General features: G+C 44.3%; 50 protein-coding genes (2 of these 50 cut by a window edge). 36 read left to right on the top strand and 14 right to left on the bottom strand.

Annotated elements, in window-relative coordinates; genetic code table 11:
- The 6 genes from FHW89_RS24440 to FHW89_RS24415 form a co-directional block, all read left to right on the top strand.
- Positions 1–438: the 3' portion of a TerD family protein gene (locus FHW89_RS24440; RefSeq protein ID WP_172337679.1), read on the top strand. 177 nt of this gene lie to the left of the window's left edge; only the last 438 of its 615 coding nucleotides appear in the window; the start codon falls outside the window, past its left edge; the stop codon is at positions 436–438.
- Positions 439–561: 123 nt separating this feature from the next.
- Positions 562–1,710 (top strand): toxic anion resistance protein, encoded by a 1,149-nt coding sequence (locus FHW89_RS24435; protein WP_172337678.1) that lies wholly within the window; start codon positions 562–564, stop codon positions 1,708–1,710.
- Positions 1,711–1,919: 209 nt separating this feature from the next.
- Positions 1,920–2,882: a hypothetical protein gene (locus tag FHW89_RS24430; RefSeq protein ID WP_172337677.1), complete on the top strand. Its 963-nt coding sequence runs from the start codon at positions 1,920–1,922 to the stop codon at positions 2,880–2,882.
- A 37-nt stretch (positions 2,883–2,919) separates the two neighbouring features.
- The gene (locus FHW89_RS24425; RefSeq protein ID WP_172337676.1) at positions 2,920–3,741 is read left to right on the top strand and encodes a TerC family protein; all 822 of its coding nucleotides are present in this window, start codon (positions 2,920–2,922) and stop codon (positions 3,739–3,741) included.
- Positions 3,742–3,858: 117 nt separating this feature from the next.
- Positions 3,859–4,323 (top strand): phosphatidylglycerophosphatase A, encoded by a 465-nt coding sequence (locus FHW89_RS24420; protein ID WP_172337675.1) that lies wholly within the window; start codon positions 3,859–3,861, stop codon positions 4,321–4,323.
- Between the two features lie 355 nt (positions 4,324–4,678).
- Complete coding sequence (locus FHW89_RS24415) at positions 4,679–5,941, top strand: TCR/Tet family MFS transporter (RefSeq protein ID WP_172337674.1); 1,263 nt, start codon at positions 4,679–4,681, stop codon at positions 5,939–5,941.
- A gap of 62 nt (positions 5,942–6,003) precedes the next feature.
- Here the strand turns inward: FHW89_RS24415 and FHW89_RS24410 are convergent, their stop codons facing one another.
- From FHW89_RS24410 to FHW89_RS24400, 3 genes are all read right to left on the bottom strand, one after another.
- Positions 6,004–7,728: a GMC oxidoreductase gene (locus FHW89_RS24410; RefSeq protein ID WP_172337673.1), complete on the bottom strand. Its 1,725-nt coding sequence runs from the start codon at positions 7,726–7,728 to the stop codon at positions 6,004–6,006.
- A gap of 85 nt (positions 7,729–7,813) precedes the next feature.
- Positions 7,814–8,545, bottom strand: a complete 732-nt coding sequence (locus FHW89_RS24405; protein WP_172337672.1) for a 6-phosphogluconolactonase — start codon at positions 8,543–8,545, stop codon at positions 7,814–7,816.
- Between the two features lie 6 nt (positions 8,546–8,551).
- The gene (locus tag FHW89_RS24400) at positions 8,552–9,637 is read right to left on the bottom strand and encodes a Gfo/Idh/MocA family protein (protein WP_172337671.1); all 1,086 of its coding nucleotides are present in this window, start codon (positions 9,635–9,637) and stop codon (positions 8,552–8,554) included.
- A 355-nt stretch (positions 9,638–9,992) separates the two neighbouring features.
- Between FHW89_RS24400 and FHW89_RS24395 the strand changes: the two genes are divergently transcribed.
- Positions 9,993–12,332 carry a glycoside hydrolase family 3 protein gene (locus FHW89_RS24395; RefSeq protein ID WP_172337669.1) on the top strand — a complete coding sequence of 780 codons (2,340 nt, stop codon included), beginning with the start codon at positions 9,993–9,995 and terminating at the stop codon, positions 12,330–12,332.
- Positions 12,333–12,483: 151 nt separating this feature from the next.
- On the opposite strand, the gene FHW89_RS24390 is transcribed toward FHW89_RS24395, so the two are convergent.
- Positions 12,484–12,795, bottom strand: a complete 312-nt coding sequence (locus FHW89_RS24390) for a hypothetical protein (protein ID WP_172337667.1) — start codon at positions 12,793–12,795, stop codon at positions 12,484–12,486.
- A 190-nt stretch (positions 12,796–12,985) separates the two neighbouring features.
- On the opposite strand from FHW89_RS24390, the gene FHW89_RS24385 reads away from it, so the two are divergent.
- Positions 12,986–14,524, top strand: a complete 1,539-nt coding sequence (locus FHW89_RS24385) for a carboxylesterase/lipase family protein (RefSeq protein WP_172337666.1) — start codon at positions 12,986–12,988, stop codon at positions 14,522–14,524.
- Positions 14,525–14,527: 3 nt separating this feature from the next.
- On the opposite strand, the gene FHW89_RS24380 is transcribed toward FHW89_RS24385, so the two are convergent.
- Positions 14,528–14,830, bottom strand: a complete 303-nt coding sequence (locus tag FHW89_RS24380; RefSeq protein WP_172337665.1) for a transcriptional regulator — start codon at positions 14,828–14,830, stop codon at positions 14,528–14,530.
- Positions 14,827–15,447 carry a hypothetical protein gene (locus tag FHW89_RS24375; protein WP_253952314.1) on the bottom strand — a complete coding sequence of 207 codons (621 nt, stop codon included), beginning with the start codon at positions 15,445–15,447 and terminating at the stop codon, positions 14,827–14,829. Before FHW89_RS24375 ends, FHW89_RS24380 begins: the two co-directional genes overlap by 4 nt.
- A 953-nt stretch (positions 15,448–16,400) precedes the next feature.
- Here FHW89_RS24375 and FHW89_RS24370 point away from each other — a divergent pair.
- The 3 genes from FHW89_RS24370 to FHW89_RS24360 all read left to right on the top strand — a co-directional run bounded on the left by FHW89_RS24370 (position 16,401) and on the right by FHW89_RS24360 (position 18,859).
- Entirely contained in the window at positions 16,401–17,225 is an 825-nt protein-coding gene (locus FHW89_RS24370) for a DUF393 domain-containing protein (RefSeq protein ID WP_172337664.1), read from the top strand.
- The gene (locus FHW89_RS24365) at positions 17,225–18,154 is read left to right on the top strand and encodes a TIGR01777 family oxidoreductase (RefSeq protein ID WP_172337663.1); all 930 of its coding nucleotides are present in this window, start codon (positions 17,225–17,227) and stop codon (positions 18,152–18,154) included. Before FHW89_RS24370 ends, FHW89_RS24365 begins: the two co-directional genes overlap by 1 nt.
- Before the next feature lie 399 nt (positions 18,155–18,553).
- Positions 18,554–18,859 (top strand): GIY-YIG nuclease family protein, encoded by a 306-nt coding sequence (locus FHW89_RS24360; protein WP_371742484.1) that lies wholly within the window; start codon positions 18,554–18,556, stop codon positions 18,857–18,859.
- A gap of 69 nt (positions 18,860–18,928) precedes the next feature.
- On the opposite strand, the gene FHW89_RS24355 is transcribed toward FHW89_RS24360, so the two are convergent.
- Positions 18,929–20,152 (bottom strand): DUF3999 family protein, encoded by a 1,224-nt coding sequence (locus FHW89_RS24355; protein ID WP_172337662.1) that lies wholly within the window; start codon positions 20,150–20,152, stop codon positions 18,929–18,931.
- Complete coding sequence (locus tag FHW89_RS24350; RefSeq protein WP_172337661.1) at positions 20,145–22,556, bottom strand: DUF2339 domain-containing protein; 2,412 nt, start codon at positions 22,554–22,556, stop codon at positions 20,145–20,147. Before FHW89_RS24350 ends, FHW89_RS24355 begins: the two co-directional genes overlap by 8 nt.
- 162 nt (positions 22,557–22,718) lie before the next feature.
- Here FHW89_RS24350 and FHW89_RS24345 point away from each other — a divergent pair, with 162 nt between their 5' ends.
- The 22 genes from FHW89_RS24345 to FHW89_RS24250 all read left to right on the top strand — a co-directional run bounded on the left by FHW89_RS24345 (position 22,719) and on the right by FHW89_RS24250 (position 47,540).
- Positions 22,719–24,125: a serine hydrolase gene (locus FHW89_RS24345; RefSeq protein WP_172337660.1), complete on the top strand. Its 1,407-nt coding sequence runs from the start codon at positions 22,719–22,721 to the stop codon at positions 24,123–24,125.
- A 128-nt stretch (positions 24,126–24,253) separates the two neighbouring features.
- Positions 24,254–26,635, top strand: coding sequence for an alpha-L-rhamnosidase C-terminal domain-containing protein (locus FHW89_RS24340; protein WP_172337659.1), 2,382 nt, complete (start codon positions 24,254–24,256; stop codon positions 26,633–26,635).
- 206 nt (positions 26,636–26,841) lie between these two features.
- On the top strand, positions 26,842–27,333 hold the full coding sequence (locus FHW89_RS24335) for a cytochrome P460 family protein (protein ID WP_172337658.1): 492 nt from the start codon (positions 26,842–26,844) through the stop codon (positions 27,331–27,333).
- 198 nt (positions 27,334–27,531) lie between these two features.
- A complete protein-coding gene (locus FHW89_RS24330) occupies positions 27,532–28,536 on the top strand; it encodes an endo alpha-1,4 polygalactosaminidase (protein WP_172337657.1) in 1,005 nt (334 codons plus the stop codon).
- A gap of 167 nt (positions 28,537–28,703) precedes the next feature.
- Positions 28,704–28,856 carry a hypothetical protein gene (locus FHW89_RS28720; protein ID WP_216650685.1) on the top strand — a complete coding sequence of 51 codons (153 nt, stop codon included), beginning with the start codon at positions 28,704–28,706 and terminating at the stop codon, positions 28,854–28,856.
- 90 nt (positions 28,857–28,946) lie between these two features.
- Positions 28,947–29,231 (top strand): hypothetical protein, encoded by a 285-nt coding sequence (locus FHW89_RS28715; RefSeq protein ID WP_216650684.1) that lies wholly within the window; start codon positions 28,947–28,949, stop codon positions 29,229–29,231.
- A gap of 218 nt (positions 29,232–29,449) precedes the next feature.
- Positions 29,450–29,575, top strand: coding sequence for a hypothetical protein (locus FHW89_RS29025; RefSeq protein WP_256367819.1), 126 nt, complete (start codon positions 29,450–29,452; stop codon positions 29,573–29,575).
- A gap of 534 nt (positions 29,576–30,109) precedes the next feature.
- Positions 30,110–30,859 carry an ROK family protein gene (locus FHW89_RS24320; RefSeq protein ID WP_172337656.1) on the top strand — a complete coding sequence of 250 codons (750 nt, stop codon included), beginning with the start codon at positions 30,110–30,112 and terminating at the stop codon, positions 30,857–30,859.
- Positions 30,860–30,882: 23 nt separating this feature from the next.
- Positions 30,883–32,886, top strand: coding sequence for a transketolase (gene tkt / locus FHW89_RS24315; RefSeq protein WP_172337655.1), 2,004 nt, complete (start codon positions 30,883–30,885; stop codon positions 32,884–32,886).
- A 126-nt stretch (positions 32,887–33,012) separates the two neighbouring features.
- Positions 33,013–33,720, top strand: a complete 708-nt coding sequence (gene rpiA / locus FHW89_RS24310; protein ID WP_166092991.1) for a ribose 5-phosphate isomerase A — start codon at positions 33,013–33,015, stop codon at positions 33,718–33,720.
- 476 nt (positions 33,721–34,196) lie between these two features.
- The gene (gene tal / locus FHW89_RS24305; RefSeq protein WP_172337654.1) at positions 34,197–35,294 is read left to right on the top strand and encodes a transaldolase; all 1,098 of its coding nucleotides are present in this window, start codon (positions 34,197–34,199) and stop codon (positions 35,292–35,294) included.
- A gap of 7 nt (positions 35,295–35,301) precedes the next feature.
- Positions 35,302–35,928 carry an HAD family hydrolase gene (locus FHW89_RS24300; RefSeq protein ID WP_172337653.1) on the top strand — a complete coding sequence of 209 codons (627 nt, stop codon included), beginning with the start codon at positions 35,302–35,304 and terminating at the stop codon, positions 35,926–35,928.
- Positions 35,929–36,081: 153 nt separating this feature from the next.
- Positions 36,082–37,503, top strand: a complete 1,422-nt coding sequence (gndA, locus tag FHW89_RS24295) for an NADP-dependent phosphogluconate dehydrogenase (RefSeq protein ID WP_172337652.1) — start codon at positions 36,082–36,084, stop codon at positions 37,501–37,503.
- A gap of 138 nt (positions 37,504–37,641) precedes the next feature.
- On the top strand, positions 37,642–39,159 hold the full coding sequence (zwf, locus tag FHW89_RS24290; RefSeq protein WP_172337651.1) for a glucose-6-phosphate dehydrogenase: 1,518 nt from the start codon (positions 37,642–37,644) through the stop codon (positions 39,157–39,159).
- A gap of 230 nt (positions 39,160–39,389) precedes the next feature.
- Positions 39,390–40,121, top strand: a complete 732-nt coding sequence (gene pgl, locus FHW89_RS24285; protein WP_172337650.1) for a 6-phosphogluconolactonase — start codon at positions 39,390–39,392, stop codon at positions 40,119–40,121.
- 613 nt (positions 40,122–40,734) lie between these two features.
- Positions 40,735–41,634: an AraC family transcriptional regulator gene (locus FHW89_RS24280; RefSeq protein WP_172337649.1), complete on the top strand. Its 900-nt coding sequence runs from the start codon at positions 40,735–40,737 to the stop codon at positions 41,632–41,634.
- 402 nt (positions 41,635–42,036) lie between these two features.
- Complete coding sequence (locus FHW89_RS24275; RefSeq protein WP_172337648.1) at positions 42,037–42,873, top strand: SDR family NAD(P)-dependent oxidoreductase; 837 nt, start codon at positions 42,037–42,039, stop codon at positions 42,871–42,873.
- Between the two features lie 35 nt (positions 42,874–42,908).
- Complete coding sequence (locus FHW89_RS24270; RefSeq protein WP_172337647.1) at positions 42,909–43,640, top strand: SDR family oxidoreductase; 732 nt, start codon at positions 42,909–42,911, stop codon at positions 43,638–43,640.
- 40 nt (positions 43,641–43,680) lie between these two features.
- Positions 43,681–44,523 carry an SDR family oxidoreductase gene (locus FHW89_RS24265; protein WP_172337646.1) on the top strand — a complete coding sequence of 281 codons (843 nt, stop codon included), beginning with the start codon at positions 43,681–43,683 and terminating at the stop codon, positions 44,521–44,523.
- A 2-nt stretch (positions 44,524–44,525) separates the two neighbouring features.
- Positions 44,526–44,768 (top strand): Atu4866 domain-containing protein, encoded by a 243-nt coding sequence (locus FHW89_RS24260; protein WP_172337645.1) that lies wholly within the window; start codon positions 44,526–44,528, stop codon positions 44,766–44,768.
- Positions 44,769–44,866: 98 nt separating this feature from the next.
- Entirely contained in the window at positions 44,867–45,784 is a 918-nt protein-coding gene (locus FHW89_RS24255) for a metallophosphoesterase (RefSeq protein WP_172337644.1), read from the top strand.
- A 133-nt stretch (positions 45,785–45,917) separates the two neighbouring features.
- Entirely contained in the window at positions 45,918–47,540 is a 1,623-nt protein-coding gene (locus tag FHW89_RS24250) for an NADP-dependent glyceraldehyde-3-phosphate dehydrogenase (protein WP_172337643.1), read from the top strand.
- 115 nt (positions 47,541–47,655) lie between these two features.
- On the opposite strand, the gene FHW89_RS24245 is transcribed toward FHW89_RS24250, so the two are convergent.
- Positions 47,656–48,288 carry a DUF2306 domain-containing protein gene (locus FHW89_RS24245; protein WP_172337642.1) on the bottom strand — a complete coding sequence of 211 codons (633 nt, stop codon included), beginning with the start codon at positions 48,286–48,288 and terminating at the stop codon, positions 47,656–47,658.
- Complete coding sequence (locus tag FHW89_RS24240; RefSeq protein WP_172337641.1) at positions 48,285–50,204, bottom strand: WG repeat-containing protein; 1,920 nt, start codon at positions 50,202–50,204, stop codon at positions 48,285–48,287. The genes FHW89_RS24245 and FHW89_RS24240 overlap by 4 nt, the downstream gene beginning before the upstream one ends.
- A 189-nt stretch (positions 50,205–50,393) precedes the next feature.
- Between FHW89_RS24240 and FHW89_RS24235 the strand changes: the two genes are divergently transcribed.
- Together FHW89_RS24235 and FHW89_RS24230 are read left to right on the top strand one after the other, a co-directional pair.
- Positions 50,394–50,939 carry a peroxiredoxin gene (locus FHW89_RS24235; RefSeq protein WP_172337640.1) on the top strand — a complete coding sequence of 182 codons (546 nt, stop codon included), beginning with the start codon at positions 50,394–50,396 and terminating at the stop codon, positions 50,937–50,939.
- A gap of 141 nt (positions 50,940–51,080) precedes the next feature.
- Entirely contained in the window at positions 51,081–51,665 is a 585-nt protein-coding gene (locus FHW89_RS24230; RefSeq protein ID WP_172337639.1) for a carboxymuconolactone decarboxylase family protein, read from the top strand.
- Between the two features lie 264 nt (positions 51,666–51,929).
- Here FHW89_RS24230 and FHW89_RS24225 read toward each other — a convergent pair whose 3' ends face one another.
- The 4 genes from FHW89_RS24225 to FHW89_RS24210 all read right to left on the bottom strand — a co-directional run bounded on the left by FHW89_RS24225 (position 51,930) and on the right by FHW89_RS24210 (position 56,768).
- Positions 51,930–53,477, bottom strand: coding sequence for a DHA2 family efflux MFS transporter permease subunit (locus FHW89_RS24225; protein ID WP_172337638.1), 1,548 nt, complete (start codon positions 53,475–53,477; stop codon positions 51,930–51,932).
- A gap of 113 nt (positions 53,478–53,590) precedes the next feature.
- Positions 53,591–54,652, bottom strand: a complete 1,062-nt coding sequence (locus FHW89_RS24220) for an HlyD family secretion protein (protein WP_172337637.1) — start codon at positions 54,650–54,652, stop codon at positions 53,591–53,593.
- Between the two features lie 26 nt (positions 54,653–54,678).
- Positions 54,679–56,055, bottom strand: coding sequence for a TolC family protein (locus FHW89_RS24215; protein WP_253952313.1), 1,377 nt, complete (start codon positions 56,053–56,055; stop codon positions 54,679–54,681).
- Between the two features lie 68 nt (positions 56,056–56,123).
- Positions 56,124–56,768 (bottom strand): TetR/AcrR family transcriptional regulator, encoded by a 645-nt coding sequence (locus FHW89_RS24210; protein WP_172337636.1) that lies wholly within the window; start codon positions 56,766–56,768, stop codon positions 56,124–56,126.
- A 252-nt stretch (positions 56,769–57,020) separates the two neighbouring features.
- On the opposite strand from FHW89_RS24210, the gene FHW89_RS24205 reads away from it, so the two are divergent.
- Positions 57,021–57,671, top strand: the start of a protein-coding gene (locus FHW89_RS24205) for a PIG-L family deacetylase (protein ID WP_172337635.1). Its footprint extends 1,818 nt past the window's final position; 651 of the gene's 2,469 nt are visible here — the first part of the coding sequence; its start codon is at positions 57,021–57,023; its stop codon lies off the right edge, out of view.

Here is a 57,671-nt window from a genome sequence, read left to right as displayed (position 1 = left end):
AACAAACAACTGATAGATGTGGTTTACTTTGGTCACCTTAAATCAAAAGATGGCGCGGTAAAACACAGTGGTGACGATTTGACAGGCGATTTATCGGGAAATGATGGTCTGGACAACGAAGTGATCACCGTTGATCTTTCGGCCCTGAGCGCTTCGGTAAGCTATGTGGGTTTTATCCTCAACAGCTTCCGCGGGCAGGATTTTGGTACTATTCCTTTTGCGTCCATCCGCATTTATGAAGGTACACCAACCCGGGTAAACGAAGTATTTGCTACCTATGATATTGCGCATAGCAAAGATTTTGCCGGTCACGTATCTATGGCGATGGGCGTATTTTACAAAAAGAACGGCGAATGGAAATTTAACGCCATTGGCGAACCAACCCGCGACAGGAAACTGGAAGAGTCGGTGAAAACCATGGCACAGAATTATTTATAGTTCATGAATGATAGTTCATGGATCATGGTTCATAGATCATAGTAATTGGTAGTTTGTGCAAATTTTGCCATGAACCATGATCTATGAACCATGAACTAAAAAACATTAAAACTCAATAAAATCATGGAAGGCACACCAGGAAATAACGAACTAAATATAACCCCGGTTAATTTAGATATTAATCCAGCCCCGGCTACAAGTACCAATACACCGGCAAAATTGCTGGATAAGGAAGGTAATGTTGATTTAACTAACATTACTTCGGCCGAAGTTCAAAAATATGGCGAAGTAGCTAAAGCCCTTGACCCCAAGGATGTAAACTCCATTCTCAATTATGGTACAGAGGTGCAAAATTCGATGGAAAAGTATAGCAATACTTTCCTCACCTCTGTACGTACCTATAACTCTGGCGAAGTTGGCGGCCTCATCAACGAACTGCTTACCGAACTGAACTATATTGATGTGGATGAGCTGAACCAGAACGCGTTCACCTCTTTTATATCGCACATCCCTTTTATGAAAAAGCTAGTGGTTGATGCCAAAAAGCTTTTCCAGAAGTACGATACAGTAATTAATAATATTGACAAGATCACCAACAAGATCAAGGCTGGTCGCGTTAATTCATTAAAGGATAACAGCTCGCTGCAAACCATGTTTGACAGCAACGTGGGTTACATCCACCAGATGGAAGAGCTCATTATATCGGGCCAGTTAAAGTACAATGAACTGAGCGAGCAGCTGGCGCAAATGGATGCCAATCCATCGGCCTATAACGATTATGAAATTGCCGATATGCGCGACTTTGTGAACCGTTTAGACAAACGCCTGGCCGATTTGAAAGTGGTACGTTTCATCATGCTGCAATCGCTGGCGCAAATACGCGTGGTGCAAAGCAACAATACCACCATTGCCGAAAAAGCACAGTCCATCGTATCAACCACTATCCCGGTTTGGAAAAACCAGCTGACTATTGCTGTAGCCCTGAACCGCCAGAAGGAAAACGTGGAGATGCAGAAAAAGATCTCGGACACCACCAACACTATTTTGCAAAAGAACGCCGAGCTGCTGAAACAAAACAGTATTGACGTAGCTAAGGAAAATGAGAAAACGGTAGTATCGCTGGATACTTTGAAGAAAACAACCGCGTCGCTTATTGAAACCCTTACCGAGGTTAAACGCATTCACGAAGAAGGTACCGCCAACCGCAAAACCCTCAACACCGAACTGCAAAACCTGGAAGTGGAACTGAAAAAAACGGTGACCAACGCATAATCCCAAAATACAAAACACGCGTCATTGCGAGCGCAGCGTGGCAATCCCCAATAAGCAGATCCGCTCTGTAAGTAGGGGATTGCCACGCTGCGCTCGCAATGACGTATTTCTTATTACCAGATCGTCTGTGCCCTCACAGACGCTTTATAATGGAATCACTCATATTTTAGTAAATTTGCATTTAATCAAAATTTGAGGTCGCCAAATTGATGGATGAAAGCAGGTTAAATATTTTAAATCAATCAAACCGGATGCTCAGTAAGCTGCAATTGCTTTCTGTTTTTTTTGGTGATGATATCATTTATAAAATATACCTGCGCAGCCAGGTGATCCACAAGCTTTTTGAAACCAACCCTGAGCTGGATATCAACAAGCTTGATCTGTTTCACCTGCAGTTTACTCAAAGCCTCATCGATCTGCTCCGCAAGATCAAAAAGAATAACGAAGCCAACGTAAGCCTGCTTTTTGACGAGATCCAGATCAATAAGGAAATGATCGACAGGCTAAATGATCCCTACTATACGCAGGCAAACTTCAACCTCGAAAAACAACGCCAGGCATTAAAGGTCAATCTGTCACTGCGGAAACTGTTCCAGGTACTATCAGATAATTCGACCGATAATCCACTGTCAAAAAATATCAACGCGTTCAGCTCGCGGTTCGCGCCCGACTTTTTTTATCCCGTCGCTCCAGAACTTTTGCAGGAGATAACTGCCTATAACGATAAGGACGTTTACACCGATGAGTATGCTACCATTCAGCGTAAACTGATGGGCGTTTTGTGTAAATATGAATTTAAAACCGAGTTTTACTGTGGATTGAAGGCCGGCACACAGGTAGCAGAAGTTTATAAGTTTGTTGACGACGACCGTTATTTCATTTACTTGTTAACAGATAGTTTGTTCCTGTTTCTGGATATCGCTAAGATCGCTGGTATTGATATGACCAATAACCTATCAAAAAAGGAAAAACTGGTACATGAGTTGCGGGATAAGAACGACAAGCTGGAAGGCAATGCCGCCGCCATGAAAGCAGCCATGCCCACAGAGATTAAAAATCTGCTGGCTGATAATTATAAAAAGATATCAGACATGAGCTTTATGGAAAACATTAGTAATATTGATGTACAGGCCAATATTTTAAAAAGCATGTTGAATACCGATTTAATTTAGTTTATTTAACCCGAAATTTATTCCTTACCCTGTTTATATGGACTTTTTGCACACCATCCTGGGCCCCGATATTAAAGCCGGCTTGCTCATCATTTTAAACCTGATTGTTATCGAGAGTTTGCTCTCTGTTGATAATGCCGCGGTACTGGCTACCATGGTTTTGGATTTGCCGCCCAGTCAACGCAAAAAAGCGCTTCGTTATGGTATCATTGGTGCCTATGTATTGCGCGGGGTATGTTTGTTTTTAGCAGCCTGGCTGGTGAAAATATGGTGGTTAAAGCCTATTGGCGGCTTATACCTGCTGTACCTGAGCTTTAACTACTTTAAGGGAAAAATACAAGCGGCCAATAGTGATGGCGGAGAAGAAGAGGTGGATAAAAGCAAAAACTGGCTGTACCGCTCAACGGTGGGTGTATTTGGCGTGTTTTGGGCTACTGTTGCTCTCGTTGAGCTGATGGACCTTGCCTTTTCTATCGATAACGTGTTTGCTGCTGTGGCCTTTACAGATCACGTGGTGCTGATATACATTGGTGTATTCATCGGCATCCTGGCTATGCGTTTTGTAGCGCAGGCTTTTGTAAAGCTGATGGAGAAATTTACTTTTCTGGAGACTGTTGCTTTTATAGTGATCGGTGTGCTGGGGATTAAATTATCGGCATCATTGTATGTGCATTTTAACGAAACATCATCCTTCTCTAAATTTATGGAGAGCGAAAAGGCTGACATTTTCACTTCAGTATTTACCGTAGGCATATTTATTATCCCGGTATTAACGTCGCTGTTATTTAACTTTCCCAAAAGGCACACCATCGAGCCGGAAGTAGCCGAAGCAGCAGAGGATGTGCTGGATAAGCAATAATGATTGTTTATTGATTCATTAGCTCATTGGTTCATTTGTAGTAAATCGGCAACAATGCAGGTTTATGCTGTTAAAACCAATGAACTAATGAGCCAGTGAACCAATGAACTAATAAAGATGAATTTAAATAAAATAATAGCTTCCATATTTGGCATCGGATTTTTAAAAGGTGGTGGTACCTATGCGGCTATAGTAACCTGCGGATTTATCTGGCTGTTATGGCAAAGTCCGGTGTTGCAAAACCCCTGGTATTTGGTTGCCATTACCATTGTGATAACCCTGCTGGGCGTATACGTAAGCAACAAGGTTGAACCTGATTGGGGCGAAGACAGTTCGCGCGTGGTGATTGATGAGGTTGCCGGTATGCTGATAGCCGTGGTATTTGTACCCATGAATATTTATACCCTTATCGGCGGACTTATCCTGTTTCGCTTTTTTGATATTGTAAAACCCCTGGGCATCCGCAAAATGGAAGCCCTGCCCAGCGGTACCGGCGTTATGATGGACGATGTATTGGCCGGCGTTTACGCCAATATACTGGTATGGGCCGGCTATCTGGTCTGGGTTTTATTTGTGCGATAAAAATAGACCTAATCCCGGATTTATTTCGGGAACACATAAAGACTTACGAAGTTTTTAAAACTTCGTAAGTCTGCTTTTTAACATAAGTAATCAAGAGGCCGTATCTTAAAATGGATACGGTTTTTTTATAATCAGAATTTTATAAAGTATTGATAACGTGTTTTGTTTTTATATTTTTGTAGCGGTTTAACAATACTCCTATGAGGTAATTTCTTACTTCCGGCACCAGGCGCTAACCCGTCTGTTCAAATCAGCTCCCCGATCGTACCGGTCCGGGCAGATTTCTCTGTTTAATCATTTTTATTATTAATCGCGTGCATGCACCACGGGTGTTGTGCTATGCTCAATTTTTTGTATGAAATCAAATCATCGATCCATAGTGATCTTTATTGTTATAACCGTTTTAATTGATACCGCCGGAGTAGGCATCATTCTCCCTGTTTTACCCAAACTGCTGACCAATATGAGTCATGCGGATATGGGTACGGCTGCCCGGTATGGCGGCTGGCTCACCTTTGTTTACGCCCTGATGCAATTTGTATTTGCGCCTGTATTAGGCAACCTGAGCGATGCCTATGGCCGCAGACCGGTATTGTTGTGTTCCTTACTGGGTTTTAGCCTGGATTATATTTTCCTGGCCTTTGCACCCAGTTTCTTTTGGTTTTTCATTGGTCGTACCATCTCCGGTATAACGGGCGCCAGCTATGTGGTTGGCTCTACTTACATGGCCGATATCAGCTCGGGCGAAGAACGTACCAAAAACTTTGGCTGGCTTAACGCCGCCATGGGTATTGGGTTTATCCTGGGACCTGCCATTGGCGGTTTACTGGCGCAGTTTGGCTTGCACGCGCCATTTATAGCGGCAGCAGCTTTAAGTTCGCTTAACCTGATATTGGGTTACTTCGTCCTGCCCGAATCACTGGCTTTGGAGAACCGCAGACCGTTCGACTGGAAAAAGGCCAATCCACTTGGCGCCATCAAGTACCTGCGCAATTTTAAAGGCGCGGCGGTATTGATCGCTTCTTTGCTGTTTTTATCGTTCGCGAGCCACAGCATGGAAACCATCTGGACATTTTTTACCACCGAAAAGTTCCATTGGCGCAGCAGCCTTACCGGCCTTTCATTGGCTTGCATGGGTGGGCTTTTTATTGTGGTACAGGGTTGGCTGGTAGGCTTTTCGTTGAAAGCTTTAAAAGAAAAAGGCACAGCCTATGTAGGCTTGTTCTTTACTTTTTTGGCCTACCTGAGTTTTGCTTTAACGCCCTGGCAATGGGGGCTGTTTGCTGCCTTGGTGATCTTTGCGATAGGCACTATCGGCGAGACGGCATTGCAGGGTATCCTGTCAAACAGCGCTCCTGCCAACGAGCAGGGCGAACTGCAGGGCAGTTTCAGCTGCCTGAAGGGTTTGGTGACCATCATAGCACCGCTGGCTTTTGCCAATATTTTCGCGACGTTCAGTCACCAAGGACAGGGGAACTATTTTCCGGGAATGCCTTTTTTGCTTGCCGCAGCGACGGTTTTGATCAGTTTGTTGCTGTTTATAAAGGCCGATCAAAAGTATTCGCCTGAGGATGATCCAAGGGTAGAAAACAAAGAAGAGATAAGCTCTTCCGTTTAATTTGTAATTTAAAAGGTCGCTCCACCTGGATGCGGCCTTTTTCTTTTTGGCAATAGGCTTATTTATAAGTTTCCCTTTCTGATCTCTTCTACTGCGTAGTTGACCGCACGAGCCGTTAAAGCCATATATAATATCGATGGACTTTGATTGCCGGTGCTGGTCATGCAGGCACCATCGGTAACAAATACATTTTTACACAGGTGTAATTGGTTCCATTGATTCAGCAGCGATGTTTTGGGATCCTTGCCCATACGTACACCACCCATTTCGTGAATATCCAGTCCGGGCGCTTGTTTGTTTTCATGCTTCTGGATGTTGGTGCAACCCGCTTTCTCCAGCATTTCGGTGCTCTGGGTTAAAAAATCCTGTATCATGCGTTCATCATTATCATCGTATTCCACAGAAGTGATCAAGAGTGGGATGCCCCATTGATCTTTTTGATCTTTACTGAGACGTACATGGTTACTTTCTTTGGGGATGGTTTCGCCTTGCAAGTACATGTACACCTGCCATGGTCCGGGTTCTGTTAAGGCATCTTTAAAATCGCCACCAATGGATGGATGAACCTGCCCGTATGGCATAGGGCTGCGATAAGCCCCCATAAACGTAGTAAAACCGCCTTTATAATCTGTTTCCTGTTGGTGCAGGTTACGGTAATTGGCCAGGATTAACTCTGTAGGGTTTCGGCCAAAATAATACCGGTCCAGAAAGCCATCCATGCCTGCAGTTACCGATGCGCGATAGTTTTGGAAGGCCACATATTTACCCAATAGCCCATTATCGTTACCCAGGCCATTTGGGAAGCGGGCCGAGGTTGAATTCAGCAGGATGAGGTTGGTATTTAGCGCTGATGCATTCATGAAAATGATCTTTGCTTTATATTCTATCACCTCTTTGGTATTGGTGTCTATTACTTTTACGCCGCTTGCCCTGCCCTGCTTTTCATCATAAATAACGGAGTGTACTACTGAAAAAGGCCTGATAGTGAGATTGCCCGTGCGTTTGGCCCAAGGCAATGTTGAGCTTACTGAACTGAAATAGCCACCAAATGGACAGCCGCGCATACACAGGTTGCGTGCCTGGCATTTACCGCGCCCCTGGTCTAAATGAAGCTGGTTGGGTTTGGTTAGATGGGCCCAGCGCGCATGTACCAGATGACGGTCGGGATAATGTTCGCTGATCTTTTTGCTGATCACTTCCTGCACACAATTCATATCAAAAGGCGGTAGGAATTCGCCATCGGGCATGGCTTCAATACCGTCCTTATTGCCGCATACGCCTATGAATTTTTCTACATGCGAATACCATGGCGCTACATCGTCATAGCCAATGGGCCAGGCTATGCCATAACCAAAACGCTCGGGATTGGTAAACTCGTATTTACTCCAGCGCTGGCAGGCACGGCCCCAGGTAAGTGATTTACCGCCAACCTGGTAGCCCCGTATCCAGTCGAATGGCTTTTCCTGTATATAGGGATGATCTTTATCTTTTATGAAAAAATGAGCGTCGTCTTCACCAAAACCGGCCGCTTTGCTGATCAGCGGATTCTCCTCCAAAAACCCCCGTGTCATTTGTCCGCGATGTTTAAACTGCCAGGGATCCATTGTGGCTGTGGGATAATCCTTATTATGCTCCACGTTGCGACCGCGTTCCAGCACCAGGGTTTTTAAGCCGAACTCGCATAATTCTTTGGCGGCCCAGCCACCACTAATGCCCGAGCCTATAACAATGGCATCATACGTTAAATGATCTGTGTTAGCGATTGGTCTTTCTGTTGAATCGGGCATGGTGATTGAGGGTTATATGTAAAAACTATTTGCTATTTTATTTATATAGATTTCATCGATATGAATGTGTGGTTATTCTTTTATTTTACTGCTTATTGAGCTTTTCTGTTGCGCCATGATCCAAAAAGATCTGTGCGTTTGGCAGCTTTTGAAAGATCGAAGCCGGCACATCGGTAGTTATGGGGCCAGTTAAAGCCTGTGCTATAATGCCCGCCTTTTTTGCGCCGCTGGCAATCAGCACCGGGGTTCGTGCTTCGGCCAGATGGCGCAAACCCAGGGTGATTCCTTCAGTTAACTGCGGCTGTTGTGCAAAATACTTTTTTGCTACATCGATGGTTACGGGAGCTAAGGCAGAGTGATGCGCATAAGTGTTAAAATCTGTACCGGGTTCATTCAGGCCTACGTGCCCATTCATTCCGATACCCACGATCATCATATCCAACCCTCCAAGATCCTTGATGTGTTTATTCATTTGTCTACATTCTTCATCAAGATCAGCAGCCTTGGCATTGAAAAAGCGAACCTGCGTTGGCGCTATCTTTAGTTTAGAAAAGAAATGTTCATGCAGGTAATGGCTGCAGCTGCCTTCATCATTTTTATCCATACCCACCCATTCATCCAAACCCACAAAATGCGCATGACTAAAATCTATTTTTCCCTCTTTAGCATATTGTACCAGGAATTTGAACATCCCCGTTGGCGAATCGCCAGAAGGAAAGCAGATCAGTGAATCGGGTTTCTTTTTCATCTGTCGCCATATCAAATAAGCCGCTGCCGATGATAATGAATCGTAATCTTTATACTGTTGAATCGTCATGCCCGCTTATTGATGGTTTAACCAAAGGTCGATTGGTTTAGCTACTTTGGCCGAGAAGGGCAGGTTGATCTTTTTCCCTTGTCCCGCCGAAGCATAGGCCGCGTAAATGATCTCCAGTACAGCACGACCATCTTCGCCGGTTACCAGTGGTGTTTTGTCATGACGTACACAATCAATAAAATGTTTCAGTTCATGCGGGTAGCCCTGATTAAAGGCTTCCTCAAAAATGGTGAAACTCCAGCCTTTGGAGGTATCGGCCTTTTCCATCGCATAGCCATAACCTTCGCGGCTATAAGTAACGGCTGCATTGCCCATGAACAGGTCGGCATAAATTACGCCCCCGGTACCATATATCTCGCAACGATCGTCCATGCCGCCATGTTTAGCCCAGCTATTTTCGGCTACGGCAGTTACCCCATTCTCAAATTCCACAATAATTACGGAGTTGTCCTCGCCTTTGGTGCGGCCCTTATGAAATACGGTGCTCATGGTGGCGTACACATTGCTCACTTGGGCGTGGTTAAGCATCCACCGAAACCAACCCAGTGCATGGCAGCCCATATCCATAATAACGCCTCCCCCGGCCAGGTTTATATCATAAAACCAATCGCTGTGCGGGCCCGAATGTTTTTCGCCCTGTTTCAGCATAAATACTTCGCCTACGGCACCATCTTTTACCAATTGCCGGGCACGTTCATATTTTGGCGCGAAGCAAAGCTCTTCGGCATACATCAGTTTTACGTTGTTGGCTTTACAAACGGCTATCATTTCGTCAGCCTCTTCCAGCGTTACTGCCAGTGGCTTTTCAATAATAATATGTTTACCGGCTTTTGCCGCTTTGATGGTAGCTATTGCATGCTGGTAATTAGGCAGGCAGATATCTACCACCTCACAGCCCGATTCGGCAATGAGTTTGTCGATATCATCAAACCATTGTGCGATGTCATATTTTTCGGCAAAAGCTTTGGCTTTGTCCAGGTTACGTGCGTATACGGCAACTACCTCGGCTTCGGGTATAAAGCGATGGTATGATTCCATGTGGATATCGGTAATAAAACCGGCTCCGAGTATGGCTACTTTGGTTCTGTTCATAGGTATATCAAGGTTCAATAAAGGATGGGGCAATGCCCATCTTTTTTACAATAAATGATGTTTAAGCGCCGGGATAAAAAGGGGCGGCGTTACAATTGGTAACCAGAATTATTTATTCAAGATTACTGAATTATATACTAAATCAAAAAAACAAATGAAAGTTTTAAAAAAGGATTTAGCATCGGCAACAAACATCATTTACGTGATCTGTAGTGTATATAGCTACTTATTTCGGCTTACACATATTTGCAATTTAAAAAGTTAATACATATTATTGTGTAATATTGACACAATGATTGTTATTTGCTGTTAATTAGTGATTTATAAACCAAGTTTAACCAACGACTAAAACTTTATGGCGAATCAATTTAAACTCCTGGCCTTGCTGGGGCTGTTGCCTGCAACCGTAGCCCTGGGGCAAACCAAATGGACAGAAAAAAGATCGGGCGATATTGCCTGGGTGACCAATACCAACGGGCAAAACCTGGGGTATTCTACCACATCGGGCGTAAAAATATTAACGGTGGATGGCTTGGCCTTTAAAGACCTGAACAAAAATGGCAAACTGGATAAGTACGAGGACTGGCGCCTGCCGGTTGATATACGTGCCAGGGACCTGGCATCAAAAATGAGCGTGGAGCAAATTGCCGGTTTGATGCTGTACAGTAAACATCAGCCTATACCCGCTGCACCAGCCGGGCCTTTCGCCGGGACCTACGGCGGTAAAGTATTTGCCGAAAGCGGTGCCAAACCTTATGACCTGTCTGATCAGCAAAAGCAGTTCCTGGAAAAAGATAATGTACGCCATGTGCTCATCACATCGGTGCTGAGCCCCGAAGTGGCGGCGCAATGGAACAATAACGCGCAGGCTTTTGTAGAAGGTTTGGGTCTGGGCATCCCCAATAATAACAGTTCCGACCCGCGGCATGGTACCGTAGCTACAGCTGAGTTTAACGCGGGTGCAGGAGGATCGATCTCGATGTGGCCTGGTTCATTGGGTTTTGCTGCTACGTTTGACCCGAAAGTGGTGGAAGATTTTGGTCATATAGCAGCATTAGAGTATCGGGCGTTGGGGATTGCCACCGCGCTTTCGCCCCAGGTTGATATCGCTACAGATCCGCGTTGGTGGCGGGTGAGCGGTACCTTTGGTGAAGATCCGCAGCTCTCGGCAGATATGGCGCGTGGGTATATCGATGGTTTTCAAACCTCTGTTGGTGATAAAGAGATTAATAGTGGTTGGGGATATGGCAGCGTGAATGCCATGGTAAAACACTGGCCAGGTGGTGGTGCAGGCGAGGGTGGCCGCGACGCGCATTATGGTTATGGTAAATATGCTGTTTACCCGGGTAATAATTTTAAACAACACCTCATCCCCTTCACCGAAGGTGCTTTTAAATTGAAGGGTAAAACAGGTATGGCCGCATCGGTAATGCCTTATTATACCATATCCTTTAACCAGGATACCAAAAACAAGGAGAACGTAGCCAATAACTATAACTCTTATATTATCAATGATCTGCTCCGGAAAAAATATCATTTTGATGGCGTGGTATGTACCGACTGGCTGGTGACGGGCGATGAAACCGCGGTTGATCAGTTTTTGTCGGGCAAATCATGGGGAGTGGAAGGATTGACGGTTGCACAACGTCACTATAAAGTACTGATGGCCGGGGTCGATCAGTTTGGCGGTAATAATGAAGTGGCGCCTGTAGTGGCCGCTTACCAGATGGGCGTAAAAGAACATGGCGAAACTTTTATGCGTGCACGGTTTGAGCAGTCGGCAGTGCGCTTGCTGCGTAATATCTTCCGTACCGGACTTTTTGAAAATCCCTATCTTGATCCGGAGACATCCAAAAGCGTTGTAGGTAATCCGGATTTTATGAATGCTGGTTACCAGGCGCAATTGAAATCCATCGTGATGCTCAAGAACAAAAATAATGTGCTGCCGCTTGCCAAAAACAAAATGGTGTATGTGCCTAAGCAATTTACCCCGGCGGGCAAAAACTTCCTGGGTATGACAACGCCCGAGAAACTGGAATACCCGGTGAATATTGAAACGGTGAAGAAATATTTTAAAGTAACCGAAAACCCTGATGAGGCAGATTACGCATTGGTGTTTATCAATAGCCCAAACAGCGGCGGTGGTTATAATAGCGACGATGCCAAAAACGGCGGCAATGGTTATGTGCCGGTAAGTTTACAATATCAAAAATACATGGCTACCGATGCCCGTGCTACCAGCATAGCAGGCGGTGATCCACTGGAAAAATTTATCAATCGTACGTATAAGGATAAATCCGCAACGGCCATCAATGTAACTGATCTGGCTATGGTGAATGATACTTATGCCAAAATGAAAGGCAAGCCGGTTATTGTTTCTGTGAATATGGCCAACCCGATGGTGTTTTCGGAATTTGAAAAAAATGCTAATGCTATTGTGGTTGATTTTGGCGTACAGGGACAAGCTACCTTAGATATTTTGACTGGCAACAGTGAGCCATCGGCACTGTTACCGCTACAAATGCCCGCGGATATGCACACGGTTGAAAAACAATTTGAGGACGTACCCCATGATATGAAATGCTATGTGGACGATCAGGGCAATACGTACGATTTTGGTTTCGGTTTGAACTGGAAAGGTGTTATTAATGATGCACGTACGGCTAAGTATAAAAAGACTGGGGTAAAGCCTTAAATTGAACATAAGAATACTCCATGTCATTTCGAACGAGGTACGAGGAGAAATCTTCTGCATTGTGCAGGGCTTCAATTGCAAATAGTAAAAGATTTCTCCTCGTACCTCGTTCGAAATGACAACTTTTTTATCTCTTCTGAATGTTTTTACTTTATCCCCAAGATTCTTCAGTAGATGCGACCGGAGAAAGCAGCTCAAGCACAGGTTCAATTTCAAGCTTGCTGGCCCATAGGTCTGCATCGAATTTTTTGAATGATGCTAAAGATGTCAGCAAATCATGGGCTGCCTCATTTTCAAATTGATCAAAATGCATGAATGTTTTACCGTCGGGTAGCAGCCAGCAGCCGTACTTAATACCCGGGTGCTTAATTTCCTTTAATTCCTTTACAATGCCCGCGATATTGGCCTGGTTAATCGGCGCAAATTCTGGTGTGGTGGTATACTGTACTCTTACTATTTTCATAATGATTTGTTTGGGTAATTGGATGAGTAAAAGTACCGGCTAAACAGCATTTGTAAAACGGGTGAAAAGGACATTTTACAGGGTGTTTTGCGACAGGGGTAAAATGAATCCGGGGCTGTCTGCACAGATGGGTATAAAATGACAAGGTTAAAACCATAAATTAGCTGATAGTAAACCTTAAAATATGACTATGAAAAACTGCTTGTTATTATCTGTAATGTTGTTGTGCTGTACTTTGGTTAAGGCTCAAAAAAATGAGCTGACCATAGTGAAAACTGATGCAGGGTTAGTTTCGGGTAGTACCAACGCGGCAGGAGATATACATATATTTAAAGGAATTCCCTTCGCTGCCCCGCCGGTTGGCGATCTGCGCTGGAGAGCGCCACAACCTGTAAAGTCATGGGAAGGCGTAAAACAATGTACAGCCTTTTCGGCTAGCCCCATGCAGCCTACGCCCCGTGAGTTTGGGGTTTACACCAAAGAGTTCCTGATCCCCGCTGAACCCATCAGTGAGGATTGCCTGTATCTGAATGTATGGACAGGAGCCCGGTCATCCGCAGAAAAACGACCGGTTTTGGTTTATATCTATGGCGGCGGCTTTTCGACAGGAGGTGCAGCCGTACCCATTTATGATGGCGAGGCGACCGCGAAAAAAGGGGTAATATTTGTGGTGATCAATTACCGGGTTGGCATATTTGGTTTCCTGGCCCATCCGGAGCTGAGCAAAGAGTCGGGCCATAGTGCTTCCGGAAATTATGGGCTGATGGATCAGCTGGCGGCATTGAAATGGATTAAACAAAATATCAAAGCTTTTGGCGGCGACCCCGATAACGTAACCATTGCCGGGCAATCTGCCGGTTCCATAAGTGTAAATTACCTGGTGGCATCACCATTAGGTAAAGGTTTATTTCAAAGGGCTATTGCCGAAAGCGGCGCAGGGTTTATCGGTCAGAACAACTCCGAACTAGCCGGGGCTGAAGCCAATGGTGTAAAAACAGCGCAGGCATTAGGCGCAAATTCCATTGCTGAATTACGGGCAAAGCCGGCCGCCGAACTGGTGGGCAAAGGTCAACAAAACCGCCCCATTGTTGATGGCTATGTATTGCCTCAAAGTATAGCGCAAATTTTTGCCGAAAGTAAACAGAACGATGTGCCACTGCTCACCGGTTGGAACGAAGACGACGCGTTTGTGGGCAAACTAAAAAACGCGGCAGATTACCGGTCCGACGTATTGGAACAATACGGGATCCGGTCCAATGCTTTTATACAGCTTTACCCGGCGAATACCGATGCCGATGCTGCAACTGCGCAGATCAGGATAAACCGCGACAAACTATTCGGCACACAGAATTATACCTGGGCCAATGCGCAAAGCGAAAAGGGCAAGGCAAAAGCGTACGTTTACCGCTTTACCCGCCGCCTGCCTGCCACTGCCGATTTTGTAAAGTATAGGGCCTTCCACTCTGGCGAGGTGGCTTATGCTTATGATAACCTCCGGTTTTTAAACCGCCCATGGCAGCCCGTTGATCATCAATTAGCCAAAATAATATCAGCTTACTGGGTGAATTTCGCCAAAACGGGCAATCCCAATGGTAAAGGATTGCCCGTGTGGCCTGCCTATAATACGCGTGATAACCAGATTATGATATTAAGCGAAAAGCCGGCAGCCACAACCCTGCCTGATAAGGCCGCTTTGGATTTTATGCTGAAAGAAGTGAGCGGAAAATAAGACTTATAATTTTTGTTGTTTGATGAGGTTTTCCAGTGCCTGCAGGTGTTTTTTAAATGCGGCGCGACCTTTTTCAGTCACCGAATAGCGGGTATTGGGTTTACGGCCGATAAAGCTTTTTTGCACCTCCATATAAGCCTCTTTTTCCAATGCTTTCAGATGCGAGGCCAGGTTGCCATCGGTAAGCTCCAGTAACTCTTTAAGCGAGTTAAAATCGTAGCTTTCATTGGCAACCAATACGCTCATGATCTGCAGGCGTATACGGTTTTCAAATGCTTTATCAAATTGTTCTAACGATATTTTCACGAATCGTATTTAAAGTGCATCACCGCACCATATATAATATGCAGCACGCCAAAACCGATGGTCCAGAGCAACAGGCCATACCCCGGAATCAGCGCGGCAAGCAAACCTAATAAAATCTCAATTATCCCCAAACTCTTTACGCCCGAATAGGTGTAATGACTGCCGGCTACCAAAGCCAGGCCATAGAATATCAGCGTGGCCGGTGCAACAATACCATAATGACCATGGTAAATGAGGATAAAAGTAAACAAGCCACCGCTTACCAATGGAATGGCCATATTGATCAGCAATCTTTTGCTACCGGTGCTCCAGAAAGGACGCCCGATTTTACGGGCTTTTTTGTACGATAACCAAAAGCCTGTACCAATGGAAAAAATAAGGACGGCGAAGGCTACCAGGAATAACTCGGTGATAAATACAATATTATCGCCCTCATAATTACCAGTTTTGAGCAGGTTGTAGCCGATACCCGCACCTATAAGTGCATAAATACCCGCCATAACGCCCGACAGGCCGCTGAGCGAAATGAACTTGGCCGAGCGCTCCATCAGGTCGCGGATAGAGCTGAGCTCGGCGTGAATGTCTTTTTCTTCCATTGAAAGTGCTTTGATTTTCAAAGTTAATAAGATAGTTTGGAATTGCAAGCGGAGGGAATAAAACGTTACAGGTACGAAGTTTAGATTTGTCATCCTGAGGAACGAAGGATCTATTCGTCGGTTTGCACAGCGTATACCCGCTCTTGGCCGCTGGAGGGCCAGTTACTTTGCAGCCACAAAGTAACCAAAAGGCTTTCAGCAGAAATGCTTCTTTGCGCTCATAGCCTTTGCCCCGCAAATCGGATAGAACCAGGGCTGCAATTATTTTGCCCAACTTCGTTCGCGCATTTCCCCTCGCTTCAGTAAAAACTTGCTATGCCCCTCCAATGGCACTTGGCCACCATTGTTCTGCCCGCTTTCGCCCGAAGCTTACCTGCTGAGGGGAAGAAAAAGCACTTTCAATCAATAATTCACTAATTCAATAATTAAACTGCGTTAGCGATAGCAGTGGATACCGGCCCGTGACTAACGCCTTGTGGCGTATGAGCGGATAGCGCGGGCCGAAGGTAACGCCATATGTAGAGGTGAGAATCAAGAGACAAGAATCAAGACAGGCCAAAACCAATTCAATAAATCATTAATTCAATAACTAATAAGGCTTATCTGCTGATGGGAAAAAAAACCTTATAATGTCGACTCCGTAATTCACCAACTCAGTAATTAAATCATGGTAATCCTTTAATCCTAAAAACGGCGCAGCCCTCTTGAACACCAATGAAAATAAACGATAAGTGAAAAATCATGGTTCAGAAATCACTAACGCTAATTCATTAATTAATCGCCTCCACCCCGCGTTTTCCTGCTAACAAACGGAGAGCCTTAAGAAGACATGACTAAGATGATGATACGGCGTGGTGAAATAAGAAGAAATCGAAGCATTGATTATTTTAATTATATTTTCAATAATTATTGAAAATTCAAAATAAATAGTAATTTTGTGTTATTGAATCGCAAGAACATAAAATTACAGCAGTATGAAAACGCTAAAAGATCATGTGATACTATTTGATGCCGAATGCCCCATGTGCAGTGTATATACCAAAGCTTTTGTTAAAACAGGCATGCTGGCCGCTGGTGGTCGGCAGGCTTACCAGCAGGTACCCGAAAGCAGCTGCCCTGTGTATGACCGCCAGCGCGCCGTTGACGAGATTGCTCTGGTTAGCTTGAAAACCGGCGAAGTAAGTTATGGGATCAGGAGCCTGTTTAAAATAATTGGCAACAGCTGTCCTGTATTCGCACCCTTGTTCGGGTTTAAGCCGTTTGTTTGGCTGATGAGCAAGCTTTATGCTTTTATATCATACAACAGACGGGTTATTATTCCGCCGCCCAAAGTTGGCGATGGGTTTGAATATCAGCCTACATTTAAACTGCATTACCGTATAGCTTACTTGTTGTTTACCTGGTTCATTGTGGGCTATACGCTTACCGCCTATGCGCATTTCTTAAGTCCGATGGTAGCTTTGGGCAATGCTTATCGCGAGTATATGATATGCGGCGGGCAGATCATTTTTCAGGGAACGATAATGAGCTTTTGGGATCGCCGGCAAACCTGGACCTACCTGGGCAACATGATGACTATTTCTTTTGCAGGTAGTTTATTGCTTTTAATTCCGATGGCAATAAACCATTGGCTTCAATTCGGGTCTGAGGTGTACGCCTTGTATTTTATGGGGGTGGCCGGATTAATGTTCCTGGAGCACATCCGCAGAACTAAGTTATTAAACCTGGGTTGGACATTAACCATTACCTGGGTTGCATACCGTATTATTTTATTGGCACTGATCTTAAACCTGAACTAATGAAACCCTACAAAAAAATTGTACTCGCCGGGGGTAACGGTTATCTGGGTACCGTACTGGCGAGTTATTATAAAGACAAGGCAAACGAAGTGGTTATACTGGCCCGTAAACAGGCTAAAACTGTTGATAACGTCCGTACGGTAGTTTGGGACGGTAAAGCCGAAAATGGCTGGACAGTACAACTGGCCGGGGCCGATATGCTGATCAATCTTTGTGGTAAAAATGTGAACTGCCGCTACACCGAAAAAAACAAGGCCGAAATCATTACATCACGTGTTTTGCCTACCGAGCTGCTTGGGCATGCCATACATAAAATGAGCAATCCGCCAAAATTGTGGATCAATGTAACTTCTGCCACCATATACCGTTATGCAGAAGACCGTCCACAGGATGAAGAAACCGGCGAAATTGGTTATGGTTTTTCTATCGATGTATGTAAAATATGGGAAGAGGTTTTCCTGAAAAGCGAAACGCCGCATACCCGCAAGATAGCTTTACGCATGGGTATTGTATTGGGCCGCAGCGATAGTGTTTTTCCACGTTTATTGAACCTGGTTAGGTTTGGGCTTGGTGGCAAACAAGGTACCGGTAAACAATATATTGCCTGGGTACATGAGCAGGATGTAGCCCGCAGTACCCAATGGCTGCTTGATCATTCCGAAATTGAAGGGGTAGTTAACTGTACTGCGCCAGCCGCTATAAAAAATGCCGATATGATGCAAACCATACGCAAAAGCTATGGCATGCCATTTGGCCTGCCTGCACCTGAATGGTTGCTTGACATTGGTGCCGTAGTGATTGGTACCGAACCCGAACTGGTACTCAAAAGCCGCTGGGTAAAACCCAAACGCCTGCTCGACTCTGGCTTTACCTTTCAATATGAAAAAGCCGAGTATGCGGTGCATGATATTTTGAGTATAAAGGGGTGAGTGGGAAGCCTTTCGCTTCTTGTGTAGATAAAGAATATTATTTGTCATCCTGAGGAACGAAGGATCTATTTATGAACCTTGCAAGGTGCGGAATAGATGCTTCACTCCGTTCAGCATGACAAATATTTTTTATTTCTCCACTGCCGCGGGCTTTCAGCCCGTGGTGATTATGGCCTCAGCTTTCAGCTGAATACTAAAGCTGAAAGCTTTAATCATGCCACCCACGAGATACGCTACGCTAATCTCGCGGGAGCGGATCCTTTCACATCACGTCATTGCTGTAATGACGTAATGGTTATTTTCTTATTCCGCGATGGCATGGTAACCCCAGTCAGCACGTTACTTGCGCTTTTCTTATAGCCTACTTATAATTTCCATAAATAACTATTATATTGTGATATGGTCATGCAAAGAGGTGGATGCATTTACATCGTCACCAATCTAACTCATTCGGTTTTGTATATAGGTGTAACATCTGATATCATAACGCGAATATGGGAGCATAAGAATAAGGTCCACCCTAAAAGCTTCACTGCCAAATATAATTGCACAAAGCTGGTTTATTATAATTTTTACCCACACATTGAAGAAGCTATTGCTGCTGAGAAGATTCTTAAAGATCGTAAACGGGAATCAAAGATAGATTTGATCAATAAGTTCAATCCTGAATGGAAGGATTTATATGATGGGTTGGCTAATGAATAGCTTTAGCATTTTTGCTCTGGAAGTAGGGGATTGCCACGCTGCGCTCGCAATGACGGGTAGGATAAACTTTTACTCGTTCTTTTCCCCCGCTTTTTTATTCACCTCTTTGGTCATCTTTAAGGTTAAAAACAATAGTAGCCCAGCAGCAATCACAATAGCTACCCAGATGAATACCGTGTAATCACGACCCGCTTTGGCTGGTTGTTTAGCTTGATAGGCTGTGTTTGGCCCAACCGTTTCATGACTAATTTGCGGGGTGTTATCCCGGATACTATCGGCAAAAAACTTAAGATCATATTCTGGCGCCTGTACCGATTGATCGCCGGCGAGTAAACGGTATGTCTGTTTGCCATCCAGGTAACTGATCAGCGATTCGGCAGATTGGTAGGCATCCACGCTCGCAACAGTTAAAGGTAAATTATCACCATTGTCAATTTGGATGAGCAAATAGCTGGCCTTGGCTGCTATCAGCAGGTCGGTAGCTTTGGCGGAGTTTAGTTCCGCTTCGCCAAGTAATTGTTTATCGTGCCCGGTAAACTGGTAAACCCATACATCCCGCTTAAAATATTTGGGTGCGCTTATGTTTAAATGCAGTTTATTGACCTGGTAACTGTCGTTTAGTTTTAGGGTGATGTAAGTGGTTTTATTGCTATCGGCCCGGGTTAGTTGAACGGGCGAAACCGGGGTGTAGCTTAAAGTAGCGGCGTACTCCGTATACACACCGGCCTGCAAAAATTTAATAGGTGTTTTGTTTTTATCGTTTACCAGCAATTTAAGATAACGGTAATTACTTGCCGGGAACGACAGCGATTGCATGTAAGTACCCTCACTGTTTACCACGGCTTCTTGCAATGGGATATCTTCCTGGATGGCGAACCATTGTTTCAGATCGTCGCTGCCTACCAGGCTTACTTTGCGCTGTACTGCCGTGTTTTGCAGTTTTATCCACAGACGATCAAGCGCCAGTCCGGTTTTATTTTCAATGGTAAAAGTGGTGCCGGTATCGGTACTTAGCTTTGCATCAACCTGGTTAAAAACCACAAAACTTTTCTGGTCTTTCTGCGGCAGGCTTCCGGCCTGTATATAAGGGATAAAATTACCCTTGGCATCAACTATCCGGATGTCGGACAGATCGGCTTTTGCTTTGGCCACAAAGGCAGGCAGCAGATTGATACGATAAAAACCGGGACTATCTACCTTGGGCAAGGCCGCCTGGTACTTGAAATTTTGCTGTGCCGATGCCGACAGCATCAAACCGCAAAATAGCGCCGTGAGGGTTAATATTTTATTCATCCTTAGGTTTGGCTTCATCATCAACAATAATTTTTTTAACCTTTTGGTACATGAATGATATCACCAGCAGTATAATGCCCAGGCAAAAGAAGGCCGCTATTTTGCCAGCTACCGGTATGTTATTGATATCGAACAAAAATAATTTAAGCAGCGTTAACGAAAACAGGCTTAACGATACTATCCGCATTACTTTTAATTTGTGGCGCATTCCCAGCCACATCAGCGCGAAAGACAGCAATCCCCACAAAATAGGCAGGCCGGTTTTGATATAAACCGTTTCGATACGATTTATAGAGTGGCTATTTCCATAAAACAGCAAATTGCTCAGCAGGCTGATCTCCAAACTTAAAAACAATACCACCGCCGCACTGATAAGCCAGGTGAACAATACCTTCATGCCGGCATCCAGGTTTTTCTGGCTCAGGCGAATAATGCGGTAAAACAACAAACCAACAAAAATAGCGGCTATCCAATGCGCCGTAAAATGACCGGCAGGCACTTTGTGCTGCTCGAGCATCAGGCGCTGCAAGTCGAAAAACTGCGGGGTTAAAGCCAGATAAACTGTAACGCATATCAGGAGTATGGCCAGCCTTATTTTTTCGTTAAAATTGAGCGCTTTTACTTTTAACGATGCCAGGTAATATACATACACAAATGCAGGCGTATACAGCATCATATATAAAATGTTAAGCGGGGTATTTGGGAAATGATGTACAAACTGATGGTTCACCTCAAACAAGCCGCTTAAAAATAAAAGCGCCAGGGCAGTGATACTGAAAACATGCCGGTCGATTGCAAACTCCTGCGGCGCGGGGGCTTTGTCTTTACTCACCAGCACCGATAACAGGTACGAGCTGATAGCCGCAACCAGTGTAGTGATAAAACCCTTATTGGCAATAACGGTAAGGCTTAAATCATTGTCTACATATATCTGGTACCAATCCATCAGCAGGCTCAGCAGCATAGCTACCCAAAGCAGCAGCGAGGTAAGTTTCATGAGCTGGATGGATGAGCGCTGATACAACCAGTAGAGCAGTACCGTTTCGGATGCCCAGAATATAGTGATGCTGTGCCCATGTAGCTGTATTGGCGCAGCCAGCGAAATAAAGGTAAGCGTTATGCCGATGAGCAGGTACAAAATATTGGTATCAACCTTGCGATTGCGGAACAGCACGTAGGACAATACCAGGTTTACCACGCCCAGGCTTATACAAAACAAGCCGCGGAACTGCTCTTCCTTCATCACCGTAAGCAAATACAGGCCTGCGGCAAAATAAAGCGCAGTGTTGCTCAGCAGGATGGTAAAATCCGAGGCAATGAATTTTTTATTTTCCTTAACATTATGCGCCACATTGATAATAAAGTATAGCACATAAAAAATGCTGGCATAAATAAAGCCTATGTGGTACGATGGCGCGGTAAGCGTATATAGTACCGATGCGAAAACAATAACCGTAAACACAAAACTGATAATGTTAAGCACCCGCCAGGCTTTAAAATAAGATATGACAAGCAAGCCGGTATTCAAAATCAGCAGATATATAAATAAAGCATCGTAATTGGCATGCCCGGTACTTACCATAAACGGACTGGCAAAACCACCTACCAGGGCAATCACGGCCAATTCCTGCTTATCATACAGCAGCGAAAGCACCACCGCGAAAATGGTGATCACAATGAGAATAATAAAAGCTACTGTTTGACTGAACAGGTTAAACTGGTGAAAGGCCAGTGTAATGGTAAAATAAAACACAGCCAGACCGCCACCTACCAATACCGAGCTAAACGCTTTATAGCTGTTACGCAGGCGGTGCGCAATGCCAATTAAAATGGCTCCGCACACCACGCCGATACCCACACGACCGATAGGGCCTACCCAGTCATTATCAATAGCGTATTTTACAAAAAAACCGATGGCCAAAACCAGTATGGCGATACCAATTTTGTTGATCAGGTTTTCGCCGATGAATTTTTCCAGATCGGGGTGACTTTCAAAGAAAGATGGTTTCGGTTCCCTGGGTTTCGGCGCCGTATGTTCGCCGGTTTTTACAGGTCTGTGAATGGCCGACAGGCTATCTGATATCACTTCGGGCTGGCGCTCAATATGATCTGGTTTAATAAATTCGGGTTCCGGTTGTGGTTCGGGAGGTGCAACAGGTTCGGGCTGGGGAACATTAATGGGTTCATCTTTAACAACAGGCGGTGTTGGGGTGATGGCCGGTTTAGGTTCCTCCGTTTTCCTGGCCTCCTCATCCGTGAAACGCGATGTCTTTAAACGCTCAATTACTACCTTTAGCTCCAGTATTTTTAGCTCCAGATCGGCTATTTTATGGTTAATAGCGGTTTTATTATTTACCACCAAATAAATAATAAGCAGCAGTAAAAGTACGGTTACAATTTCCATAGATACAGGTTTGGCAAAAGTTAAATATAGATGATTTATGTAAGGCAAGTACATAAAAAAATATTTAACGCTGATTTACAGGTGATTCCCATTTTTGCTTATAGGTATTATTATGTCAGGCTCGCTTTTTATTAACAGGGGTAATTATTAATTTTAAAGGCCATGAAAAACATACTTTTATTGCTCTTTTTACTGCCATTAACTTCGCTGGCTCAGCAGAATTATCCTGCCACTATTGATAATTTTATGCAGGCCCAGGTTAATATCAATGGCTTCAACGGCAATGTACTGGTTGCAAGGGCCGGAAAAGTGATTTACCAAAAAGCATTTGGATACCGTAACTACGATACAAAACAATTGCTTGATACCAACTCCGTGTTTGAATTGGCCTCAGTTTCCAAACAATTCACGGCCATGGGTATCCTGATGTTGATGGAAAAAGGCAAACTCTCCTTAACAGATACCCTGCGAAAGTTTTTCCCGCAGCTGCCATATAAAGGTGTAACCATACAAAACCTGCTCACACACACATCCGGTTTGCCCGATTATATGAGCGCCATGGAAAATAAATGGGATCATAAAAAGATCGCTTTTAATGATGATATGATCAATTTTCTGGCTTCAGAAAAAATCCCGGCCAATTTTGCCCCCGGTAAAAAGTTTGAATACTCCAACACCGGTTATGCTATCCTGGCCAGCATCATTGAAAAAGTATCCGGCTTAACGTACCGGTATTTTATGTATAAAAATATTTTTGGCCCGCTGCGGATGGATCATTCACAGGTTTATAATACCAGGCGTTCATCAACAGACACCCTTGCCAATTATGCTTATGGATATGTTTTTGCAGATAGTTTGAAAAAATATATAATTCCCGATAGCTCGAAAAAAGACGATGCTGTTTTTTACCTGGATGGTATTTCAGGAGATGGCACCGTTAATTCAACAACCGGCGATCTCTTAAAATGGGATAGGGCAATAAAAAATAGTACATTACTCAGCCTGGCTACGCAGAACGAGATGCTTTCCACACAATCATTAATGGATACCTTAACAAAAAAGTATTACGGTTATGGTGTGAGCATCGGGGCCGATCAGTTTGGGGTTGCTATCAGTCATAGCGGCGGATGGCCGGGATACCGCACTATTTTAACCCGCTACCCGGTACAAGATATTACCATTATTGTTTTATCCAATAACGAATCGGAGGTATCGGCGATAGCTTATGGTATTACCGGGGTCTTGTTTGATATGCGGGTGGCATTACCCTATGTGCATAAAGAAATAACTGTTGATGCTGCTATATTAAATAAGTATTTGGGTAGTTATTCGCGCAAGCTCCAGGCTTTAACCTTAAATTTCGATATCATCAAAAAAGATGGGAAACTATATCGCCATCAGCATGGCGCAGAGGATGTAGAACTGAAACCCGAATCAAACATCAAATTCTTTTATGCTGATGGCACCGACAGGCAGATAGAATTTGAAACTGATAAAACGGGTTCTGTGACCGGTGGCTGGTTCATCAATTCAGGTGTCCGGTCCGAACTGCATAAGGCAAAAAAATAACGTCAGAATGCCGTGCATTCTGATTTTGCAGATAAGATATAGGCTAAATCAATTAATTACTTTAGCTATCATTATAAATTATATGCCAACGGCTTTCCCCTGCCGCTAATTACCGTAAATAAAACCTGATGATGAAGCCAGTTTTTAAGCACATCTTGCTGCTCTTTTGTTTATTGATCACCACGGCTGCCAATGCGCAAACCGTTTCCCCATCACTCTTGCGCGGCCATTGGAAAGCCGTATGGATCACCGCCGCCGATGAACCGGCAAAAGATTATGGCGTTTATCATTTTCGAAAAAACATCAGCCTGACCGCTAAGCCCGCATCATTCATAGTCCATGTATCGGCCGATAACCGGTATAAACTGTACGTGAACCAAACACTGGTATCATTGGGACCTGCCCGTGGTGATACCTATTACTGGAATTATGAAACCGTCGACCTGGCTCCATATCTCAAAACGGGCAATAACAGCATAGCTGCCCTGGTTTGGAACGAAGGCGATTACCGGCCCGAAGCGCAGATCTCTATCCGCACGGGTTTTATTATGCAGGGTAATACCGCCGCCGAAGAAATAGTGAATACCGATAAAACCTGGAAATGCATCCGCGATAAAGCTTACCGGCCGCTTACCGGTATCGGTTATCATCCATATTATGTTGCAGGTCCGGGCGAACTGGTGGATATGAACGCCGCTATCAAAAACTGGAATGCTGCTGATTTTGACGACAGCTCCTGGAAAAATGCTACCAGGGTTGACTATGGTAACCCCAAAGGTACCGTGAATGCTTTTGGCTGGATGCTGGTGCCATCCTCCTTGCCGCAAATGGAATTGAAATATCAGCGCATCCCCGTGCTTCGCAAGGCCGAAGGTGTAAGTGCCCCCAAATCTTTTCCCTCGGCAAAAACAGCGCTTACCATACCCGCTAATGCTACGGCTACTTTACTGCTCGATCAAACTTATTTAACCAATGCCTTTGTTACGCTCAACTTTAGCAAAGGAAAAAATGCATCGATCAAATTAACCTATGCCGAATCCATGTTCAATAGCCTGGCTCACGGTATAGTTAAAGGTAACCGGAACGATGTGGACGGGAAGATTTTTGCCGGTCGCCGGGATAGTATTATTGCTGATGGCTCGACCGATCAAACATTCACTACCCTGGCCTGGCGCACTTACCGGTACATCCAGTTACAGGTTAAAACGGGGGATGATCCTTTAATCATCGATGATATTTACGGCACCTTCACCGGTTACCCCTTTCAGCTGAATGCCAAATTGGAAACCGGCAAGCCCGAAATGCAAAAGATCCTGGACATTGGCTGGCGCACCGCCCGCCTTTGCGCCGGCGAAACTTACACCGACTGCCCCTACTACGAACAACTGCAATATGTTGGCGACACCCGTATACAAGCCCTGGTATCGTACTATAACAGCGGCGACGACCGCCTGGCCCGCAACGCCATCAGCCAGATGGATCAATCGCGCATTGCCGAGGGATTAACCCTGAGCCGTCATCCGTCGTTCTCGCCGCAGATCATTTCTACCTTTTCTTTATGGTACATCGGCATGCTGCATGATTACTGGATGTACCGGCCCGACAGCGCCTTTGTAAAAGATAAACTGGAAGGGGCAAGGGCTGTACTCGCTTTCTTTAGCAAATACCAGCAAGCCGATGGCTCCCTGAAAGATACACCCTACTGGACCTTTGTAGATTGGGTAAGCGATAAAGGCTGGGATTTTGGCGAAGCTCCCCAAAGTAAAGAAGGCCATTCCGCGGTATTGGATCTGCAACTAATGTGGGCCTACAACCAGGCGGCCGAGATGGAAGCAAAAATGGGTATGCCCGCCTTTGCCAAAATGTACAAGGCTAAAGCCGCACAGTTGAAAGTTACTATACAAAATAAATACTGGGATGCGGGCCGGCAACTATATGGCGATACAGAAGATAAACAACTGTTTTCGCAGCACACCAACACCCTGGCTGTACTAACCGGCATGCTGGCCGATGCCGATGCTACAGCAGTATGCAAAAAAATGCTTACCGATACCTCCATCACCAAATGCACTATCTATTTTAAATACTACCTGCACCAGGCTCTAATAAAAGGTGGTTTGGGTAACAATTACCTGCAATGGCTGGATATATGGCGCAAGAATATCGATATGGGCCTCACTACCTGGGCCGAAATATCCGACCTGGAACATAACCGCTCCGACTGCCACGCCTGGGGCGCCAGTCCGAATATTGAGTTTTACCGGACGATATTGGGAGTGGATAGCTATGCGCCCGGTTTCAACCAGGTTAAGATTGAACCCCATTTAGGCGATCTGAAAAGCGTAAGCGGCGAAATTCCGCATCCTAATGGCAAGCTGTCTGTAAAGTATCAATTGATAAAAAACAAATGGACAGTTTTGATCAATCTGCCGCCAAATACATCGGGGCTGTTGATATGGAAGGGTAAAAGTTACCCGGTTAAAGCAGGTGAGAACAAATTGAGTATTTAAAATAATAATAGTGAAGAAATAGCACTAATTTGTCATGCTGAACGGAGTGAAGCATCTGCTGGGCGCTTGTAAAGTTCGTTAATAGATCCTTCACTTCGTTCAGGATGACAGATTTTGAATTGTTACCCTTCTGAAAGGTGATATTGGCATAATGTGTTTATTATCAAATATTTGTAAGTTTGATATAGTTAATTAAACCCAAACCTATGAAGAAGATAATTATAGTTAGCTCGTTAAGCCTCGTGGTGATCATGATGTATTCCTTTAGCCGGGCCGAAAAGAAACCGTCGGGAGATATTTTAATTCCGGAAGGTTACCGTAATTGGACCCATGTGAAAACCGCTGTCAACAATCCTGCATTTGCATCACATTCGGGCTTTCATCATATCTATGCCAACGCAAAAGCCTTAGAGGGTTATAAAACGGGCCAGTTTGCAGATGGCGCTATCATTGTGTTTGATGTATTGGAATCCCTGCCCCAAAAAAACGGGGATATATATGAGGGCAAAAGAAAACTGATAGATGTAATGGTTAAAAACAACTCGCAGTTTAACGAAACGGGCGGCTGGGGATATGAGGAATTTATCTATAAAGATAGTTTAACCACAAAGGCGCTGCATCCTACAAAAGAACAATGTTTTAACTGTCATAACACCCGCAAAGCCAATAGTTTTATTTTTAGTAGCTACCGGGGTTAAAGCGTTTTTTGAGTAGGCCCTCCAGGCGCGAAGCAATCCTTACCTCGGTTTGCGTTTACAACGCCATGACGATGCAATCGTTGTGCTATAATAAGTATTCGTTGCAAACGAGCGCAGATAAAATATTTTTTTTTAAAAGTCGATCAGCAAAATTTAACAGGTCTTTCAGCGTTATGTAACAAAAAAATTACATACCGTATGGAAAAAATACCCCTATTACTGCTCGTGGTGCTGCTGTGCGCCTGTAAAAAAAGCGACCAGGAAATGACTGCCGAAAGAAAAAAGACTGACGCGAGCGTAAATATTGATTACGCGCAGGAGATGCGCAATTTTGTGATCGGGATAAGTAAATACGCAAAGAATGCTAATCCCAAATTTGCAATTATACCGCAAAACGGTATTGCATTGGTAACGGTTGATGGCGAGAAAACAAGCGCCCCCAGCACCGCCTACCTCAACGCTATTGACGGCAACGGGCAGGAAGACCTGTACTATGGTTATGACAATGATGACCAGCCTACACCTGCCACCGTTAACAATGACTTAAGGAGCTTCCTGGATATCTCCAAAAAGAACGGGAAAAAGATTCTGGTAACCGATTATTGCTCAACGCCATCAAACATGACCCGATCTTACCAGGTAAACTTTACTAACGGGTATATTTCATTCGCAGCCGATGAAAGAGAGCTGAATAACATTCCAGACTTCCCCGCAAAGATTAATAATGAGAATGCGAACGTCGTTACCTCATTGAGCCAGGCCAAAAATTTCCTGTACCTACTCAATAATACTGATAATTTTAATTCCAAAGCTGATTTTATAAAGGCAGTTACAGCTACAAATTATGATGCTTTGATCATGGATGCCTATTTTGATAAAGCTGCCTTTACCAGCGCCGAAATTAATGCCTTGAAAAAGAAAGCCAACGGCGGCAAACGCATCGTTATTTCCTACATGTCTATCGGCGAAGCGGAGAATTACCGCTATTACTGGCAAAATACCTGGAAACCCGGTAACCCGGTTTGGCTGGATGCGGAGAATCCTAAATGGAAAGGAAATTATAAAGTGAAATATTGGAATAAGGACTGGCAAAAAATCATTTACGGCAACGATGCTTCGTATTTGAAAAAGATACTCAATGCCGGTTTTGATGGTGTTTACCTGGATATCATTGATGCCTTTGAATATTACGAAGGAAATTAGTACTGAAGATTAGGTTAACCCCGTCACCCCCATCTTTGGATGAGGTACCCCCTTTTCGCCTGCAATGAAAAGGGGGCTTTTTTGTTAGCGATAATCATGTTGCGATTGACAGCGGAAATGTGACCGCGCCATTATTTACCGTTTAGCGTACTTATTTATATTTGAAGATGGAATTAAGTCAAACAAAACCACAAATCAAGAAATCAATCTACCTATATCTCCTGCTCACGTTATTGTTTAGTGCTATTGTTTGGATATTGACCCTGCACCAGGGCACAGGCAGGATTGGCGGGCGTATATATGGATACGGTATTATGTAGTGCCCTGCCCTGGCAACTTACCTAACGTGTAAGATCCTCAAACTCGACTTTAAGGGTTTAGGCTGGCAATGGGGAAACCCAAAATACCAGGTGTGGGCTTATTTTGTACCGCTGCTATATGCGGCAATCAGCTATGGCATTATCTGGATGATGGGATGGGGTGGATTTTATAATAAACAGTTCATCAAAGAAGCCGCGCAATCGCTGGGGTGGAGTAATCTTCCCGACAGTGTTTTTATCCCGTTATTTTTCCTGGTTAACGGGGTTGTGGGTTTTTTTGCAAGCATGTCTACAGCGCTGGGCGAGGAGATAGGATGGCGGGGTTTTCTTGTTCCCCAGCTCAGCAAATTGCAGGCTTTACTGCTACCTCATTGATAACCGGGCTTATCTAGGCCGTATGGCATTACCCTTTAATTGTATCGGGAAGCTATAACGGCGGCACACCCTTCTGGTACAGCTTAACCTGCTTTACAGTAGCGATAGTAAGCGCAAGCTTCATTGCCACCTGGTTTAGGCTAAAATCAGGTAGCTTGTGGACCGGCGTTATGCTGCATGCCAGCCATAATCTTTTTGTTCAAACTTTTTTTACCCCGATGACGATCGCGAATGCGCAGACCAAGTATTTTGCCGATGAATTTGGGGTAGTTATAGCCGCTGTATCTGTTTGCTTCGCCATTTACTTTTGGACCAGACGAAAGGAATTAAGCGTAGTGGGATAAATAAAAATCACGTCATTGCGAGCGATAGCGTGGATAACCGACTGGAGGGAGCTCATTAATGCCTTTAAAATAATTAACAACATTAATAATCCCCGGGAGGCAGAGCCGCTCTGTATAGTTGGGGATTGCCACGTCGTTCCTCCTCGCAATGACGCAGGGGAGAAAAGCTGCATTTATTACCACAAGCGGCACGCTTGCGGCAGCAATAGACAAATTCAATCCAACCCGTCCTCAAACAACTTCCCTTTTTAAAAGTTTATAAAAAGTGTAATAAGAACAATCAATTCTAACAGAAATAACATTTAATGGTGTTTTTGCCATTATTGAGTAAAATACTTTGGATTTCGGTTTGAAAAGAAAAAAGCTGCGCTAACTTTACCTTTGTACTGATTGTTGCTTATTGTATTAACTACACTAATTTAATTGAATAATTAACAGTCAGATATTATTAAAAATGTGATATTTACGTGCGGGATTTTTTAACCGGTTTATATATAACGATATCCCTCACCTAAATACTGTAAATCTATACGAATGAAGAACACGCCAACTAAGTTAAAAGTTCTCTCCATCGATATCGGTGGGTCACATATCAAAGCCACCATCCTGAATGAAAAAGGCGAGCTTAAAATGGATTATGATAAAATTGTAACCCCAGCGCCCGCCAGTCCCGAAAATTTAATAAAGGCCATCAAAACCCTGGTAAAGGATTTTCCTTCCTATGATTATATATCGGTAGGTTTTCCGGGCTACGTAAAAAACGGTGTTATTAAAACGGCACCTAACCTGGGTACCAAATTATGGACCGGTTTTGACCTGAGCAAAAAATTAAGCGAGGCATTGGGCAAACCTACCAAAGTGGTAAATGATGCGGATATGCAGGGCCTGGGCGTGGTTGATGGCAAGGGCCTGGAAATGGTAATAACCCTGGGAACCGGGTTTGGTACCGCTTTGCTGATGGATGGCCATTTATTGCCCCACCTGGAATTGTCGCAACTACCGGTTAAAACTGATAGAAATTATGATGAATACATTGGTGAAAAAGCGCTGGAAAAGCATGGCAAGGAAAGATGGAACAAACGCATGGAGAAGGTTTTTGAAATTTTAAAAACTGTATTTAACTACGATACTTTATATATTGGCGGCGGCAACTCAGACAAGCTTACTTTTAAGCTGGATAAGAATATGAGGATAGTGACCAATGCCGATGGTATAAAAGGCGGCTCCAGACTGTGGCTGTCTGACGCGGAGAGCAGAATTACAAAAGCAACACCAACTAAATAAAATCATACAATACCGAATTAACAATGGAAAATTCTAAGGACATTGAAAAATTGGCGATAGATACCGTAAGGGTATTATCGGCCGATGCAGTACAAAAAGCAAACTCTGGTCACCCAGGCACCGCGATGGCGCTGGCTCCGATGGGTCACGTTTTATGGTCGAAGTTTTTAAACTACAACCCTAAAAACCCGGATTGGGCAAACCGCGACAGGTTTATCCTTTCGGCAGGCCATGCCTGTATATTACAGTACAGCTTTTTGTATTTAACCGGATATGATTTGAGTTTAGATGATATCAAGCAATTCCGCCAGTTAAATAGCAAAACCGCCGGTCACCCCGAATATGGTTTAGCTCCTGGTGTGGATGTTACTACCGGTCCGCTGGGACAAGGTTTTGCCAATGGTGTAGGTTTTGCCATAGCGCAAAAACATTTGGCAGCACGTTATAACAAACCAGGTTTCGACCTTTTTAACTATAATATTTACGCTATCACCAGCGATGGCGACATGATGGAAGGTGTAACATCAGAAGCAGCATCACTGGCCGGTCACTTACAGTTAGGTAACTTAATTTACCTGTATGATGATAACCACATCTCTATTGAAGGCAGCACCGATATTGCTTTTAACGAAGATGTAAGCGCCCGTTTCCGTGCATACGGTTGGCAGGTACAGGAAGTAAGCGATGTAAATGATACCCACGCTTTAGAGCTGGCATTGATCAACGCTAAATCAGAAACACAAAAACCATCATTGATCCGTGTTCGTTCACTGATCGCTTATGGTAGCCCAAATAAATCGGGTACTGCAGGTTCACACGGCTCGCCGCTGGGTGCCGACGAAATAAAGCTGGTTAAACAGTTCTTCGGTTTCGACCCCGAAAAATCATTCAACGTACCAGATGAAGTAATCAAATATTACAATGGCGTAGGCGCAAAAGGCGAAGGCAAAGAAGAAAAATGGAACAAATTATTTGCCGACTATAAAGCTAAATATCCAGAATTAGCTGCCGAGTACGAAGCCGCCTTTAAAGGCGAACTGCCAAAAGGCTGGGCCGATAAGCTGCCGGTATTTAAAGGGTCTGACCCCAAAATGGCAACCCGCCAGGCATCTGGTAAAGTATTAAATGCCATTGCCCCAGCTTTGCCTAACCTGATCGGTGGCGCGGCCGACTTAGCGCCATCAACAGAAACCAACCTGAAAGAGTATACTTCATTTACATCTGAAGACAGGCATGGCCGTAACTTCCACTTTGGTATCCGTGAGCATGCCATGGGTTCGGCGCTGAATGGTATGGCTTTAACAAAAGGCTTGCTGCCGTTTGGCGCTACCTTCCTGCAATTTGCTGATTATATGCGCCCGCCGATCCGTTTGGCAGCCATTATGAAGATCAGCCCGATATTTGTTTATACCCATGATAGTATCGGTTTAGGTGAGGATGGTACAACCCACCAGCCTATCGAGCATTTATCAACCTTGCGTGCAATCCCTAACGTAACGGTTATCCGTCCGGCTGATGCTAACGAAAGTGCATTTGCATGGAAAGTGGCTATCGAGAAAAAAGGCGGCCCAACTGTGCTGGTGTTCACCCGCCAAGGCTTACCTATCCTTGATCAGGATAAATATGGTAAAGCCAGCGATCTGGAAAAAGGCGCTTACATTGTATCAGAAGGCAGCAAAGGCCCTGATCTGATCCTGATAGCAACCGGTTCTGAAGTATCGTTGATTATGCAGGCCCAGGAAAAACTGGAAGCCGAAGGTATCTCCACACGCGTGGTAAGTTTCCCATCATGGGAGCTGTTCGAGAAACAGGATGCTGCTTATAAAGAAAAAATATTACCAAAAGCAAGCCGCAAACGTTTAGCTGTAGAAATGGCATCCCCAATGGGCTGGCATAAATACACTACCGACGAAGGCGATATGCTGGGCATGACCACCTTTGGCGAGTCGGCACCTGCAGAAGACCTGTACAAACACTTTGGTTTTACAGTTGAAAACGTAGTAGCCCGCGCTAAAGCACTTTTATAGTGATTTAGTATCAAGTAGTTAGTATCAAGTATCAAGAAAATGTTTTACATCTTGATATTTGGTACTAATTAAAAGGACAATGAAAAGTCTTGATACTTGATACTAATTACTTGATACTAATAAAAAATGGATTGGAATAGCAATTTAATCACAAACCTGGAATGGTCGTCGGAGATCACCCACATCAGCGGTAAGCAGAAGGTGGCCGATGAAATTGCCGCGAAGGTAAAGGATGGCGATATCCTGGGCGTGGGCTCGGGCTCAACCGCATACCTGGCCCTTGTAGCTATAGCCAAACGGATAAAGGAAGAAAAGCTGAACGTAAAAGCTATCCCTACATCGCTGGAGCTATCCATGTTTTGCAGTAAGCTGGGCGTGCCTTTAACATCCCTGTATGAAAACAAGCCCGACTGGCTGTTTGACGGCGCTGACGAAGTTGACCCCAACAACAGCCTGATCAAGGGTCGCGGCGGGGCTATGTTTAAGGAAAAACTACTCATCAGCTCGAGCGAGGTAAGCTATATTATTGTTGACGATTCGAAAATGGTGACTAAATTAGGCGCGAATTTTCCCGTTCCGGTTGAGGTATTTCCGCAGGCCTTGTTGTATGCAGAAAAAGAACTGCAGCAATTAGGCGCTAACGACATTCTGCTTCGCCCGGCAAAGGGAAAGGACGGGCCTGTAATTACCGAGAACGGCAACATGATACTGGATTGCAAATTTGATGAGATTGGCAGCACCATGGAGCGGGATATCAAATCAATCACAGGCGTTATTGAAAGCGGTCTTTTTATAGGCTACAACCTGCAAATTTTGGTTGCATCGAATACATAGGAGAGAGCAAGGATTTGGGGAGTAAGGAACAAGGACTTTGAAAAGAAAAAGGGTGTCATGCTGAGCTTGTCGAAGCATGGTGTAGTGGCCTCTGCGCACCCCCCTTCGACAAGCTCAGGGTGACAGTCTCTCTCGTTGTTTGTGAGGACACAAACAACCCGCGTTTAGGCAATCAGGAATAGTTGTTTGTGAGGACACAAACAACGGGGATGAAAGCCCCACCCAAACCCTCCCCAAAGGAGAGGGCTTTAAATATATGGGGCTTTGAAAAACTTGCAAAGCAAAGTCCTCTCCTTTGGAGAGGATTTAGGTGAGGCTGAGGCTAAATGATACTCAGGTTACCTATTTTACAATATAAATTAGGAACTTTAACCTATAATACAAATGCAGGCGGTTGGGGAGGTGAAACCGCCATTTGCACAATAAATACATCTACCTCATAAATTGAATTTTGAACTTTAAAACAACCTAATAAAATGGCAACTAATAATGTAAAGCAAATACATAGTTTCGGACAAAGCATCTGGCTTGATTTTATTGATCGGGAGATCATGGCATCCGGAAAGTTACAAAAACTGATAGACGAAGATGGCGTTAGAGGCGTAACCTCAAATCCGGCCATTTTTGAAAAAGCCATCACCAGCAGCTCGGATTATGATAATGATATTGTTGAATTGTCAAAAACTACTGACGACAATGAGCAGCTGTTTTTTGGTCTCGCCGTAAAAGACATCCAGCAGGCAACCGATTTGTTTAAAGGTATCTACACCGAATCAAACAAAGTTGACGGTTATGTAAGTCTGGAAGTTTCTCCGTTTTTAGCTTTGGATACCGAAGGTACCGCTAAACAAGCCGAAGAACTTTGGAAAAAAGTTGATCGTAACAACGTAATGATCAAAATTCCGGGAACACAACCTGGTTTAGCTGCTATCAGACAGTCGATCGCTAAAGGTATCAACATCAACGTAACCTTGCTATTTGGTTTAGAGCGTTACGAAGCTGTTACCGAAGCCTACATTTCTGGTTTAGAGGATCATTTGGCTGCTGGTCACGAGATCGCGCACATCGCATCAGTAGCCAGTTTCTTCCTGAGCCGTATCGACGTTATTGTTGATCCGCTGTTGGAAGCTAAAGGCGAAAAAGACCTGGTTGGCGAAGTTGCTATCGCGTCAGCAAAAAAAGCATACGAAATTTACAAAAGAGTGTTCAGCACCGAAAGGTGGAAAAAACTGGCCGCCAAAGGCGCTCAGCCACAACGCTTGCTTTGGGCAAGTACCGGCAGCAAAAACCCTGCTTTCAAAGACACCAAATATGTTGAGGCCCTGATTGGTCCGGACACTGTAGATACCGTTCCATTGGAAACTGTTGATGCTTTCCGTGATCACGGTATTGCTGCTAATACTTTAGAAGCCGGTTTAGATAAAGCCACTGAAGTTTTAGCTAAACTGCCAAGCTTAGGTATCGATCTTGCCGCTATCACCCAGCAACTGGAAGACGAAGGCATCGAGAAATTCAACAAGCCATTTGAAAAATTACTGAACGCTATCGAGGAGCAAAAAAGCAAAGTAAGCTAATTGCACCATGGAAGCAGCAAATATTAAAATCCTCTTTTTTGACGTTGGTGGCATTTTGCTCACCAACGGTTGGGGGCGCGATTCGCGTAAGCTGGCCTGCGAAAAATTCGGGCTCGATCATGCCGAAGTGAATGAGCTGCACAACTTTGTATTCAACGTATATGAAATTGGCAGCATCACGCTCGACGAATACCTGGATACGGTAATTTTTAACCATCCCCGCGATTTTGTTCGCGAGGATTTTAAAGAGTTCATGTTTTCTCAATCAGTTGTGTTAGGCGATACACTGGCCTGGCTTAAGGAGTGGAAAAAAGATTGCGGTTTCCGCATTATTTCGCTCAACAACGAAGGCAAAGAACTGAACGATTACCGGGTTAAGAAATTCAAGCTGCATGAGTGCTTTGATGCTTTTGTGTCATCGTGCGAGGTTAAAATGCGCAAGCCCGATCCGGGTATCTGGCAGCTGGCTATGGGTATTGCCCAGGCTTCGCCGCAGCAATGCGTGTATTTTGACGACAGGATCATGTTTGTGAACACGGCCCAGAAACTGGGGATCCGCGCGTTCCAGCACACCGATTTCGAAACCACCAAAAAAATACTAGAAGATCTGAAAAAAGAAAATAACGTTCATTAGTTCAGTGGTTCATTAGTTCATTGGTGAATAGTTTAATAATGATCATTGGAAAAGCCCAATGATCAATAAACTAATGAGCCAACAAATAAACTAATGAACCATTAAACAAGTACCAATGAACTAATGAACAAATAAACTAATGAACCATTAAAGATGAGCGCAACAGACAATAAATATGCTTTCGGTATGATAGGCCTGGGTGTTATGGGCCGCAGCTTGCTGCTAAACATGGCCGACCACGGTTTTGCAGTAGCCGGGCATGATAAAGATACCACCAAAGTAGCATCACTGAACGAAGAAGCCGGCGACCGTGCCGCTAAAGGTTTTAGCGATGTAAAAGAATTTATCCAGAGTTTAACCACGCCGCGTGCCATCATGATGCTGGTACCGGCCGGTAAAATTGTGGATAGCGTAATTGAAGAACTGACTCCGCTATTGGAGAAAGGCGATATATTGATCGACGGTGGTAACTCGCACTTTACCGATACCAACCGCCGTGTAGAAGAACTGGAAGCCATTGGCCTGCATTTCTTTGGCATGGGTGTTTCTGGTGGCGAAGAAGGCGCACGCCGTGGCCCGAGCATGATGCCGGGTGGCGATAAAGATGCCTACAACGTAATGAAGCCTATTTTTGAGGCCATTGCCGCCAAAGTTGATGGCGTACCTTGCGTAACCTATATTGGCCCGGGTGCATCTGGTCACTTTGTGAAAATGGTACACAACGGTATCGAGTACGGTATTATGCAACTGATTGCCGAAACCTACGAGATCCTGAAAAAAGGCTTGAAACTGGATAACGACGAGATCGGTAAAATTTTCGCCGAGTGGAACGAAGGTCGTCTGCAATCATTCCTGCTGGATATCACCAAGGATATTTTCAAATTCAAAGCTCCGGGCACCGATCATTTATTGTTGGATGATATTAAGGACGAGGCCCGTGCTAAAGGTACCGGTAAATGGACATCGCAAGTGGCTATGGACCTGCAGGCCCCTATCCCTACGGTAGATACCGCGGTGTCTATGCGCGACCTGTCAAAATACAAACAACTGCGCGAAAAAGCGGCTGCATTGTACGCCAAAGACCCAATTGTATTGGATGCTGATAAAGCCGAACTGGTAGCAGCTTTGGAGCAGGCCTTCTATTTCACCATGATCATCAGCTACGCGCAAGGCATGCATTTGCTGTCGAACGCGTCGGCAGAGTATAACTATGACCTGCACCTGGGCGAGATTGCCAAGATCTGGAGAGGCGGCTGTATCATCCGTTCAAAATTCCTGAACGATATTTTCAAAGCTTACGAAAAAGATGCCAAACTGGAACACCTGCTGTTAGATTCAAACGTACAGTCGATTGTAGAAAGCGTGGTGCCGGGCATCAGAAAAGTATTGTCAAAAACTATTGCTGCCGGAGTAGCTGCACCAGCTTACGCCGCATCATTAAGTTACTTTGACGCTTTCCGCAGTGCGCGGATGCCATCCAACCTGATCCAGGCTCAGCGCGACTATTTCGGCGCGCACACCTACGAGCTGATCGGCAAAGAAGGCACCTTCCACACACAATGGGCAGCGGAGTGAATTAGTATCAAGAGATAAGAATCAAGAAATAAGAGTCAAGAATCAAGAGATAAGAATCAAGAAAAAATCAGCATAATAATTTTTATTGTTGTTATCTTGTTTCCTGACTCTTAATTCTTGCTTCTAAATAAAAAAGCAATGAGCACACAAACTAAATCAGATCCTACTATATTCATCATTTTTGGTGGCACGGGGGATTTAAATTCACGGAAAATTGCGCCGGCCCTGTATAATCTATTTTTAGATGGATGGCTGCCAAAACAATATTCCATTATAGGTACCGGTCGTACCAAACTTACCGACGAGCAATTCCGCGAGAACCTGCATAACGATATCAACCAGTTTTCGCGCAGCGGCAAAGTTGACGAGAAAAAATGGGCCGAGTTCCAGGCAAACATTTATTATCAGGTATCGGATGCTAACGATTTTGAAACTTACAAAGAGTTTGGCAAACGCATCGAGAAACATAACACCGACTGGAAAGCTAAAGCCAACGTTATATTTTACCTGGCTGTAGCGCCAAACTTCTTCCCGATCATCGCCTCGAACATATCAAAAGCCAAACTGGCCGACGATAAAAAACGCGTACGGATCATCATCGAGAAACCATTTGGGCACGATCTGGAAACCGCTAAAGAGCTGAACAAGCTGTTGTCGGGCATTTTTGATGAATCACAGATCTACCGTATCGACCATTACCTGGGTAAAGAAACCGTTCAGAACATTATGGCTTTCCGCTTTGCCAACTCCATCATGGAGCCGCTGTGGAACCGTAATTATATTGAGCACGTACAGATCTCGGTTACCGAGCAACTGGGTGTGGAAGAACGTGGTGATTATTATGACGGATCGGGCGCTATGCGCGATATGATCCAGAACCACTTGTTGCAATTACTTTGCCACATAGCTATGGAACCACCGGTTAGCTTTAGCGCCGACGAAGTGCGTGACCGTAAGGTTGACGTATTAAAGGCTATGCGCAAGTTTAGCCCGGAGGATGTACGTAACTCGGCCGTTAGGGGCCAGTACGGCAGCGGCTGGATGAAAGGGAAGGAAGTTCCCGGCTACCGCGAAGAACCAAAAGTAAACCCGGAATCAAATACCGAAACTTTTGCAGCCATCAAATTCTTTATTGATAACTGGCGTTGGCAGGGTGTTCCGTTCTATTTACGTACAGGTAAAAGATTGCACCAGCCGTCATCGGTTATTACCATCCAGTTTAAGGATGTGCCTCACCTGATATTCCCGACCGAAGCCGCCGAAAGCTGGCAGCAAAACAGGCTCATCATCAGCATACAGCCCGAAATGAGCATTCGTTTACAGGTGCAGGCCAAACGCCCGGGTATTGATATGGTGCTGAACGCCGTTGATATGGTATTTGATTACAAAGGTACCTATACCAACCAGGCCCCCGAAGCTTATGAAACACTGATACTGGATACCATGCTGGGCGATCAAACCCTGTTTATGCGTGGCGACCAGGTAGAAGCTGCATGGGAGCTGGTTATGCCGATCCTGAGCACCTGGCAAAATAAAAAGAGCCTGAATTTCCCTAACTATTCTGCCGATTCATGGGGACCGGAAGCCGCCGAAGCATTAATTGCCCGCGACGGATTTACCTGGTTCACCCTGCCGGTAAATGGGAAGAAAAGTTAATAAAACAGGAGTTTCAGATAAAAACTCTAAATGTCATTTCGAACGAACAGAGATGGATAGTGTGATGGGGTGAGGAGAAATCTTTTGCTCAATGCTGTAAATGATAGCATAACGTATAAGATTTCTCCTCGTACCTCGTTCGAAATGACATAGTTTTCTTTAATATAAGTCTAAAATTCATAGTCATAAAGACTTAATGATTAGGTCTCAACACTATTAATGCACTAATAATGAAATTAAATATTTTTAATACTGCTGATGAGGTACTAACCGGGTTGGCAGATTATTTTGTTAAAATAGGTAACGAGTCCATCACCGAAAGAGGCAGGTTTACCGTAGCCCTGTCGGGCGGCAGTTCACCAAAAAAATTGTATGAGCTGCTGGCATCTACATCCTACGCCGACCAGCTGGACTGGGAAAAAGTATTTTTCTTTTTTGGCGATGAGCGTAACGTACCGCAGGATCATAAGGACAGCAATTACCTGATGGCTAAAAAAGCCTTGTTTGAGCCTTTGCTGATTAGTCCGGCCAATGTATTTGCTGTTGATACTACCTTTGAACCTGCAGAAGCGGCGGCCAAATACTGGAACCTGATCAGCACCTTTTTTGATGAAGATGAGCCAAGTTTTGACCTGGTACTGCTTGGTCTTGGCGATAACTCGCACACGGCTTCCTTGTTCCCGCACACACCGGTATTGCATGATACCAAAGTGGGCGTAAAAGAAGTTTGGCTGGAAGATCAGCAGGTATGGCGCATTACACTGAATGCTCCGTTGATCAACGAAGGCCGTCATATCGCGTTCCTGGTTTATGGCGAAGGTAAAGCCATCGCGGTACACCATGTACTGGAAGATGACGAGGATATTGAAGAATATCCAGCACAGCTGATCGATTCCATTGCCGGCGAAACCCTATGGTTTTTAGACGAAGCCGCCGCGGCCAATCTGGAAGAGCAGGAGTAATACCTGAACCCCGATTTGATAGATTAAGGGATTTCCCGGATTAAAAAATACTGTAGAGACGCATCACATGCGTCTCTTTTTTTGTGCGTTACTTACTTGCGCTCGTTTGCAAAGGAGCACAAAGTTGAAGAAAATATTTTGTTAAGTTCCCCTCTTGAGAGGGGGCGCAGTGAATTGTGTAGTAGCAGGGGTGTGTTCATGAAGCGGAAGAACACACCCCTCCACCCCTCTCAAGAGGGGAATCGCACTGCCCACCGCTTTTTTTACGTCTTCCCAACACCTGTGGTTGCAAAAGAGCGCAAGCAAAATTGATCCGGCAAGGCAACAGCCCGTGCGATTACTTCCCTCGGGAAGGGGAGGAAGGGGTTTCGCAAACAAGTAAGTCTTCCTCATGCTGTAATCTCTAAAATATCCTGACCCTATTCCAAACTCATCAATAACTAACTAAAACCATGTTAAAATTTGTTAAAATGGATTAAAACGAAGGGTTTTTGAATGAGTTTGGAGCAAAAACGGCTCAAAAAGTGTTAAAATTTGTTAAAATACAGGGTCAAAATGACCTTTTGTAGACAATGCTGATTTGTGCCTGTGTTTGAATTTTGTAACTTTGGGTATGGCAACAGAAACACTCGAAGAGTTTTACAAGAATAAATTTGACTGGCTGCCCAATAACCTGCAGCAGAACATCGGTCACTTTAACGTTTTCAGGATTGAGGACTGTATTGGCCCCAACGCCAAGCCGGTTACTTACAGCCGCAGGAGCTTTTATAAGGTGAGTTTGATGCGCGGCGATAACATTATCCATTATGCCGATAAAAGCATTACACTGACGGGCACTTCGCTGCTGTTTTTTAGTCCGCATGTGCCTTATACTTTTGAGCATCTGTCTGATGACCGTACGGGTTTCTTCTGCATCTTCACCGAAGCTTTCTTTACCGAACGGTTCCGGGGTGGCTTAAGTGAACTGCCGATGTTTGCCCTGGGTGCCAAGCCGGTATATAATTTGAATGACGATCAGGACAGGTACGTGACCGGCTTATTCACCAAAATGCTGGATGAAATAGGTTCTGAATACGATTTTAAATATGACCTGATCCGCAATTACGTAACCGAAATGGCCTATTACGCCCTCAAAACGCAGCCATCAGAAAACGTATACAAACATGCCGACGCCAAAAGCCGCATTACTTCGGTATTTACCGAACTGCTGGAGCGTCAGTTCCCGATAGAGAACCCCGCACAAAGGTTTTCGCTGCGCTCAGCCAATGATTTCGCGCAGCAGCTGTCGGTACATGTAAACCACCTCAATCGTGCCATCCGCGAAACCACCGGCAGAACCACTACCGACCATATTGCCGAGCGTTTGCTCAGCGAAGCCAAATCACTCCTCAAACACACCGACTGGAACATATCCGAAATAGGCTATTGCCTGGGTTTTGAAGAGCCTACACATTTCAATAACTTTTTCAAGAAACAAACCCAACTCACGCCGTCGTCGTTCAGGAACGTGTAAGTAAAGGACGGCGCAATGAATCAATTTGCTTACAGGCCTCTTGTTTCTGCGCGTCATTGCGAGGAGGAACGACGTGGCAATCCCCAATATGCAGAGCGCCTCTGTAAGTCGGGGATTGCCACGCTGCGCTCGCAATGACGCACGTAGTTTTTACTCTCCTTTCGGCGAAACGTAAGCCGTGAGTCATCTGCCATATACTATTTCGAATTACTATAGTCCATTTGTTTTCATCACCACAATTCGTTATATTTGTTATAACTGCGCTATATCTCCCCATTCACAACAAAAACAAAATATCAGGGAAGATTTCAAATTGTTTGAATTTCGTAACCATTGGTTTGATTGACGTAATGCCAAGGCCTGCCTGTCACCCTACCTTTGTTCTATCAATTAGAACAAAAAATGGACAACAACAAAAAAGTATGGTTTATCACTGGCGCCTCCAAAGGATTTGGGCTCAGTTTAGTGAAACAATTACTGGATGCTGGTCAGCTTGTTGCCGCCACCTCCAGAAACAGGGATGAGTTAATAAAAGCAGTTAACAACACCAACAATAATTTTTTACCGCTGCAAGTCGACCTGGTGAACGAAGCCAGTGTATCATTGGCCCTGCAGCATACCCATGAAACTTTTGGCCAGATAGACGTAGTGATCAACAATGCCGGTTATGGCATCGGCGGCGCAATCGAAGAACTGACCGATAAAGAAACCCGCACAGCATTTGACGTAAATGTATTCGCTACCTTAAATGTCATCAGGTTTGTAATGCCTTATCTGCGTAAACAACGCTCAGGTCATATCATCAATATATCGTCTATAGCCGGCATTGCTCCGGGAACAGGCTGGGCCATTTATGGTGCTGCCAAATACGCGGTGATCGGTCTGTCTGAAGTATTGGCAGCTGATGTAAAAGCTCTCGGTATTAAAGTTACGGTAGTTGCACCGGGTGCTTTCAGAACCAGTTTCCTGACACCTGATTCATTAAGCATCACCGAAAACCCGATAGCTGATTATGTGGATGTACGGGAAACACATGCCAAATACCTGAAAATGGATGGCGAGCAGGCCGGTGACCCCGAAAAAGCTGCCGCGTCTATCATTAAAGTTGCCGGTATGGAAAATCCTCCGCTGTACTTGCTTTTGGGCGGCGATGCCTACAACCGGGCTTTAGCCAAACTGGATTCGCTATACAAAGAGGTTCACGAGTGGGAGGAGCTCACCTGCTCAACTGATCTTTAATAATACCTGCAAGCCCTATATCTGCCTATAAAACAATGGAAAATATTAAAGATAAGGTTATTGTAATTACCGGTGCCAGCAGTGGCATCGGTGCAGCTGCGGCACGCAAATTAGCACAGCTGGGCGCCAAAGTTGTTTTGGCTGCCCGTCGCGAAGATCAGCTGAAAACGCTCGTAAACGAATTAGGGGAAAACGCCCTGTATGTAGTAACAGACGTGTGCAAACGTGCCGATCTGGATAATCTGATTGCGCAGGCTATTGACAAATTTGGCCATGTGGATGTGCTGTGGAACAATGCCGGTGTGATGCCGATCTCCTTTTTTGATGAGGGAAAAGTGGAAGAATGGGACCGGATGATCGATATTAACATCAAGGGCGTATTGTATGGCATCAACGCGGTGCTGCCGCACATGTTGCAACGCGGACAAGGGCATATCCTGTCAACCTCATCGGTAGGGGGCCTAAAAACTTCTCCCGGAATTGGCGTGTACTCGGGTACCAAATTCGCGGTGCGGGCTATTATGGAAGGCCTGCGTGAGGAAGTAGCACAAACCATTAAAGTAACTACTATTTTCCCGGGTGCTACACAATCTGAATTGGGGCATGATATTACCAGCCCTAAGATCAAAGCCATCTATGGTAACCTGCAAAACATGCCCAAAATGGATGAAGAAGCCATTGCCGACGCGGTGATCTATGCGATCAGTCAGCCGGGCAATGTGGTTATTAACGATCTGGTATTACGACCGCTGGGGCAAACCCGTTAAGCAATAACAGTAATATTTTAAACAATTAGAAAACAAGAAAATGAGCAATAAAAAAGTTTGGTTTGTAACCGGAGCCTCCAAAGGACTGGGACTCTCCTTAGTAAAAAAATTATTAAACGAAGGCTACTCTGTAGCTGCCACCTCCAGAAACCTGAGCGATCTGAGCAAAGCCGTTGACACCCATAGCGAGCAGTTTTTGCCGTTGGCCGTGAATATCAAAAACGAAGAAAGTGTACAGGAAGCCATTGAAAAAACGATCAGCACGTTTGGCAAGATCGATGTGGTGGTGAACAATGCGGGTTACGGTTTGGTTGGCGGCCTGGAAGAATTAACCGATCAGGAAGCTCGCGACAATTTTGATGTAAACGTATTTGGTTCCCTGAATGTGATCCGTAAAGCGTTGCCTTACCTGCGCCAACAGCAATCGGGTCATATTCTCAATATATCATCTATTGGTGGCTTTACGGGTAGCTTCCCGGGTTTTGGTATCTATTGCGCTACCAAGTTCGCGGTGAATGGTTTTTCTGAGTCATTAGCCGAGGAAGTGAGGCCATTTGGTATTAAGGTAACTATAGTACAACCGGGTTATTTCCGCACCAACTTTCTGTCAGAAGGTTCATTGGTGGTGCCAAAGCACCAGATAAATGCTTACCAAAACGTGCGCGCTTCGCAGGATCTGCACCAAAACGAACTGAATCAGCAGCAAGCCGGAGATCCGGATAAAGCAGCAGATGCTATGATAGCTATTGTGCAGGCCGAAAACCCACCAGTTAATTTGTTTTTGGGTGAAGATGCCTACAATGCAGCAAATAACAAGATAGCTTTTGTTCAGGGCGACCTGGAAACCTGGAAAGAATTAACAACCTCAACAGCAATAGTATAAATATGGAAAAGGATCAGCATATAGGCGTTTGGGTAACAAGTGATGGTTACATACGCCACGAGTTATTACCAAACGGCCGCTATGTTGAGGCCCGCGGTAACCGTAAAATAGCCTACACCGGCTTTTACAGTATCAGGGGTAAACATATCGAATACCTGGACGATACCGGTTTTACTGCCGATGGCGATTTTGATGGCAATGTATTTTACCATGCGGGCATGGTTTTATATAAAGAATCGGCTTAAAAGCCCGGCTATGCCGGGCTTACCATTAGGCTAACTAATTGTATTTAATATTATGGTATCTTCACAAAAGGTATCCTATTAAAATACAGCCAGGTAGCATGATCAAATGGCGTAATTTCTGCGTGTATATTTTATGGCTGGGGATTGTTGCCCCAGTTCAGGCCCAGGATAAAAGGCCAGCCATAGTTTTTGTCAGCGATACGCAAGCGCCTCTGCTGGTTGAGCATGTGATCCGCAAGCTGCAGCACAATACCAGGGCAACAGAACTCATCTTCCAGGACATTGTCAATACTCATCCTTCAAGCCTGTTTATACTGGGCGATGTGGTATCCTTGGGCTACCAAAACAGCAAATGGCAAAAAATGGATGCCTATCTCCTGGCATGCAGCCAAAATCATATCCCGGTTTATGCCCTATTGGGAAACCACGAACTCATGCTCAACGCCCGCAAGGGAGCCACGCAATTTCAATCGAGATTCCCGATGCATGATCCTGCAGGTTATGTAGAGGTAGTTGATTCGTTTGCGGTGGTTTTACTGAATTCCAATTTTAGTAAAATGCCCGATTCCCTTATCAAAAAGGAGGATGATTGGTATATTCATACGATGCATCGCTTAGATGAAGACGCGGCGATAAAATGGGTTATCGTCGGCTGCCATCATTCCCCTTATACTAACAGCAAAGTAGTGGCGCCGGCAGACCTGGTACAGCAAAAATTCGTTCCTGCTTTTGTAAGCTCCAAAAAGGGGATACTTTTTCTGTCGGGGCACTCCCATAATTTTGAACATTTTAAGGTGCGGGGTAAAGATTTCCTGGTGATAGGCGGTGGCGGAGGTCCGCATCAGCCCTTGTCCCGGGAGATGAAAACACCCGATATTTCGGAAAACTATAAACCTATGTTCCATTATCTGGAAGCAGAGCCATCCCGTGATTCGGTAAAGGTTGTTTCGCGACAGTTAAAAAAAGATTTTTCGGGTTTTACTGATGGATTGATTTTTTATGTCCATAGCCATTAATAAAAAGGTAGATTCCGATACCGTTGTTGCGTTTTAAATTATGGAATTGTTAATAATGCATATCGCAATAAAAAGTCTTGCTAATAAAAGCGGGCTTTTTTTACCTTTATAGAAATCAAACACCAATTAAAATATGAGTTTTCAAGAACAGATCAGTTCGATATTCGTGGAGGAAAGCCAGATACCGGCCGAATTCCAGATATCAGAAGTGCATCAGCGTGAATACCTGTGTGATGGAGAGATGAAGCCCTGGAACGGGCCTGTGACCGAGGTGTATTCGCCTGTTTGTTTTCCCGGCCCGGATGGGTTTAAGCGCAAGCTAATAGGTACTTACCCTGTTTGTACCGAAACCGAAGCTAACGACGCCCTGGAGGCAGCCATTAAAGCTTACGACAATGGTCGCGGCGAATGGCCTACCATGAGTGTTGATGGACGGATCAAATGCATGGAACGTTTCATCTACAAAATGATTGAGCAGCGCACCCTGGTGGTAAAGCTCCTGATGTGGGAAATTGGTAAATCATATGGCGACTCAGCAAAAGAGTTCGACCGTACCATCGAATACATCAACGCTACTATTGATGCCCTGAAAGCGCTCGACCGTAAATCATCCCGCTTTGAAATGGCCGAAGGCCTGATAGCCCAGATCCGTCGCTCGCCATTGGGTGTGGTGCTGTGTATGGGGCCGTTCAACTATCCGCTTAACGAAACTTTTACCACCCTGATCCCCGCCCTTATTATGGGCAATACCATTTTATTTAAACCACCAAAGCATGGTACGCTGTTGCATTACCCACTGTTAAGAGCCTTCCAGGAATCGTTTCCTAAGGGTGTGGTGAATACGGTTTATGGTCGTGGCGCGGTGGTTACACCTGGCTTGATGCAAACCGGTAAGGTAAATGTACTGGCCTTTATTGGTTCCAGCAAAGTGGCCAACGATCTGAAAAAGCGCCACCCTAAAATAAACCGTTTACGGGCGGTGTTAAGCCTGGATGCGAAAAACGCGGCTATCGTTACCAAAAATGCCGATTTGCAACTGGCCGTGAGCGAATGTGTTTTGGGCGCCCTTTCATTTAACGGACAGCGTTGTACAGCCATCAAAGTGATATTTGTACATAAAGATATTGCCGATGAGTTTTTGAAACTACTCAGCGATGCCGTATCCAAACTAAAATTTGGCCTGCCATGGGATAAGGACGTAAAACTGACCCCCATGCCCGAGCTGAACAAAGCCGAATCATTAACAGAAATGGTGGACGATGCCATAACCCATGGCGCGAAAATCATCAATGAAAATGGCGGCGAAAGCGTAGCTTCATTCTATTACCCGGCTATAGTTTACCCGGTGAACGAAAAAATGAAGCTGTATCGCGAAGAGCAGTTTGGCCCGGTTATCCCGGTTATCCCGTTTGAATCGATAGAAGAACCGATCGAATACCAGATCGATTCGCCGCATGGTATGCAGGTGAGTATATTCAGTAACGATGCGCAGGAGATCTCGTCGTTGATTGATCCTTTTGTGAACCTGGTGAGCCGGGTAAACATCAACAGCCAGTGTCAGCGTGGGCCAGATGTGTTTCCGTTTACCGGTCGTAAAGACAGTGCCGAGGGTACGCTTTCTGTATTTGACGCGCTACGGGCATTCTCTATCCGCTCATTGGTGGCTACCAAACTGAACGAAACAAATAAACAGATCATCAACGAAATTGTGAACAGCAGCGATTCCAATTTCCTGAGCACGAAGTTTATACTGTAGAGCCCAAATTTGAACCATGTCATTGCGAGGAGGAACGACGAAGCAATCTCGTAGCTATTCTTATCCAATGAACAAGCGAGGGGATTGCCACGCTATCGCTCACAATGACATGGCTTTATATTATTTCGTAAGGAGACTTAGAATACTTGTTAATCAGTTCCACCAGCACTAAATTAGGCACCCAGCTTAAAAAAGCGATAATGAGGTAATTGTTCTCAAAGTTTACGCCGTTGCCTAAAACGGTGAACAGCCAAATATAAAAGCGCAGCGTTACCGCGGCAAAGGCCAGTGCGTAACTACGGCGCATCATTTTAACGTGGTCGTCTATCTCGCCGTTCTTCACCAGCAGGAAAGCGGATAAGGTAAAAGTCACCCACAAGGTATTTTGTATTAAAAAGGAGGCGAATACGCCCTTGCCCCGGTTAATAAATAGTGTCATGACATACGCGCCAGGTGCTGCGAAAAACAAAACACCAAAAACGTATAGTTTGCCTAGCGCCTTATGCAAGGGACGGTTGTTATACACCTTTTTTGAAAATTGGAAAAAGCCGGCCAGCAAAATAATGCTGCTGCCAAAAATGTGGCAATAAAAGGCCGGCATATACCAGCCTGTTTTAATGGCCGCCTGCTTAAAACCTAAAAAGACTGTATCCTGCTTAAAGTCAAGATATTGATAAAGAGTTCCCAGGCTCAATACCGCGATCCAGAAGAAAGCAAAATACCGTAATAAGCGCACGGTAATACTCATTTAGCCGCAAGCGTATTGCCTTTTTGCGCGTTTAGTTTGCTGTTGATAAAGCTGATATTGTACTTATCAATAACGGTAAGGGAATCATCAACGTTTGCTAGATTGCCTTTTTCGTACCTGTTAAATTTGTTCATAAATACGTCGTTCCAGCGTTGGTTTTTAAATTTGTACTGGTACGATGCATAGATCTCATTTTTCATCAGCTGCAAGATGGCCGGGGTAACATGGTCAACGGTTCTGCTTGTGGACTGGTTGTTAGTATAGTGCGACAGTACATAACAGTTTTGCAGATAAGAATCATCCAGTTTTACATATTGTGTTGGAAATATGCGGTCGCCCTTTTGAAATGCGGGTACCAGTTTACCATCTTTTATTTGCAGGTAATGGTAGTATGGTCCTTCGTCCAGGGTTTCAGTAGTGTCTAACAGGGGCTGATAAAGCTGCGATGTGGTTTTAAACTCAAACAACGAATCGTTGATAGCCCTCAATGTATTTTCATTACATGGACCGGATAAGGCACCGCCACCTTCACCATCGCCCATGTAAGTGCTTGCATTAAAACCTAATATGCGGTTTTGTTTTTTGTCAACCAAAAGCACTTCCTTGGTGGTGTACAGACCTGACCGCCCGCCCAGGTAGTCATCTGCAATAGAGTAAAAAGCGCTTTCAAACCAATTATCACCTGGTTGCTTTGTCCCGCCAAAGGTAATAGCCAAACTTAAACTGCCCTCACCATCGCCCTCATCCATACTTTTTACCCCTTTTCTTAAAGGATTTTGGAAGTCGATCAATTTGGAGGTGATCTGCCAATCGGTCAAATAAGAGGGAGGTATCAATATAGAGGAGGTTCTTTCTCTGCTATTGTATTCCATAATGTTCTTTGAGCTCTTGTCTGAAAGTTTAACAGATGATCCGTAGAGCTTTATTTTAGATAAAACATCGGCTATTTTAAAGTCAGTTAGCTTTTCGCTTACAGTCAGATCTTTTTTCAGATAAAAATAATCGTCCTGCTTTTTGAGTAACGCCAGGTTCTCCTCATCGCTCAGGGGATAAAGTTGATCATAATCCACAGGTACTACCAATTTGCCGGTCAAGTCAAAAAAGCCTCTTTTACTGCCTTTTTCAACCTCTATCAGGCCATCTACGGTACCTCCGATATTGTGTATCAGGTCGTACTCCGGCGGGATGATCTCCTTAAGCTCAGGATTTAAAAGGGCCATCTGGTGGGTAGGTACTTTACCATCTTTATTGTCAGCTCCCCAATAAGTTTCCTTTTCAAGCGGGCTTTTTGATACGTAGAAATAGGTTTTGCCATTTATATGCTCAAACCACAACACGGTATCATATTTGGTTTTTAATTGATCGGCTGTTTTAAAGGCTGCCAGGGTGATAGGGTCATAAATATCTTTTTCGGGTATGGTTTTGTTGATCACTTTGTTTTGAAAAGCAATGTAGCCTTTTACAAAATTGGTGGCATTTACCTGGCTTATTTTATATTGATGACTGCCCGTTTTGTGAATAGTAAATACAAGGGTTGCTTTTTCTGCCTTCAGCGCATCATGATTGAAATTTGCAGTGATATTTGCAGTGGCCAGTTCGGGGTTTACAAATTTAACTGTCGCATCTTCGGTATTTAAACTTACTTTAAAGATAGGAGTTTCTTTACCGCCGGTGTTGGTTTTATTGGTAAGCACTTTAAGCAGGGTTTTTACCAGCCGGCCACTTTTTTGATCTGCCTCAAAATAAAGGCTTGCCGAATCAATATTGCCAGCCTTTATCTGCGCGTTAAAGGCGTTTAAGAACTGGGTTATTTCGCCTTTTTCGGGCTTGCTTAGGTACTTGCTACGGATAAACAGGAAGCCGCATACCAAAATCACCACGGCGGCTACTACTATGATTACAGGTTTAGTTTTCATACAACCAAGGTAAAGTATTTTTTTTAATAGAAAAAAATCGTCGAAAACCGATGAAGGTCAGGGGGATAGAATAGCATGATATGATATAGATCATATATAGAAAAAATCGATACGGTATAGATTTTTAGAATTAATAGCTTTCTTTAAAAAGTGTATCTTTGTTGCATAAATAATAATAAAATAGCTAATATGTTAACGATAGGACAAAAATTCCCTCAATTTTCTAAAACCGCTGTGGTAAGTCTTGAAAAAGGTAAAGAGTTTGAAACATTAACTTCTGAGTACCTGGTGAATGACGATAACGTTTGGACTGTAATGTTCTGGTGGCCAAAAGATTTCACTTTTGTGTGCCCAACAGAAATTGCTGAATTCAACAAAAACTATGGCGAGTTCCGTGATCGTGAAACCCGTTTAATTGGTGCTTCTACAGATTCTGAATTTGTACATGCTGCCTGGAGACGTGATCATAACGACCTGCGCGACCTGAAATTCCCGATGCTTGCTGATACTTCAAAATCATTGGCAGAAGATCTGGGTATATTAGAGCCAACCGAGAAAATTGCCTACCGTGCTACTTTCATTATCGATCCTCAAGGTATCATCCGTTGGGTATCAGTTAATGATTTAAGCGTTGGCCGTAACGTTAACGAAGTTTTACGCGTACTTGACGGCTTGCAAACAGATGAGCTTTGCCCTTGCAACTGGGAAAAAGGACAAGAAACCCTTACCGTTTAATACCGATATATAAGATACGTCCCCGTACAGCAAACTTGTGCGGGGATTTTTTATACCATTTATACAAGCTGAAAGCTGTTTTGCAGCCATCATTTAATCAGAGCTTTAGGCCCTCGGCTTTTAGCTTTAAGCATAAAAGACATGAACGAAAGTACCGAAGTGATCCAGGAACTGCTGGAGAGTATTGGAGTAGATAAAAACTACAGAACAGAAGCCCTTACCCTATTGGAAAAAGGCGAGTCGCGTTATCTGCGTGATTTGAAATTGAATTTTACGAGCACCCTTACCTCGGCTCATTTAAGCACTAAAGAGTGCGCACTGCTGGGTTTAAGCACCGCTGTTAATAATAACAATACACCGCTTACCGTGTTTTTTACCAGGTATGCTCGGGAACAAGGCGCTGATGCTGCAGAAGTAGCAGAAGCCGTTGGTTGCGCCTCTTTGCTGGCTTCAAACAATGTATTCTACAGGTTCAGGCATTTTACTCAGAAAGAGAAATATACGCAGATCCCGGCCCGTATCCGCATGCAGCTGATGATGAAGCCGGTAACCGGCAAGGAGTTTTTTGAATTAATGAGTCTGGCTATATCCGCGGTTAATGGTTGCGAGATGTGTGTGAACGCTCATGAGGATTCACTGATCAAATTATCTACTACCGAAGAGCGTATTTTTGACGCGGTACGTATCGCATCATTGGTAACATCTGCCGGTAAGGTGATTTTTTGAACGAATAAGTCAGGATTTAATAAAAAAAGGCATGAGGTTTAAAAATTTCATGCCTTTTTCATAAATTATGCTTAATTGCTTAATTAAATTTGCGTTTGTTAATTAAAAACTTCTAAATTTATACCTAAGATTAAACGCCCCCTGGATCTGCGGAATCTTTTCATAAAGCAAAGTGTTTACTGGGGGCAGTACTTAAATTTTAATTGTTAATTTTTTTTGGGGAAAGCCGTTCCTGGTAATAGAGGAACGGCTTTTATCATTTTATTAATGCGCGTCGACCGGCATTTTAACAGCTTTTTTGAACGGCTGCAGATAGAGTAACGGTATCGAGAATAGCATCACCAACCCTGATATCCAGTAGGCATCATCATAGGTTAACAGCAATACCTGCCGGGTAACGGCACCTTCAATTGCTCCATAAGCCATGCGGGTAGCATCTATTAAGGAATGTCCCTTGGCCATAAAGCCATGCAAATAAGCATTAAAACGCTCGGTAAAGGCAGGGTTGGTTGTCGTAATATTGGTTAACAAATTATTACGGTGCACCCCCTGCCGAACGTGAATAATAGTGGTAAGGGTAGCAATACCAAATGAACCGCCCAACTGGCGCATCATGTTGTTTAAGCCGGTTCCCTGTCCAACTTCGGCACCTTTCAGATCGGCAATAGCCAGCGTGGTTAGCGGTACGAATAACAGCGCCATACCTACGCCACGTATTACCAATGGTATAAAAAAGTTGCCTGTACCCACCGCCAGCGTTGAATTGCTGAGCATGGTAGTAAATACAAAGAAGAGGAACATACCCGCCGTAGCCATAAACTGTGCCGGGATACCTTTATTAAGCATTTTACCGATGAACGGCATCATGATAATGGTACATAACCCGCCCGGAAACAAGATCTCGCCCGTTTGTTGTGCCGTAAAACCAAGCAGATTCTGACAAAATACCGGGAACACGAATACCGACCCGTACAATCCAAATCCGAGAATGAAAGAGGTGAACATACCTACCGCGAAACTGCGGTGCCTTAATATGGCAAAGTTTACTATCGGGTAATCTATGCTCATTTCGCGCCATATAAAAAGGAGCAGTCCCAATATGGCGGTAATGGTAAGTACAGTAATATAGGTTGTAGCAAACCAATCTTCGGTTTCACCTTTTTCCAGGATGGTTTGTAAACTACCCACAGATATGGCCAGGAAGAGGATGCCCCACCAGTCTACCGGTTTTCCTTTCGCATCCTTAGGGGTTTCGCGCACAAAGGTATAAGCAAAAAACGCGGCTACGGCACCTACCGGGATGTTTACATAAAATATCCAGCTCCAGTTTAAGTGATCGGTTATATAACCACCTATGGTAGGGCCCACAGTTGGCCCCACTACCGCGCCTAAACCAAATAAAGCTGTAGCTGTACCAATTTGCTCGCGCGGCCAGGTTTCTATAAGGATAGCCTGTGAGGTTGATATCAAACCGCCCCCGGCTATACCTTGTATAATCCGAAACAATACCAGCTCGCCAAGGCTTGTAGCATTACCGCATAAGAATGAAGCGATGGTAAAAACGATAATTGATGTTATAAAATAATTTTTACGCCCAAAACGGTTGCCGAGCCATCCCGACATCGGAAGTACAATTACGTTGGCAACAGCATAACCGGTAACCACCCAGGCAACGTCTTCGAGAGTCGCGCCAAGGTTACCCTGTATCTTGGGCAACGCTACATTCACAATGGTGGTATCAATCAGCTCCAGCAACGAAGCCGTAATTACCGTGATCGTGATGATCCATTTTTTAAAGCCTGTTTCAGCCATGATGTATTAAATTCTAAATTCCTAAACTTTGGATCAGAATCAGAATTTACAGAATTAAAGAATTAACAGAATAATAAATCCGAAATCCTAAACCCGAAATCCCAAATCCTCGATTATCCTTTAATTACAGATACATTTACGCTCATACCCGGGCGTAATTTCTCTATTTGTTCTTTTGTGCCTTTTATTTTGATTTTAACAGGCACACGTTGCACAACCTTTACAAAGTTACCGGTAGCGTTATCTGGTGGCAGTAAAGAGAATTTAGCACCTGTAGCAGGCGAAAAATTGTAAACTTCACCTTCCAGTTTCATATCCGGGAAAGCATCAACTTCAATGTCAACTTTCTGGCCGCTTTTCATATCAGTAAGCTGAGTTTCTTTAAAGTTGGCGGTAATGTAAAGGCTGTTATCGTTAATGATCGAGAACAGTGTTTGCCCAGCCTGCACCAATTGCCCTAACTGGATGCTTTTTTTAGATACCAGGCCACCTGCAGGCGCTTTAATAGTGGTATAGGTTAACTGCAGTTTAGCAAAATCAATATCAACCTGTCTTTGATTTACGCCGGTATTGGTAACCTTTAACTGGCTGCGTGTGGTGCCAATTTGTTCCTGGGCGGCTTTGTACTGATCTTGTGAGGCGCGCAGGTTAGCTTTAGCCACATCCAGATCAGATTTAACCTGATCAAATTGTTGCTGGGTTACCGAACCATCTTTTACCAGGTTGGCATAACGCACGTAATCTTTTTGCACTTTCTCTAACTTGGCAACATTTGAAGCAACTTCTGCCCTTGCACTTGATGAGTTGGCTTCGTTAGCATAGATCTGTGATTGATTTACGTTAATGCCTGCGCTTGCACCCACCTGCGCGGCTTGTGCCTGCTCCAGTTTAACTTTATAGTCGCGGTCATCTATTTTAACCAGTACCTGGTTGGCGTTTACGTGGGTGTTTTCTTCAAAATATATCGAATCTACATAACCACCAACGCGGGTAACAACCGGGCTGATATCGCCGTCGATCTGCGCATCATCAGTATCGATGTGTTTACCGAAATATATATATTCTTTGATACCGAAAATGATACCGCCAATAAGTAATACGCCTAATATAATCGGAATAACTTTATTCGGTTTCTTTTTTGGTGCTTGTTCCTGTGTTTCTTGTTCCTTTGCCATTGTATATAGTATTGATTGGTTTAGTATTATTGTTTGTTAATTTTTCCAGTTGATTTTAATAAGGTATAGTAAGCCAAACCTGCATCGGCTTTAGCCAGTTCCAGGTTTATCTGTGCCTGATAAAGCAATGTTTCGGCATCGGCACGGTCTGTAGCTGATGATATATTGCTCTTATATTTCGATTCCAGTATTTTATTGTTTTCACCGGCCTGCTCAATAGCTACCTGTAAAAGTTTAATCTTGTTTAAAGCCGAAGTATAGTTCTGGTAATCCTGGTTCACTTCATCCTTGATACGGTCAACCATGATGTTTTTGTTGATAACAGATTGTTCGCGCTGTATCTTGGCTTCGGTAACCTTGTTTTTGTTGGTCCATAATGAACTAAAGCTCCATGACAGGGTTAAACCACCTGTTAGCGGTGTAATGTAGTTGCCGCTTTTAGGTATAGGGTTGATATTGGCATCTACATAATAGCCTGCAACAGAGGCTGCCAGTGTAGGCAACGTATTACCTTTGATGCTTTTAATGTTTGTTTCGGCTACTTTGGTACGCAGATCAAATTGTTGCAGTTCGGGCCTGTTGCTCATAGCGGTATCCAGGTAATTGCTGAATGGAGCAATCTGCCTGTCGGCTTCGGTTATCTGATCAATGTTGAGCTGTGTGCCTTCTGGTAACCCTAACAGCACGTTCAAATTGTAGTTAACAATGCGGCGATTAGTTTCCAGATCAACACCGTTAATCTCAATGTTTGATCGTTGCAGTTGAAAACGCAGTACATCATTTTTAGTTACCAGTCCCTGCTCAAAAAACCTTTGCGCTTGTTTTATCTGGGCGTCAACGGTGGTTAAGTTCTGGGCAACTACCTTTTTGCTTTGCAGTACTTTATACAAGCTGTAGTAAGAGCTGATAATGTCATAAGTGATCTGATCTTTATCGTTCACCACATCCAAACGGGCAACCTGGGTTAACAGATCGGTCGACTGGCGGGCATACTTCAACTTATTGCCTTCAAAAATGGTTTGATTCAAGGTCAGTATACCCAGGTAAGCGTCAGCTCTGTTTGGTAAGTTAAAGCTTTCGGGACCTAAAGCCAGCCTGTTGGCCGGAATCTCGGCATGGGTGTAGCCATAGCTTATTTTACCGGTTGGCAACGATTGGTCTTTAGCCTGATTGTATTCAGAAACGGCCTGGTCAATTTTTGATTGTGAAAGCTTTAAAGTCTTGCTGTTATCCAGACCAAGTTTTATAGCCTCATCCAGGGTGATGGTTCTGTCCTGCGCGTTTGCGGTTCCCACAAATAGCGTAGCTGTTATTACAAACGTAACAGCATACAGGCAGAAGGGGTGCACTGCATTAAACAGTGATAGGTGCTTGGGTTTTTTATTTAGAGTTGTCATTTTCATTGGAGCAATTTGTTTTTTAAAGGTAATGAAGCTATCATGAGCCGTTTTATACATTCGGTTGGTGAGCTTTAGCTCATGATGGTTTCATTAACTAAGTACGCTTTTAAGAGGGTTTTTAAATATTTTTTAATACGGGGCTTAAATTGTTCCTCCAGCACTTTTTCGTCCTGTATATCGTACCCCAGCATGGTTGATGACATTAGCGGGGTATTTAAAATGAAGTTTTTGGTTCCGTAAAGCGTAGATACAACCATTTGCATGTCGGTATCTTTACGAAATTCACCATTATCTATTCCTTCCTGTATTATCCTGAACAGTTCGGATACGCTTTTCATCAACATGTTGCGTATCGTTTCGGCAAGCTCAGTGCGGCGGTTCATGGTGAGTTCCTGGTAAAGTAATTTCTGGAAGCAGTTATGGTTCACTACCCGTTCGCCATAGATATCAATGTATGATTCTATTTTTGCCCAGGAGCTGATGCTTTCGTCGTTACCTAAAATTTGCAGTATATTTTGAAACGAAGTGATCTTACGTTCAATAACTGCCAGGAATAAACCTTCTTTTGAACCAAAATAATAATTGAGCATGGCCATGTTCACGCCGGCTTCGCCCGAGATCATGCGGGTGGAAGAGCCGTCAAAACCCATCTCTGAAAACACGCGCTCGGCTACGTCCAGGATGTGGTCTTTTTTATCTATCTTATCTTTGTCCATTTTTTTTTAACGGCACAAAATTAATCAAACGATTGATTAAAGCATAGTGATCTTGGCCAAAAAGCTAATCACTTGATTAAGATTACTCATGAATGACAGATTTGTTTTACTAATCAGCCGAAATTTTAGGTTATTGCAGCTATTATGGATTGTCCCTTATCCTTTTGAAATATAATGCATTCCATATTGATGCAATGTTATATTATTGATATAAAGATAATAAATTTCCATCTTTCAAATATATTTGCCAGCATGAAGCGGATAAACCTCATTACCATCTTTTTATACCTTTCCACCAGCATAGTATCAGCACAAACTTCGCCGCCGGCAGATCTGGCTGCCATACAGCAAAATTTCAAAAAGCTCAATACACTGGGCAGCGTGCTGTATATAGCCGCACATCCCGATGATGAAAACACCCGTTTGCTGGCTTACCTGGCCCAGGAAAAGCATTACCGCACCGGTTATCTTTCCTGCACAAGAGGCGATGGAGGCCAAAATCTGATCGGAAATGAACAAAGTGAACTTTTGGGATTGATCCGCACGCAGGAGTTGCTGGCCGCCCGCCGTGTGGATGGCGCCGAACAGTTTTTTACCCGGGCCAATGATTTTGGTTTTTCTAAAGGTCCCGAAGAGACGCTGAAAATATGGGATAAGGATAAGGTGCTGGGCGATATGGTTTGGGTGATCCGCAAATTCAGGCCTGATGTGATGATCTGCCGTTTTCCAACCACCGGCGAAGGTGGCCATGGTCATCATACCTCATCGGCTATATTGGCTCAGGAAGCATTCGCCGCCGCCGCCGATCCTAAGCGTTATCCCGAACAATTAAAATACGTACAGCCCTGGCAAGCCAAACGCCTGCTTTGGAACACTTTTAGTTTTGGCAGTGTAAATACCACG

The sequence above is a fragment of the Mucilaginibacter sp. SG564 genome (assembly GCF_013149275.1).
Lineage (GTDB): Bacteria > Bacteroidota > Bacteroidia > Sphingobacteriales > Sphingobacteriaceae > Mucilaginibacter.
The sequence above is the reverse complement of the archived record's forward strand: the minus strand, read 5'-3'. Positions and strand labels throughout refer to the sequence as shown.

What these genes read in the sequence shown, in the direction of transcription:
- FHW89_RS24330 (WP_172337657.1), top strand. Translation starts at nt 27,532, where the DNA reads ATGGAAAAAATACCCCTATTACTGCTCGTGGTGCTGCTGTGCGCCTGT.
- FHW89_RS24230 (WP_172337639.1), top strand. Translation starts at nt 51,081, where the DNA reads ATGAACGAAAGTACCGAAGTGATCCAGGAACTGCTGGAGAGTATTGGA.
- FHW89_RS28720 (WP_216650685.1), top strand. Translation starts at nt 28,704, where the DNA reads ATGGAATTAAGTCAAACAAAACCACAAATCAAGAAATCAATCTACCTA.
- pgl (WP_172337650.1), top strand. Translation starts at nt 39,390, where the DNA reads ATGAAATTAAATATTTTTAATACTGCTGATGAGGTACTAACCGGGTTG.
- FHW89_RS24235 (WP_172337640.1), top strand. Translation starts at nt 50,394, where the DNA reads ATGTTAACGATAGGACAAAAATTCCCTCAATTTTCTAAAACCGCTGTG.
- FHW89_RS24390 (WP_172337667.1), bottom strand. Translation starts at nt 12,795, where the DNA reads ATGAAAATAGTAAGAGTACAGTATACCACCACACCAGAATTTGCGCCG.
- FHW89_RS24255 (WP_172337644.1), top strand. Translation starts at nt 44,867, where the DNA reads ATGATCAAATGGCGTAATTTCTGCGTGTATATTTTATGGCTGGGGATT.
- FHW89_RS24300 (WP_172337653.1), top strand. Translation starts at nt 35,302, where the DNA reads ATGGAAGCAGCAAATATTAAAATCCTCTTTTTTGACGTTGGTGGCATT.
- FHW89_RS24400 (WP_172337671.1), bottom strand. Translation starts at nt 9,637, where the DNA reads ATGAACAGAACCAAAGTAGCCATACTCGGAGCCGGTTTTATTACCGAT.
- FHW89_RS24425 (WP_172337676.1), top strand. Translation starts at nt 2,920, where the DNA reads ATGGACTTTTTGCACACCATCCTGGGCCCCGATATTAAAGCCGGCTTG.
- FHW89_RS24435 (WP_172337678.1), top strand. Translation starts at nt 562, where the DNA reads ATGGAAGGCACACCAGGAAATAACGAACTAAATATAACCCCGGTTAAT.
- FHW89_RS24420 (WP_172337675.1), top strand. Translation starts at nt 3,859, where the DNA reads ATGAATTTAAATAAAATAATAGCTTCCATATTTGGCATCGGATTTTTA.
- FHW89_RS24395 (WP_172337669.1), top strand. Translation starts at nt 9,993, where the DNA reads ATGGCGAATCAATTTAAACTCCTGGCCTTGCTGGGGCTGTTGCCTGCA.
- FHW89_RS24225 (WP_172337638.1), bottom strand. Translation starts at nt 53,477, where the DNA reads ATGGCTGAAACAGGCTTTAAAAAATGGATCATCACGATCACGGTAATT.
- FHW89_RS24405 (WP_172337672.1), bottom strand. Translation starts at nt 8,545, where the DNA reads ATGACGATTCAACAGTATAAAGATTACGATTCATTATCATCGGCAGCG.
- FHW89_RS24250 (WP_172337643.1), top strand. Translation starts at nt 45,918, where the DNA reads ATGAGTTTTCAAGAACAGATCAGTTCGATATTCGTGGAGGAAAGCCAG.
- FHW89_RS24260 (WP_172337645.1), top strand. Translation starts at nt 44,526, where the DNA reads ATGGAAAAGGATCAGCATATAGGCGTTTGGGTAACAAGTGATGGTTAC.
- tal (WP_172337654.1), top strand. Translation starts at nt 34,197, where the DNA reads ATGGCAACTAATAATGTAAAGCAAATACATAGTTTCGGACAAAGCATC.
- FHW89_RS24360 (WP_371742484.1), top strand. Translation starts at nt 18,554, where the DNA reads ATGGTCATGCAAAGAGGTGGATGCATTTACATCGTCACCAATCTAACT.
- FHW89_RS24245 (WP_172337642.1), bottom strand. Translation starts at nt 48,288, where the DNA reads ATGAGTATTACCGTGCGCTTATTACGGTATTTTGCTTTCTTCTGGATC.
- FHW89_RS29025 (WP_256367819.1), top strand. Translation starts at nt 29,450, where the DNA reads ATGACGATCGCGAATGCGCAGACCAAGTATTTTGCCGATGAATTTGGG.
- FHW89_RS24275 (WP_172337648.1), top strand. Translation starts at nt 42,037, where the DNA reads ATGGACAACAACAAAAAAGTATGGTTTATCACTGGCGCCTCCAAAGGA.
- FHW89_RS24265 (WP_172337646.1), top strand. Translation starts at nt 43,681, where the DNA reads ATGAGCAATAAAAAAGTTTGGTTTGTAACCGGAGCCTCCAAAGGACTG.
- FHW89_RS24340 (WP_172337659.1), top strand. Translation starts at nt 24,254, where the DNA reads ATGATGAAGCCAGTTTTTAAGCACATCTTGCTGCTCTTTTGTTTATTG.
- FHW89_RS24410 (WP_172337673.1), bottom strand. Translation starts at nt 7,728, where the DNA reads ATGCCCGATTCAACAGAAAGACCAATCGCTAACACAGATCATTTAACG.
- FHW89_RS24345 (WP_172337660.1), top strand. Translation starts at nt 22,719, where the DNA reads ATGAAAAACATACTTTTATTGCTCTTTTTACTGCCATTAACTTCGCTG.
- FHW89_RS24280 (WP_172337649.1), top strand. Translation starts at nt 40,735, where the DNA reads ATGGCAACAGAAACACTCGAAGAGTTTTACAAGAATAAATTTGACTGG.
- FHW89_RS24215 (WP_253952313.1), bottom strand. Translation starts at nt 56,055, where the DNA reads ATGAAAATGACAACTCTAAATAAAAAACCCAAGCACCTATCACTGTTT.
- FHW89_RS24335 (WP_172337658.1), top strand. Translation starts at nt 26,842, where the DNA reads ATGAAGAAGATAATTATAGTTAGCTCGTTAAGCCTCGTGGTGATCATG.
- FHW89_RS24355 (WP_172337662.1), bottom strand. Translation starts at nt 20,152, where the DNA reads ATGAATAAAATATTAACCCTCACGGCGCTATTTTGCGGTTTGATGCTG.
- rpiA (WP_166092991.1), top strand. Translation starts at nt 33,013, where the DNA reads ATGGATTGGAATAGCAATTTAATCACAAACCTGGAATGGTCGTCGGAG.
- FHW89_RS24210 (WP_172337636.1), bottom strand. Translation starts at nt 56,768, where the DNA reads ATGGACAAAGATAAGATAGATAAAAAAGACCACATCCTGGACGTAGCC.
- FHW89_RS24370 (WP_172337664.1), top strand. Translation starts at nt 16,401, where the DNA reads ATGAAAACGCTAAAAGATCATGTGATACTATTTGATGCCGAATGCCCC.
- gndA (WP_172337652.1), top strand. Translation starts at nt 36,082, where the DNA reads ATGAGCGCAACAGACAATAAATATGCTTTCGGTATGATAGGCCTGGGT.
- FHW89_RS24220 (WP_172337637.1), bottom strand. Translation starts at nt 54,652, where the DNA reads ATGGCAAAGGAACAAGAAACACAGGAACAAGCACCAAAAAAGAAACCG.
- FHW89_RS24240 (WP_172337641.1), bottom strand. Translation starts at nt 50,204, where the DNA reads ATGAAAACTAAACCTGTAATCATAGTAGTAGCCGCCGTGGTGATTTTG.
- zwf (WP_172337651.1), top strand. Translation starts at nt 37,642, where the DNA reads ATGAGCACACAAACTAAATCAGATCCTACTATATTCATCATTTTTGGT.
- FHW89_RS24365 (WP_172337663.1), top strand. Translation starts at nt 17,225, where the DNA reads ATGAAACCCTACAAAAAAATTGTACTCGCCGGGGGTAACGGTTATCTG.
- FHW89_RS24430 (WP_172337677.1), top strand. Translation starts at nt 1,920, where the DNA reads ATGGATGAAAGCAGGTTAAATATTTTAAATCAATCAAACCGGATGCTC.
- FHW89_RS24415 (WP_172337674.1), top strand. Translation starts at nt 4,679, where the DNA reads ATGAAATCAAATCATCGATCCATAGTGATCTTTATTGTTATAACCGTT.
- FHW89_RS24350 (WP_172337661.1), bottom strand. Translation starts at nt 22,556, where the DNA reads ATGGAAATTGTAACCGTACTTTTACTGCTGCTTATTATTTATTTGGTG.
- FHW89_RS24385 (WP_172337666.1), top strand. Translation starts at nt 12,986, where the DNA reads ATGAAAAACTGCTTGTTATTATCTGTAATGTTGTTGTGCTGTACTTTG.
- tkt (WP_172337655.1), top strand. Translation starts at nt 30,883, where the DNA reads ATGGAAAATTCTAAGGACATTGAAAAATTGGCGATAGATACCGTAAGG.
- FHW89_RS24270 (WP_172337647.1), top strand. Translation starts at nt 42,909, where the DNA reads ATGGAAAATATTAAAGATAAGGTTATTGTAATTACCGGTGCCAGCAGT.
- FHW89_RS24320 (WP_172337656.1), top strand. Translation starts at nt 30,110, where the DNA reads ATGAAGAACACGCCAACTAAGTTAAAAGTTCTCTCCATCGATATCGGT.